The following is a 57671-nucleotide window of genomic DNA, read 5'->3' as shown; positions in this document are numbered from 1 at the left end:
TAGTAATCTGGCCCTGATTATCATTGATGAACAACACCGTTTTGGTGTTCACCAGCGTCTGTCGTTACGCGAAAAGGGCAAGTTTAACGACTGCTACCCGCACCAGCTGGTCATGACGGCAACACCCATCCCACGCACGCTGGCAATGACCGCCTATGCCGATCTGGAAACCTCAGTGATTGATGAGCTACCACCCGGGCGCACACCAATCACAACCGTCGCCGTCCCGGATACTCGTCGCGATGAGGTGATTGAGCGTGTTCGGCGTGCCTGTATCGAACAGCAACGCCAGGTGTACTGGGTATGTACTTTGATTGATGAATCCGAAGCTTTGCAATGCCAGGCGGCTGAAGACACAGCAGAACAACTCACAAAAGCACTGCCAGAGCTGAATATTGCGCTGGTTCATGGCCGTATGAAAGCACAAGAAAAACAGCAGATCATGCAAGACTTTAAGCAGTCAAAAAGCCATGTGTTGGTTGCAACCACTGTGATAGAAGTCGGGGTAGATGTCCCCAATGCAAGCCTGATCATTATAGAAAATCCGGAGCGTCTGGGATTGGCGCAGCTGCATCAGTTACGAGGCCGGGTTGGCCGGGGAGACATCGCTTCGCATTGTTTGTTACTTTACCATGCACCTTTGTCAGCAACAGCGCAAAAGCGCCTGGGCGTGCTGCGTGACAGTAATGATGGCTTTGTGATTGCCGAGCGAGATTTAGAGATCCGCGGGCCCGGAGAGGTCCTTGGCACTCGCCAGACGGGGCTGGCTGAGCTGAAAATTGCCGACTTAAGCCGGGACAAAGTGTTGCTACCACAAGTTCGCAGTCTGGCCTTTACTATACTCCAACAGCACTCACAGGCCGTTGAACCGCTGGTTCAGCGCTGGTTGCCCGACCGCAGTGAATTTGCCATGGCTTAGTCAGAGCTAAGCCAGGTTTATTTAAACATCTCAGAACGCTCGATCACTTCAACCTGATAGCCATCAGGGTCGGCAACAAAGAAAAAACGTGCTACCAGAGTATCGCCATTATAAAACGACTTCATCTCCTTAGGCTGATAACCGAGTGCCGCTGCCTTTGCATGCACAGGTGATAAGTCATCCACGACAACGGCAATATGGCCATAGCCATTACCCAACTCATATGGCTGCTGCGTATCATGATTCCAGGTTAACTCAAGTTCAAACTCAGCCTCTTCATTGCCCAGATAAATCAGACTAAAGTGTTCAAACTCAATACGCCTGCGCTCGCCGAGTGCCAGTACATCATGATAAAATGCCAAAGATTTTTGCAGATCCATTACCCGAACCATGCTGTGAATGAGTTTTGCCATCAAGGAGTCCTCTATGTGTGAATTGTATGCCGCGGCCGATCCCGCCAGCTATGAAGTAATACGCCGCTCAATGCGGATTCAGGGGGCCGTAACCAGCCTGGCACTAGAGCGTCGGATCTGGGATCTGTTACAGGAGATCGCCGCCAAAGAGCAGCTCAGTGTGGCTGAATTCGTTTCCACCCTCTATCAGGAAGTACTGGCGCGTCAGGGGGAAGTCAAAAACCTTGCTTCTCTGTTGCGTATCACCTGTTTAACCTATTTATCCGATCTTACGTCTGATCGCCGCTAAAGGGGTAGTATCTGGTTACTACATTGACATTAGACTTTTTCTTATTAGCAAAAGCCGATACACTGATCTCGATTCATTCTTAGTAATCCTTTGAATTGTTTGAACTATTTAGGCACAAGGTATAGCGCAATCATATGAAATCTCATTTAGGCCGACGCGCATTTTCCAACATGGAGCTGTATACCCTGTTTAACGGCTACATTTATGGTGACGAGAAACAAAAGCGTGAGCAGCCAAAGCATTGGCACTTCTGGTTACCTGTGCTGGCATATTATACCGGGGCTTACAGTGACGAAATTGGCAACCTGACGCTCTCTGATATCACTAAACAAGAGCAGGTTCGTGGCTTTACGTTTCATACGCACGGTAAATTGCAGGCCCGGTTTGTGCCGATCCACCCAGCCCTGTGGCATGCCGGATTACAAGATTACCTGCACTTTGTAGAGCAACAAGGCCAGACCCGGCTGATGTTTGATTTGCCAGCCAAGTCGGGGCGCTTCAGTGAGAAAGTCAGGATCTGGTTTTCCGGAGAGGGCGAGCGCCTTGGCTATTTGCAAAAGTGCGGATTGCCCAATGTGGATCAGCAAGGCATGAAAACCGCTATCAGCAGCCTGAGACTGAACTTTGAGCAGCAGATACACATTTCCGCCATTCAGCAAGGCAACAAAGCCGCTATGTTCTATCTACTTGGGCTGAAACAGGATGGCCAGATCCTCACTCAGCCCAAAGCACATCAGCTCAAACAAGTGCTAACACAAGTTAGAGTCATAAACCCCAACATTCACTGGCAGCGCTTTACAGAGCGTCATGGGCAATAACTTAGCAGGCGCAGTGTACTAAACCTGTACTAGGTGCCAAACAAACACAAAAAAACCCGACATTATGTCGGGCTTTCGTATCATAGCAACTAAGATCACAGTGCCTTTACGAACTCGCTGAAGTCTTTGCCCAGCTTTTCGTCACGCATTGCGTACTGAACGATGGCTTTCAGATAACCCAGCTTATCGCCGCAGTCATGAGCCCGACCGCTCATATGGAACGCTTCAACGGTTTCACTTTCCATCAGCATATCAATTGCATCAGTTAGCTGGATCTCGCCTCCTGCTCCCAAAGGTGTGCGTTCAAGCAGAGGCCAGATATTACGTGATAATACATAACGACCCACAACGGCAAGATTAGAAGGTGCTTTATCAACAGGTGGCTTCTCGACCATATGACTGATTGGTGCGCTTTCACCAGGTTTGAGTTCCACACCCTGAATGTCCGCAATACCGTACTTATTCGCTTCTTCCCGTGGAACAGGTTCAAGCATGATCTGACTTAGCTTAGTATCTGAGAAACGCTGGACCATGGCTGCCAGGTTTTCTTTGCTTTGATCTGCCGTATATTCATCCAAGATAACATCAGGCAAAACAACCACAAAGTCATCATCACCAACAATGGGCTTTGCACACAACACTGCATGCCCTAGTCCTTTAGCCTCGCCTTGCCTAACATGCATGATAGTAACACCTTCAGGACAAATTGAGCGAACCTCTTCAAGCAGAGTACGTTTTACACGCATTTCTAATGTTGCTTCGAGCTCAAAGCTGGTATCAAAATGGTTCTCAATCGCATTCTTTGAAGAGTGAGTAACCAGCACAATTTCCGAAATGCCTGCAGCTGCACACTCTTTTACGATGTATTGAATGAGAGGTTTATCGACAACAGGCAACATCTCCTTGGGGATAGCCTTCGTCATAGGTAACATGCGCGTACCAAGTCCTGCGACAGGTATTACTGCTTTCATAGTTCATCCATTATTGCATTGAAGTGGCGGAATATTTTCCCACCATTAATAAGTAACCACGTGACAGACTATTTTAATAGAATACGCTGTTAGTGCAAGTTTAGTCATATGCCTTTCATACTTTCGCCAATAAAAAATGCCCGCTCACTAAAAGTGAGCGGGCATTTCCAAATACTTCAAGATAATCAGACGCTAAGTCCGATAGAATTCTTACAGACCAGCACGCTTTTTAATGGCTGCGATCAAAGCTGAGCCACCATGGCCGTTGCTCTCAGCCCAGGCGATGTCAGCGCCATCAGATAATGCACTTTTAGGTAAGCTCTTAACGATAAACTCGCCTGCATCTACCGCGTTGTTAGCGATTGCATGGCGTAGCATGTTGTTACCATTACACTGAACTGAATCGTATACGTTACGGATTTTAACCCGTGAGCTCTTTAGCGTACTGCGGATACGTCTTTTGTCGTCAGCCGCAATATATTCACACAAAGACACTGCCAACTGATCGTTTGCTTTGCTCGCAAAACTTACGGTTAATGCCGAAACGCCAAGACTCACACCAATAACTAAAGGAATTACTTTCATCACCAATCACCTAGTACTTTTTTCGTAAGAACAAACGCTCAATATTGTATCAACCAATACAATTGTTAGCAACAAAGTTATATTCCTTTATTTAGAGTTACGAACTTATAACTATACAAATTTTTCTCATCTGCTTCATATGCTTCACTTGCGATTTCTTGCCACTCACCGGCCTGAGTGTGGTCAGGAAAGCGCGTGTCGCCAGAAACATCTAAGTCAATGTATGTTAAATAAAGCCGATTACTTAAGGGTAGAAACTGTTCATAAATATTTCCACCTCCAATGATCATAACTTCTTCACATCCGTCAACTAAGGCCAAAGCGTCTTGTGGTGATGAAACCACCTCAATTCCCTCAGCGTTATAATTTGAATTTCGGCTGATCACAATATTTCGCCTGCCAGGAAGAGGGCGACCAATAGACTCGAATGTTTTACGCCCCATAACTACAGGTTTATTCAAGGTGACGGCTTTAAAATGCTTCAAGTCAGCCGGTAAATGCCAGGGCATGGCGTTATCATCGCCAATGATACGTCCGTTTGCCATCGCTGCAATCATTGATATTATCACAATGCACTCCACTCATACTTTTATACTAAAAAAGGGCCAAAGGCCCTTTTTGTACCAACCCATTTAGTAAGACGCTAATACGGGTTGCGCTTATCTTTCGTAAACGACTTCTACGTCGTAGTCATCTTCGTCCCAGTCATCCCAGTCATCATCGTTATCCTGAGTTGCCTGGCGGTGGTAAGTATCCCACTTGAACTCGACTTCTTCCTGCTCCTGCTCTTCGAACTTATCGCGTGGCATGCTATCCAGCAGACCCTGAATGTCGTAGCACAACTGCTGTGTATTAAACTTATTGGCAGCAGAGATACGGTACACCTGTTCAGCATCCAGCTCTTCGGCAATACGCTGACAAACCTCTTCTAACTCATCCTCTGCAAGCAGATCGATTTTATTCAGCACCAACCAACGCGGCTTGTTAGCCAGTTTGGGGCTGTACTGATGCAGCTCATTGATGATTGCAAACGCATTATCAACTGGGTCTGTACCATCGACGGGCATGACATCAACAACGTGCAGTAACACACGACAACGCTCGAGGTGCTTCAGGAAGCGGATCCCCAGACCGGCACCATCTGATGCACCTTCAATCAAACCCGGAATGTCGGCGATCACAAACGATTTGTTTGCTTCAGGACGTACGACACCCAAGTTAGGCACTAAAGTCGTGAATGGGTAATCTGCCACTTTAGGCTTTGCCGCCGACACACTGCGAATAAAGGTTGATTTACCTGCATTCGGCAAACCCAGCAACCCGACATCGGCCAGCAACATCAGCTCCAGCTTCAGGTTGCGTACTTCGCCAGGTGTTCCCAGTGTTTTCTGTCTTGGCGCACGGTTTGTGCTCGATTTAAAGCGTGTATTACCTAAACCATGATAACCGCCTTTGGCGACCAGTAGTTTTTGTCCATGCTTAGTCAAGTCACCCAGACACTCCTGCGTATCAACATCAGTTACACGCGTCCCTTCTGGTACTTTCAGAATTAAGTCGGTGCCCTTTTTACCCGTCATATTACGGCCATGACCATTGGTGCCACGCTCGGCACGATGGAAGCGCTCAAACTGATAATCAATCAGGGTATTGAGGTTTTCGTCTGCTTCAAGATAAACGCTACCTCCGTCTCCGCCATCGCCCCCATCAGGGCCACCGTCGGGTACAAATTTTTCGCGGCGAAATGAAACGACACCGCTTCCACCGTCTCCGGCTTCCGCGCGGATCTCTACTTCATCGACAAACTTCATGGTTACTCTCTTACTGGTTGTTCAGCACCTGCTATTATAGCAAGTTCATAGCGGCTTGATCAGCATGGGCAAATGCCTAACTACCGGTCTGTGGCGCGTATTTGACAGGAATAAGGTTAGAGCAAAATTCAGGCTCTGCTCTATAAAAACAAAAAACCCCGCCTAAGCGGGGTTTTTCAGTATTCTTTTTACCGATTACTCAGCAATGATGCTAACGTATTTACGGTTTAAAGGACCTTTCTGCTCAAAAACAACTTTACCGTCTGCTTTTGCGAAGATTGTGTGGTCTTTACCGATACCTGCGTTAGTACCAGCGTGGAACTTAGTACCACGTTGACGAACAATGATGTTACCCGCTAGTACAGATTCACCACCGAAACGCTTAACACCTAAGCGTTTACTTTCTGAATCGCGACCGTTACGAGTACTACCAGCTGCCTTCTTATGTGCCATCTTTCTGTACCTCTAAATTAAGCGCTAATGCCAGTGATTTTAACTTCAGTGAACCACTGACGGTGGCCCATCTGCTTACGAGAATGCTTACGACGTCTAAATTTAACGATCTTAATTTTCTCGCCACGACCGTGAGATACAACTTCAGCTGTAATCTTACCACCGTTTACGAACGGCGCACCGATCTCGATTTTTTCACCATCAGCTACAAGAAGTACTGAATCAAATTCAATTGATGCACCAGTCTCAACGTCTAGTTTCTCTAGACGAATTGTTTGACCTTCAGTCACACGGTGCTGTTTACCACCACTTTGGAAAACCGCGTACATAATTAACTCCGTCTGTGCGCCCTCAAATCGACGCAACTTAATATTCTTCAATAGGGCGCGAAGTTTACGCTAATGTGCTACTTCACGCAAGCCCTAGATCGCAAATAAATGAATAAAAAATAGCTAACTTGAGGGCGTAATAATATTTTCATTTATTCTAACGAATAGGTGTGATAAGCCAAGCTCTTTTTTTGCTTTTCAACACTGGAATTCTGATCAGAAACAACCAACAAGTGCAAAAAACATACAAAAGCACTGATTTTTTAACCTCTATTACGGCAAGTTATCGAGTCACGGTGAATTTTAATGTACACTTGCGGCTCGAACATCCCTGAATGAGGCTTTAGCTCGGAGCGTTATGGATATCAAAGCGATCCAGAGATTGATTGAGCAAGACATGCTTGCCGTTAATCGACTTATCAGCGACCAAATGCAATCTGACGTCGCACTGGTTAATCAACTTGGCTTATATATAGTCAATAGTGGTGGCAAACGTATCCGCCCTATGCTGGCGCTTTTAGTAGCCAAAGCATTAGGGTATCAGGGCGACAAGCACATTACACTGGCGACCATCATTGAATTTATCCACACGGCAACCTTGTTGCATGATGATGTGGTTGACGAGTCTGCTCTTCGCCGTGGTGAGCCAACTGCCAATGCTGAATTTGGCAATGCCGCAAGCGTGCTGGTTGGTGACTTTATATACACACGCTCTTTCCAGTTGATGGTCGGACTGGAAAATATGGAAGTGATGCAGATCCTCGCTGATGCAACCAACGTGATTGCAGAAGGTGAAGTATTGCAGCTGATGAACTGCAATGATCCGGATACGACTGAACAAAGTTACATGCAGGTGATTTACAGTAAAACAGCCAAATTATTCGAAGCGGCAACTATGCTACCAGCTGTTGTGTTGGATCAATCTGCAGCCACCAAAGAAGCACTTAAACTGTATGGTATGCATTTAGGCACGGCTTTTCAGCTGGTAGACGATGTCCTCGACTACAGTGCCAATGCTGAGCAGCTTGGCAAAAATATCGGTGATGACTTAGCCGAAGGTAAGCCAACTCTGCCGTTAATTTATGCAATGCGCCACGGCAGTGAAGCACAAGTTGCACAGATCCGTGACGCCATTGCCAATGGCAATGGGCTTGATAACCTCACTGAAATTCTGGCCACACTAGAGCAGACAGAAGCGCTGGAGCATACCATGGAACGTGCACGAAAAGAGTCGCAGAAGGCCATTGAACAGCTCAATGTACTGGCGGAGTCAGAGCATAAAACAGCTCTGATTTCATTGGCAAAGCTAGCTGTTGAGCGCAGCTACTAAGACATCAAAAAGACATTAAAAAAGGCTGCCTGGGCAGCCTTTTTCAATCAAGTAGATTACGCGTCTTTTGGACGGTAACCTTCGATTTCAACATCTTTACCTTCAAACAAAAAACCGACCATTTGCTCTTCCAGTTGTTGACGATGTTCAGGATCCATCATATTCAAGTGCTTTTCGTTGATCAGCATAGTCTGTTTATGTTGCCACTGCTGCCACGCTTCTTTACTGATGTTGTTAAAGATGCGTTCGCCAACTTCTCCCGGATAAAGTTGAAAATCTAACCCTGGAGCTTCTTTTTGTAACTTTTGACAAAATACGGTACGTGCCATCTCTTTACCCTTTATACATTTGTTGTTGCTAAGTTTACCCCATTGCCTTTAAGACTTTAACCAACTTTTTAGTCGGTGCTGCTAAACCCACTTCAGCAGGCTGTGCCAGCTCGTACCACAAGAGTGGATTATCGTGAACACAATCAGGCGTCGCTTCTAATTTGACAACCACTGGCGTAATAGTCAGTTCAAAATGCGTAAATATATGCACGAACGGCGACAACGTTTGCTGGCTACCCGATAGCCCTTGTTGCGCCAAAAAAGTTTCCAGCTCTGCCAACTCACTGAACTCAAAAAAACCAAACAAGCCACCCCAAATACCGCTACTTGGGCGCTTCTCCATGAGTACTTTGTCATCAGCTCGCACTATCAGGTGATAAGCCGCTTTCTTCGGCTTAGCTTTTTTCGGCTTTGAATTAGGAAACTCTTTTACTCTGCCCTGTTGATACGCCTGACAACGACTGACTAAAGGACAAGCTTCACAGTCAAAGTTGCTACGACTACATAGGCTTGCCCCTAAATCCATCATCGCCTGATTATATTCTGAAACACGATCTTTTGGTGTCAGCGCATCGGTCAGCGCCCATAAATGGTTTTCGACCTTTTTGACGCCATACCAACCTTCCACCATAAAAAAACGTGCCAATACACGTTTTACATTGCCATCCAGAATGGGATGCGCCTGACCCAAAGACAAAGAGAGTACAGCCCCGGCCGTTGAACGGCCAATTCCAGGTAAGGCCATTACGGCTTCTAATGTTTGCGGAAACTTACCCTGATATTCATCACGGACTATTTTGGCCGTTTTATGTAAGTTTCGCGCTCGTGCGTAATACCCAAGGCCAGTCCAGTGATGAAGCACTTCATCTTCCGGCGCATCGGCCAGATCTATGATGGTTGGGAAACGCGCCATAAAACGCTCGAAATATGGGATCACGGTAACCACCTGAGTTTGCTGTAACATCACCTCAGATACCCAGACCTTATACGGGGTTTTTTCAAGCTGCCAGGGCAAGGTTTTACGCCCATGTAACTGGTACCAATCGACAACCTGTTTGGCAAACCATTGGGCCTGCTCATTATTTACTGTCATTACTAGACTCTGCTTTTACTTGCTAATACACGCGCCAGTGTATGAAGCTTTTTTCAAAGGTCAAGCTCTTGTACTTGGCGCTGTGAATAGCGATAATGTGCGCCCATTTTTTACACCGAAGATGAAGACCATGAACGAATCGAGTAAAACCGCTCTGGAACAAGCCGAACAGGAAGGCAAATACATTCGCAAAGTACGCAGCTTTGTAAAACGCGAAGGCCGCCTGACCAAAGGGCAAGCTGCCGCCATTGAAAAATGTTGGGCAACGATGGGCCTGGAGCACGCTCAGGGTCGCCTGGACTTTACCGAGGTGTTTGGCAACGACAATGATGTCGTGGTTGAAATTGGCTTTGGTATGGGTAAATCGCTAGTAGAAATGGCGAAAAACTCACCTGACCAAAATTTTATTGGCATTGAAGTACATCGCCCGGGTGTTGGTGCCTGTCTAATGGAAGCAGATGAACAAGGTGTCACTAACTTGCGCGTATTCGAGCATGATGCCGTTGAAGTACTGGCTGATTGCATCCCGGACGCCAGCCTGGCCAAGCTGCAGCTATTCTTCCCGGACCCATGGCATAAAAAACGTCACCATAAACGTCGCATTGTGCAGGCCGAGTTTGTCGAGAAGTTGCGCACTAAACTACGTATTGGTGGTGTATTCCACATGGCAACCGACTGGGAAAACTATGCAGAGCACATGCTCGAAGTCATGCAGGCCGCACCTGGATTTGCAAACCAGTCTGACAACAATGATTATGTACCACGTCCAGACTTCCGCCCTCTGACTAAATTTGAACAGCGCGGTCACCGTCTCGGTCATGGCGTTTGGGATCTGATGTTCGAACGTACAGCCTGATCTGTCACTGCTTTTCGGGGCAATCAGCCCCGCCTTTTCTGGATCTCAGATGCAAAAATTAACCAACCCCAGTTTATTACTGCTGCGCAATGAAGAAGAACTGACAGGCCAGCAAATTTTGGTCATCAATCACCAACGCGATGGCTTTTTGTCAGAACTAAAGCAATTGAATCCGCAGGCAAGTATCAGCGCATTCAGTTATGACTTTGCTGCTCATCAGGTTGCCGAAAAGGTAACTAATATCACCAGTTATGTCTCACATAGCCTGCCCGCACTCGACAATATTGACCTGGTCATTTATTACTATCCGAAATCTAAACCAGAAGCACAGATGATGTTCGACAATATTCGAGCATTGTGCTCTGAGCAAACTCGCTTACTGGTAGTTGGAGAAAACAAAGGCGGCGTTAAATCTGCAGAAAAACAACTGCAAGATAACTGTGAGGCGCATTACAAACTGGACAGCGCTAAACATTGTATTTTATATGAGTTTGCCCAACTGCAACCTTTGTCACACTTTGACATCGCCAACTATCAGCAAACATTTAGCATTAACGTTGCCGGGCAGCAGTTTGATGCAGTCAGTGTTCCGGGCGTGTTTAATCATGGCAAGCTGGATGTCGGCACTAAGTTACTGCTGGAACATCTTGAGCTACCCGCCAAGGGATGTATGCTCGACTTTGGATGTGGTGCCGGGATCATCGCCACGTTTGTGCTTAATCAGTCACCCAAAGTGCGCTTCAGCTGCCTGGATGTGAATGCGCTCGCCCTGTATGCCTGTGAACAAACCTTGCACTTAAATGGCCATAAAGCTGAACTGGTGCTCAGCGATGGCCTAAGGCAATTGAAGGGTCGTTTTGATGCCATTATCAGTAACCCGCCTTTTCATACTGGTATTAAAACGGATTATGACATTGCCGAAGGGTTTATCAAAGGTGTAGCCGATCACATGGGTAAAGGGTCACAACTACGCATTGTTGCAAATAGCTTTCTAAAGTACCCCCCACTCATTGAAGCACGCTTTGGACAATGCGTTACATTGGCCAAAAATACCAAATTTGCCGTCTATCAGGCCCGTAAAAATTGAGTGCCGGCCAGTCCAATATCCAGTTGAACTGGCCATATTTACATTGTTGCACCAGCCTGCGTCGACTGTTAAATCTTTGCCAGTCAGCAAAGTGCTGAATCGTTTCGTAAAATGTGAGCTTTTTTGTGTTCTATACTGCTAAACTAAAGTGAGTGAATAGCAGGCAAGCGGGATTTGTGGTCTCCCAATGGGTAAATACGCAACCAAAACAAGTATAAGAAAAGTGCTGATCAGTGCCGTCATGCTAGTAACGGCGCTGTCTTTGTCCCTGTCTATCTCAATTTCAACCTATCTCGACGTTAAAAAGCAAAAGCAGTTGATCATTAATAAGCTGGAAATGATAGCCGAGATCATTGCATTTAACGCTCAGGTGACGCTGATTTTTGACGACAGAAAAACGGAGGAAAAGCGGCTCAAATCATTTGATAAAGTCGACCTGGTGAAAAACATTCACATCTATGCCATTGATGATGTCACTAATCGGCCCGTCTTTTTCACCAGCTACAATGCCAGTAAAACACCGCCCGTGCCGCTCAAGGTCAATCAGATCGAAGAACTCCGAACACCAAAAATTTCCGAAGACTATATCGAGTTGATCTTGCCTGTAGAGTATGAAGGTAACATAGAAGGATACGTCTATCTGCGTGGCGGGCTTGAACACCTGGCCGAATATATCAACCGCAAAATACTGGTCGATATCGCTCTGACCCTGTTTGTACTGGTGCTGGTGATGTTTGTCGCCCGCGGGATCCAAAAACGAATAGCCAGCCCAATAGAGTCGCTGTCAGTGCTACTACAGGATGTTTCGAAAAATCACAACTATGCCACCCGGGCGGAAAAAAGCGACATAGAAGAAATTAATATCCTCGCTAACAACCTCAATATCATGCTGACCCGAACGCAAAATCAACTTGAGCGCCATCAGGCAGATAAGCTAGAAATAAAACAGCTCAACCAGAGCCTGGAAGAGAAAGTCAATCAGCGCACCATTGCACTCAGAGAAGCGAATCAGGAACTACTCAATACGCTCGAACGTATGCATCAGTATCAGAACCAGATAGTTGAAAATGAAAAGATGGCATCACTGGGTCAAATGGTTGCAGGCGTGGCGCACGAAGTTAATACGCCTATTGGGCTAGGTGTCACCGGATCGACATTATTACGCGATAAACTCAGCGATATTGAAGTCGCTTTCCAGCAAAAAACGCTCACTTCAAAGCAACTGGAACGATTTATCAAAGAAGGGATTGAAAATCTGGATCTCATTTATCGCAACCTCAACCGGGCTGCTGATTTGATCTCCAGCTTTAAGAAGGTCGCCGTCAGTCAGGACATAGAGATAAATTCAGACGTCAATATTACTAAACTACTCAATGCTGTAATGGGCGCAATGCGCACCGAATTGGAGCTCAAAGCGCCTCAAATTCATCTGGACTGTCCTGAAGAACTCACCATCAGAAGTAAGTCAGGCTTGCTGCAACAAGTGTTTGAGCAACTGTTCTCAAACTCCCTGTTGCACGGATTTACAAGCGATGAAAATAACGAAATTGCTATAAAAGTGAACAGAGAAGACCAGCAATTAACGATTGTATACAGTGACAATGGTATCGGTGTGCCAAATGCCATCAAAAAGCGCATATTTGATCCATTTGTTACCACTCGCCGGGGAGAAGGTGGAAGTGGCCTGGGTATGCATTTAGTGTATAACCTGGTCACTCAGGCGCTGGGGGGAAGCATCACACTACAAGAAGACTATAAATCAGGTACTCAATTTGTGATCAGCTTGCCTCTGAAAGGAGGTACACAGTGAGATTAATGTACCTATTTATTTTTTGTTGTGTTTCTCTTTTTCCTACGTTTAGTTATGCGAAATCGCCGGAAGAAATCCGTTCAGCCTTTTTGTACCAAATGGCAAAGTTCATTGATTTTCCAGAGCAAAAGAATAAGAAAATTACTCGATTTTGTTTTTATGACATAAAAAATGGACCAGGTGCTGTTTTATATAGTAACCGTACCTTAAAAATACGTTCAAAGCCGATTGAAATAATAGAAGTAAAAAAGTCTGACTCTCTGCGGGAACTTTCCCAAAGATGTGATATCACATACATTGATGAAACATTGGAAGATGATATACTGTCCGCTTGGACCGATACAATGGCCCTAAGTATGGTAACTGTGGGCGAAAGTATCGAATTTTTGGAAGGGGGTGGGATTGCTTCCTTGGTCCAGGAAGGGAGTAAGATAAGGCTGTATATAAACAAGCAAGAAGTCACTCAGCACAACTTTAAGGTGCTTTCCCGGTTGCTTGCCGTCTCCAAGTTTTATCCTAACTGATTTTACTTGTTAACAATTGAATATACTCCTATAATCGTTAACATTCGGTTTTATTATATAACGCCGATGATTTTGTAAATACAATATTCCGAAAAGGTTAATTAATAATGCAAACGCCAGTCATTCTAATTGTTGAGGATGAAGACGTAACTCGACTGAACCTCGTTAGTTTATTTGAAGCCGAAGGTTATAAGGTAATTGAAGCCATTGATGGCGATGATATGCATGAAAAATTGACGTCAAACGACGATGTCAACTGTGTGATCATGGATATTAACCTGCCTGGTAAAAATGGCCTTATCCTGGCTCGTGAGTTACGCCAGAAGAAAAACATCGGTCTTATTTTCTTGACCGGTCGTGACAACGATGTCGACCGTATTCTTGGTCTGGAGATCGGTGCCGACGACTATGTCACTAAGCCTTTCAACCCACGTGAGCTTACAATCCGCGTGCGCAACCTGATCACTCGTACCGGCTCAAGCCCGGAAGAGTCTAGTATTGACAGCAATGGCGTCATTACATTTAACGGTTGGGAATTGGATGAGAATAGCCGCTGCCTGACTTCACCAACAGGTGAAGCAAAACGTTTGCCGAAGGGCGAATATCGTGCGCTGCGTCTTATGTTGGACTCACCGGGTCGCATCTTCAGTCGTGAGCAGCTGATCAAGCACATGACAGGCCGTGAGCTACGCGCCAACGACAGAACGGTAGACGTTACTATCCGTCGCATCCGTAAGCACTTTGAAACCGACAACAACACGCCTGAACTGATCAGCACCATCCATGGTGAAGGCTACCGCTTCATCGGTAAGATCGATAGCCAATAAGTTTGCGTTACGAGTTTTCAGCGAGCTTTGCAATTAATGAGTGAAGGGCAGATTGCCCTTCTCTTATTTTCACTTCCAGATCATCCAACCAATCTGCACGCTGCACTGTGTCTACCTGAGCACCTTCCAGTTCCATCGTTTTAGCATGTAATTGCACATTCTGCAGACCAACAGAGCCTGCGGCGCCCTTTAGCTTGTGTGCCACAGACACATAAGTCTCAGTATCCTCATTCTGATTAGCCTCATCCAGCTCTTTGTAGTAAGTCGGATTAAGGCGAGCAAATAAGTCACAGCTGCGCTTAAAGGGCTCTATACCCATAGATGATACAAAATCAGTGATTGTTTCCACATCCAGTAAAGCTTTCTCTTGCTCGCTCAATTGCAACGGCTCGGACTGAGGCGAAGCTTGTTTATCTTTACTTGCTTCTATCCCAAACAGCTCCGCAAGCATCTTGTCCAGCTTTGTGGTGTTGATCGGTTTCGCCAATGCGCCCTGAATATCAATTCCCTGCAGCTCTTGCTCTGCGCTACGCACATTGGCCGTCAGCGCTACAATAGGTAGCTCGTCAAAGTGACTATCGGCACGGATCTGCCGCGCAATTTCATCACCATTAATATCTGGCAATTGCATATCAAGCAGGATCAGATCCAACTCATCCTCAGTTTCAACCATTGATAAGGCATCTTCCCCGGTTTCAGCCCAGACTACTTCGTGTCCACGCTGTTCCAGCAAGTTGGTGGCAATTTCAGCATTCAATGGCACATCTTCTACCAACAAAATGTAAAGGCTACGACCTGCATAGCTTTGCTCGTTAGGCGCTGAGCAGAGTTCCAAAGGTAGCTCCACATCAAAGCGACTGCCCTCTCCTTGCATGCTGCTGACATGGATCGTGCCTTTCATGGCATGTACCAGTGCTTTTGTCACAGCCAGGCCAATCCCCGAACCGATGGCATTATTACCACTGGCATCGGGCGCTTTGTAATACATGTCAAAAATACGGTCTTGTTGATCAGAAGGGATCCCCACGCCAGTGTCGATGACACTGATCGACAACCAGGGGCCATCAGCACGGTTTTCACGACGACACTCCAGGGTGACGCTGCCTCGGTGGGTAAATTTCACCGCATTGTTGATAAGATTCCACAACACCTGGCGCAAACGAGTCGGATCTAACAAGGCATAGATATCCAACATACCCGAACGCTTGATATTGAACTCAAGGGCTTTTTGTTCGGCTATCAGGCCCGCAAAGTTGACAACGTCATTGATAAAGTCCGACACATTGATACTGTCTGTGGCAATATCCAGCTGTTCTCTGTCAATCTTGTCCAGATCGATAATGTCATTAAAGATATTGCCTAAGGTTTCAGCACTGGAGAAAACGGTGTTACACCAGCTTTTTTGTTGTTTTGTCAGTTCAGTGTCCAGCAACATACGTGTCAGACCGACAATACCATTGAGCGGCGTGCGCAGCTCGTGACTCAAAGTGGCAATAAATTTCCCTTTATCTTTGTAAGCCGTTTCCAGTGCCTGCTCTGCTTCTTTACGGCTGGTAATATCACGGCCGAACGCCAATAGCCCGATATACTCCCCATCATCGTTAATGAAGGGCAATTTACGCATCTCAAACCAGCAATTTTCGTTGGCAACCGGGTATTCTACGTCAACATTAATCGATTGCTGGGTTTCAATCACTTGCTCATCGGTTTGCAGTACCCTGGGGATATCCTGCTCACCAAAGACTTCCTGGACAGTATGACCAATCAGTTGGTCACTGGTTTTGCCAATGACTTGTTCAAACTTCTTGTTGTAACCCGCAAATACGCCGCGTTCATCACGGTAATAGAATAAGTCAGGGGATGAATCCACGATACTACGCAGTAACATACTCTGTTGTGCCAGCTCTTGCTCAGCTTTACGCCGCTCTGAGATCTCTTTACGCAACTCTGCTATTGCCCGGTGCTTTGCATGCAGCGCCATTTTCCGCTCGTCAATTTCGTTATTGAGCCGGTTAATGTTGTCTTTGAGTGTCTGATTGAGCAGTTTTTCTTGTTGTGTCGCAGATTCAAGATACTCTTTCGACGCATCGAGCTGACGCATTGCATAGATAGCAACAGAAAGCAGCAATGGGGAGGTTAATGCCGCAAATAACACCACTGACAGCACATTGACCAGTGTGACTTCACCGAGCGCCACGTAGTAAAACATACACGCCAAAACCAAAGACACGATAAGCACAAAAGCGTAGGCCACAACCCCCGCCCAGCGGTCTCCGTAGTTTTTAATCAAATTCGATAAAATTCGGGCCCAAGTCCCAAATGAAGAGTCAAGCATAATAAAATCACCTAGTTAACCCCTACATTATACCTGACCAAAACACAGAAGCGAGTGACCAAAGGTCGCAGGCGACATTGCACAAACTAAAATAACCTCTGTAGCGCCCGTATTCAGTGTATTTTGCGGATGTTTAGAAAGTCGACATCGGCGTATGAATTTTTGCACACTTGGGCGATTTTTTTGCCAGAAATTTTCCAGCGGGCTCGGCAAGTTGTGACATTTTGGTGTAACATGCCCAGCCCTGATAGTCGTGATTAAGAGAGTTCAAATGCCAACTTCAATGCCTGACATTGCACATTCTGCGGACGCCTTACAAGAAGGTAAGCTGGACTGGGTCGGAATGGGAAATATCGAGCTACCTTTACTGTTATCCAGCAAAGGCTTGAATGATACGCCCGTAACTGCCAAAGCGGATGCGTTTGTCAGCCTGGACAGGGAAGATGCGAAAGGTATCCATATGTCACGACTATTTTTGGCACTCGACTCGCTGTCCTGTGAGCAGACGCTGACACCCGCGACAATTCGCTCAGTTCTGGATAGCTTTATCACCAGCCATGAAGGACTGAGCCACAGCGCTAAAGTGACGTTTCATTTCGAATTACCATTGCGCCGTGCCTCATTATTAAGTGGTAAGCAAGGCTGGAAAAACTACCCGGTTATGATCACAGCTAATCTGGCAAATGGCCGGTTTAATCTGGAACTAGCCGTTGATGTCACTTACTCATCAACCTGCCCTTGTTCAGCCGCACTTGCCCGTCAGCTGATCCAAAATGCCTTTGAAGAAAAGTTTGCCGATCAATCACTCGATCATGCCAGTGTTCACGCCTGGTTAGGCACCACAGAAGGCATCCTGGCAACACCACACTCACAGCGTTCAGTGACGAATATCAAAGTCAAACTAGATGAACACTGTCAGGAGTTTGACATCCTGGGTCTGGTCAACATGGTAGAAGATGAACTGAAAACACCTGTACAGGCTGCAGTTAAACGTGAAGATGAGCAAGAATTTGCTCGCCTTAATGGTCAAAACCTGATGTTCTGTGAAGATGCCGCCAGAAAGCTCAAAGCCTTATTTGAAGCAGAAAATTATCCAGACTACTATATAAAGATAAACCACTACGAATCTTTGCATGCACACGATGCCGTTGCGTATGCTGTAAAAGGCCTGAAAGACGGCTACCGCGTCTGATCCAGTCAAGCAATTTGCTTTTTTTAAACGCTCGGCCGTCCCAAAGCGCCGAGCGTATTTAATCTTTAACTCTCCTTAAAAGTCACTTTAGGCACGCTCTTTGCTTAATAATCTCCAAGTCAAATTGTTGTCGTGGAGTGATTTATGGAACTAACATTATTATCTATTCTGGCGCTGGTCGTTATTGCTTCCATTGTTATTTCAAAATATACGGATAACGGCGGTAACCCCTACCCGTTTAACCGAAAAGAGTCTGTATTCACAACTGTCGAAGCCTCCTTCTTACAACTGCTAGAGCGCTCAGTCGGTGACAAGTTCAAAGTTGTTAGTCGGGTTAAGCTGATTGAAATCATCGAGTGCAAACCAGGGCTCTCTAAAAAGGCACGCCGGGCTGCTATCACCAAAGCGCAAAATAAGCAGCTCGATTATGTACTGGTTGACAAAGAAACGCTCAATATTGTCGCTGCCGTTGACCTGGTTAACAACGCCAACAAAAACGGCCACAAAGCGCAAAAAGACTGGTTCGTCAGCGGTGCGCTGGAATCAGCCGGGATCCCACATATTCGTATGAAGGTAAAGAGTGGTTACAAAAGCGCTGAAGTGCGCGCTGCCATTCTGTTTAAACTAGGCAAGAAACCAGAGCCACAGGGCAAGCCACGCAATCGCAATTACAAACCTGCGGTACTTTCACCGTCTCAGGCCAAGGCCGCGGCAACACAACTGGCAGAAATTTAGCCCCTCCAGCATACTGTCGGCCCGCCTCAGGGCTGACAGCAAAACCTCTTAACCTGCCTAACACCATATTTTCTAACGCCAGTTTTGATATATAATGAGCAACACAGTTAAAAAATAAGAGAAGATTATGAAAGTAGGTATTATTGGCGCGATGGAACAGGAAGTCACGATCCTGCGTGACGCAATGAACAATACACAAACCGCAACCAAAGGCGGTTTCACCTTTTATCATGGTGAACTGGGTGGTCACGAAGTCACTCTGGTTCAGTCTGGTATTGGCAAAGTGGCCGCGACAGTGGCAACAACGCTGCTTATCGACAACTACAGCCCTGACTGTGTTATCAATACCGGTTCAGCAGGCGGCTTTGATCCTGAATTGAACGTCGGCGACGTCGTGATCTCGTCTGAAGTAAGACATCATGATGTTGACGTCACTGCATTTGGCTATGAACTGGGTCAGGTACCGCAAATGCCAGCGGGTTTTAGCGCGCACTCTGCGCTGGTTGAAGCCGCTCAGCAAAGTGTCGGTGAACTGACTGACATTCAGACAAAAGTGGGGCAGATCTGTACCGGTGATTCATTCATGTGCGATCCAGTGCGCATCGACAAGACGCGTCAGGACTTCCCGCACATGCTGGCGGTTGAAATGGAAGGTGCCGCGATTGCTCAGGCCTGTCATGTTTTACACACTCCATTCGTTGTGATCCGCTCACTGTCGGACATCGCCGGCAAAGAATCGCCGCAATCATTCGACGCCTACCTGGAAGTTGCCTCAGTAAATTCTTCTAAGCTGGTTACTGCCCTGTTGGCAAAGCTGGATCAGGTTTCGCTGTAAAGTGTTAACTGAACATTTGCAAGCCCACACGGGCTTGCTGATTTTTTTACTGGCAACACTCAGCGCGATAGGATTCAGAACTTCCAGCCTGTATCACCCCAATGTCGTCATGACGCTGTTGTTTACTAACCTGGCCCAAAAAGTTTATCGCCCTAAGGCGCCCAATCCCTATCAATGGCTATCCGGTAGCCTCGCATGTATCCTGCCAATGCTGACTATCCTGCTTATTTTGGCCGCTCTGGGCTATTTGTCTTTCTATCCTCAGTGGCTGGGTGGCCTGGTATTATTTTTCTGTCTCGATATTCAACATGAACGGCGTGCCAAACGGATTGCGATTCTGCTTAAACAACAACAAAAAGCCGCGGCACGCCAGTTACTTGGCGCTATGGTAAACCGGGATGTCGAAAAACTGTCATTAATGGGCATCTGTAAGGCATGCCTGGACAGTCTGGCATTACGGGGCATGCGGCATTTCTATCTGGTGATGGTATTTTATCTGATCGGTGGCCCACTGCTGGCACTGAGCTATAAATTGATGTTGCTCTGCGATCACGCCTGGCGCAGCAAAATGCGACCAGACTCAGCATTTATTAAACCGCTGCAACTGAGCCTGGCAATTTTAGAATGGTTACCCGTCAGGCTGTTCGTTTTAATGATGGCACTCACACAAAACCTCGGGAAAACACTGCACTACCTAAAACACTATGGCCAATTCTACCGCCCAACCAGCTCAGGTTGGATCCTGGCCTTGTTCGCAGCCAGTCTCAATACCCAGCTGGCCGGGCCACGTTTTTATCAGCAGCAGCGATTTGACAATATGCGCATTGGCAGCGACAAACCACCCGAACCGGAAACCATAAGCCTGATGCTCAAGTTATTGGCAACCATGCGCTGGTTCTTCCTTTGTGCACTGTGTCTGTGCTGGTTAACCATCAATATTCTCACGCATTAAAAAGGGCAGCCAAATAGCCGCCCTTTTTCTTTATACTTGCTGATCAAGTCGTCGATTATTCAACCGTGATTTTGGCGAACTTGCGTTTACCTACCTGGTAAATTGCTGTAGAGCCTTTTTCAACGCTCAGCTTAGAGTCGGTGACTTTCTCTTCACCATTGAGCTTTACCGCGCCTTGCTTAATCATACGCATCGCTTCTGAAGTGCTGGCAACCAGGCCCGCTTCTTTTAGTACATTAGTGATGAAAGTCGCAGGCTCAGCAATGGTGATGGTTACCTCTGGAATATCATCAGGCAGGGCATTTTTCTGGAAACGCTTAATGAAATCCTGATGCGCTGCCTCGGCATCCGCTTCGCTGTGGAAACGTGCGATCATTTCTTTTGCAAACTCAATTTTAATGTCTCGTGGATTACGGCCACCAGCCACTTCTTCTTTAAGGCCTGCAATCTCTTCCAGTGATTTAGCGCTCAGCAACTCGTAGTAACGCCACATCAGTTCGTCAGAAATCGACATCACTTTACCAAACATATCGTTTGGCGCATCTGTGATACCAATATAGTTACCCAGTGACTTAGACATCTTCTGCACGCCATCGGTGCCTTCCAGCAATGGCATCATCAGCACGGTTTGTGGCTTCTGACCTTCTTCTTTTTGTAACTCCCTGCCCATTAACAGGTTAAAGCGCTGATCGGTACCACCGAGTTCGACATCCGCTTCCAATGCCACAGAATCCCACCCCTGTACCAGCGGGTAAAGGAATTCATGAATAGCAATTGACTGGCCACCTGCATAACGCTTTTTGAAATCATCACGTTCAAGCATACGCGCAACCGTTTGGCGCGCTGCAAGCTTAATCATGCCCGCACTGCCTAATTTTTCCATCCATTCAGAATTGAACGCCACAGTGGTTTTAGCCGGATCCAGAATCTTAAATACTTGCTCTTTATAGGTTTCAGCATTAGCCAGTACATCTTCACGAGTCAGCGGTTTACGAGTGACATTTTTACCCGTAGGGTCGCCAATCATGCCTGTGAAATCACCGATCAGGAAAATAACCTCATGCCCTAAGTCTTGGAAAGTTTTTAGCTTGTTGATAAGGACCGTATGGCCCAAGTGCAAATCCGGGGCTGTTGGATCGAAACCCGCTTTGATCCGCAACTTTTTACCTGACTTCAGCCTTTCTTTTAAATCTTCTTCAATCAGAATTTCTTCAGCACCGCGCTTTATCTCTGCCAATGCCGTATCTATGTCCACAGTTGTCACGCCAACCTCACTCCAACAATTTAATCAGTTAATCGCCCGATTTTAGCTTATATTTGGGGTAGTTTAAATGTATAAAAGACTGGTATTTGCGCATTATTACGTATATGCTGCACTATTATTTGCAATAATTCTTGACAGCGGAAAAGGCACGTTATGGTACATGCAGTGCACAAACTCCCAAAAAAACACAAGTTGCTGATCCTGGGCTTGCTGTCAGCAATGGTCGCTATTGCACTCATTCCGTCTGAGAAGGCAACAGCCTCCCGAGATCACGACAAAGACGCGCTCGAAGTCGGCAAGCGCTATGAGCTTCCTTTGAATGTTGATGAGCAACAACCTCAACTGACAGAGCTCAGTGAAGCGCCCGAAATCATTGAACAGCCGCAGGCTCTTGACGTCCCCCAGTATAACTTCGTCGATCACCAGGTTCGCAACGGCGACAGCCTGGCGGTGATATTTAAACGCGCTGGTTTTTCAGCACAAACGCTGCACAAGCTCGTCAATACCAACGCTGAAACACGTAAACTCACTAAGATCCACCCAGGTGAAGTGCTGAGCTTTGCCAGTAATGAACAGGGTGAGTTATTACAGCTGAAATATGTGCTTTCGAAAACAGATACGTTACTTGTCAGCCGTAATGAGGAAGGCAGCTACGCCACGCGGATCGAAAGTAAAGAAATAGAAACAGTCGAAAAGTCAGCCGGCGGCGAGATCAAGTCCAGCTTTTGGACAGCTGGTATTACCGCTGGCTTGTCTGAGCGTCAGATCATGAACTTTGCCCACATCTTTGGCTGGGATGTCGACTTTGCCAACGATATTCGCAAAGGCGATCAGTTCTCTTTGATCTATGAATCACATTTTGTAGACGGTGAAGAAATAGGTACTGGCAAAATCATCGCTGCTGAGTTTATCAATCAGGGCGAACGTTATACTGCGGTACGTCACTCCGACGGTGACTTCTACACCCCTGAAGGCCGCAGCATGAAAAAGGCCTTCCTGCGTGCACCGGTTGATTTCAAATATATTAGCTCCAACTTTAATCCTCGCCGTCTGCACCCTGTCACGGGCCGCGTGTCGGCACACCGCGGCATAGATTACGCCGCCAGAGTTGGCACCCCTGTGGTATCCGCCGGTAATGGTAAAGTCATTAAATCAGACTTCAACCGCCTGAATGGTAACTATGTATTTATACAGCACGGCAGTCAGTATGTGACAAAGTACCTGCACCTGCATAAGCGCCATGTCAAAAAAGGCCAGAAGGTCAAGCAGGGCCAGAAAATTGGTACCGTTGGTGCAACGGGCCGCGTAACCGGTGCTCATCTGCATTATGAGTTTCTGGTAGATGGCGTGCACCGTAACCCGCGCACAGCCAAGCTGCCTAAGTCACAGCCTTTACCAGCGGCTGAACTCGCCACCTTTAAACCGCTTGCACAGCAAATGCTCGCCAAGCTGGAACGTAATCGCGAGCTGATGCTGGCATTGAATAATTAATCAAACGCCTTCATACAAAAAAGCCACCGAAAGGTGGCTTTTTGCTGTTTAACAACCTGGCTTAAGAGCCCGTTATTTTCAGATTTAAGAACTTTTCAAGTGCCTCAGGATCAGCGGCCAAAGACTGAACTTGCTGAGAAAATGCGTTGAAGTCCATCGCCTCATCTACTGACACATTGACCTCCAGTGCATTAAGACCAGCTGCAAAACCACTAAGCCCCTGCTTGGCTTCTTCAGAAACAGGTACCTGCGCCAGTTGCATGGCCAGCATCTGTTGGAATTGCTCTTTACTCAGTCCCTGGTTGGTCAGTAACTCTGTCACCAAAGCGTCTAACTTCGGCTGTCCGGCAATGGCAAATGTCAGAGTCTGTGGCTGCAGTGACTGTACCGCTGAGATCAACTTGCTCTGCATTTGCAGTTCCTGCTCCAGCGTCATCTCTGTGCTCTGCTGCATCTCCAGAGAGGTAGCCATCAGCTCAGCACTGTTGCCCAGATCGAAGTTGAACTCAACACCCACTACCCCATCCGCCTCAACGGAAGATTTGAACTGGCTGTTGCCGTTGTCCGGGTTATAACGTAAAGAGGATGTAAGCGCATAACTGGTACCTGCCAGCGTGGCAGCTTGCTGTTCCAGCTCTGCTGCCAGCACGGGGCTCAGTGTCACATTGGCCAGCTTAACTTCAGTAAACTCACTGATTTTATCAGCTTCATAGCCCTGTAAGCTGAATTCACCAATGTTCAGCAGGACCTGTTGCTCCGCAGCATCTTTGATCTCTAAAGACTGTACTTTTATTGTGTTGGTGAACAAATTATAGGACGACCCCTGGTGTTCAATAAGCAGCTCAGATTGTTCAGCAAATTGTGAAATTTGCTCCTGTACCACCAACTCTGCTTGTTGATTAGCATAAAAGTGTGCGCCAACAACAGCAGCTGACAGCACACCCGCCATCGCCAACATAATCGTAGATTTTTTCATTTTTGTGGATTCCCTTAAAACAAGGCTTCGAGCGCATCACTGAGGCTGGCAACGGCAACCACTTCCATTCCCTCAATGGCGTCCTTTGGTTTATTCGCGATAGGTACAATAGCACGTTTGAAGCCATGTTTCGCCGCTTCGCGCAGTCTTTCCTGGCCGCTGGGTACCGGACGGATCTCTCCTCCCAACCCGACTTCTCCAAACACCACCATCTGACGTTCCAAAGCATGATTTTTGAAACTCGAGACCAAAGCAGCAATTAACGCTAAATCGGCGCTGGTTTCGGATACCTTGACGCCGCCGACAACATTAACAAAGACATCCTGATCGGCGACCTGCAATCCGCCATGACGGTGTAACACCGCAAGCAACATCGCCAGACGATTTTGCTCCAGACCGACAGTCACACGACGTGGGTTGGCCAGTTGAGAGTAGTCCACCAGCGCCTGAACCTCGACCAGCAGCGGGCGGGTGCCTTCCCAGATGACCATCACCAAAGAGCCAGGCGTTTGCTCCTCACCACGGTTGAGGAAAATAGCAGACGGATTACTCACCTCTTTCAGGCCCTGGCCTGTCATAGCGAATACACCAAGCTCGTTGACCGCGCCAAAGCGGTTTTTGTTGCCACGCAGCGTTCTGAAACGGCTATCACTGCTGCCTTCCAGTAAAATAGAACAATCAATACAATGTTCCAGTACCTTAGGACCCGCCAGGGAACCATCTTTAGTCACGTGGCCTACCATAATAATGGCAACCTGGTTTTGCTTAGCGAACCGGGTCAGGTAAGCGGCACTCTCACGCACCTGAGACACGCTCCCGGGTGCCGACTGAACATCACTCATGTGCATCACCTGTATCGAGTCGATGACCATAATGGCAGGCTTTTCACGCAAGGCCAGCTGACAGATGCTTTCCACATTCGTTTCGGCCAATGTACGCAATTTGTTAGTCGGCAGACCCAGTCGTTTTGCACGCATCGCCACTTGCTGCAAAGACTCCTCGCCCGTTACATATAAAGTCGGCATGGACTCGGCCAGCAAACACATGGTCTGCAACAGCAAAGTACTCTTACCAGCCCCCGGCTCACCACCTATCAAGATGGCACTGCCCGGCACCACACCACCACCTAGCACGCGGTCGAACTCTTTGAATCCAGTAGAAAATCTAGGTAAAGACTCGAGGTTAACTTCATCCAGTGTCTGGACCTTAGCTTCGACAACACCGGCGTATCCAGCCATCGTTCCAGCACGCGGTGCCGCTTTGACAGATGGCACCCTGAACTCAGTAATTGTATTCCAGGCTTTACATTCAGAACATTGCCCTTGCCATCGAGCAAATTCCGCTCCACAATCACTACAGACAAATGCGGTTTTCTTTTTTCCCATAAAAATCAAGGCATAGTTATTGCTTAAATTAAAACTCAATTAAGCTTAGTTCAACAGTAAGCGTTAATACTGACATAAATTTGGCAAAGGCTGAAACAATAACCGGGTAAGATCTGCTGATTTAAAATGTGTACCTATGGCTGAAGATAAATTACAACAATACCAAGACTTAATAGATGAATTAAAGATTGATCTCGGCGATCCAAATTTTGACTTTATCTTCAAGCAAAAAACGGCGCAACTCAGTAAGCCTGACCAGTTCCTGCTGAAGATGGAAATGACCCGGCTATCACAGCCCGTAGCACGCTTTATCGACCTGCGTGGCCAGGTGTCAGGGCAGGTAAAACCCTATGAGCATGACGGGAAGCAACATTTTATGGACGATGTTGCAATCCGGGTATTTGAGCAAGAAGTCGCACGTTATGGCGGGTATACCTTAGCCGTTTACGAAGCGGTTATGAACACCGACAATAACTTTAAGGTCATGCAAAAGCAGGCAGCCCAGCAGCAAGAAGAAGATACGCCTGGGCTGGACCTCTCTCAGTCAACTCAGTACATCCGCTTTGCTTCATACGAGAGTCGTATAGAAGAGCGGATGAATTACTCAATCAAGATCACGGTAGAATTTGGCAATCAGCGCATCGCCAATGCCAGTACGTCAGATATATCCCTCAGTGGCGCGAAAATAAAGCTGGCCCCAAACTACCACTTACACAAAGGTGATTTAGTGTCGCTGCGGCTGGTCGGTCTTGAGCAGGATTTTGAACTGGGCCTGAAAAGTGGGATCCAGTATGAAGTGGTCGCCGTTGATCCGGTCTCCAGTGAGTATAACCACGTTCGCCTCAAGCGTACTTTTGTAGAAAACAACAGTGGGTTTGATGACTTTTTACAGAGTTTTATCCATGGTAATAAACGTCGTTACAAGATCAACCTGGATAACACCATGGATGCCGTCGTGTGTAAGGGATATGAGCAATATTACCTGCCCCGTGTTAATTCACTGTTCGTGTTTTTTAGCCAGGCTAAAACTATGCTCTACCCGAGCCTGGTACTCACGAATGAAAACAACGCACACATTAACTATTACTTTGAAGATGAGAGAAAAACATCTTCGCTCTACAGTGTGTTCAATCAGCAACGCCTTGATATGTTATTGCTTCGCCCTGAGCCGGTGAAAGAAGCCTACTGTTACACATTCACCCATGGCAAGAATGGCAAAATTTATTTTTACTCAGCATTCGACTGGGAACTTAAAAAGTCCGCTGAATTACGTGACCTATTTATGGGCTTTGGCAGTCAAAAAGAGAGCTGGCGGATCTTTAAAGTTCAGCTGATGCCCAGCCACCATGAAGACGCCTTTATCCCGCTTTCTTTGCCCTCCAGCGCTGGCAAGAATGTTGAGAAGCTCAACAAACGCCCAACCCCACGGGTGCAGGGACTGATTGAAAATGTGAAATATCTGATGACGCTCAGCGATATTACCACCGAGCAGCAAACAGCATATTATCAGGCGCTGGACTATCCAAAAGAGCAAGTTAATCTCATCAAGCAGTTTGGCCATGGCAAAGCCAAAGTACCTCCCCCACTTGAAGTCGTCGCACTTGAGTATATCAACCTGCGTTCACACAAACGCTATCTGTATAAGACCGCAGCGACGGTGAACCAAGAGGATGGCCAGGCGCTGCATGGTCATACCCGGGATTTCTCAGTCATGGGCCTGCAAGTCGCACTTGAAGAACCAGCGACACTGCAAAAAGGTGATATTGTACATCTCGACCTGCCCGAGCTGCAAAAAATCACCAAGCAACACAATCTGACCAAGCTCAGGTATGAGGTCATGGCTGTCAACAAAGCAAAAACCATCATCAATCTGAAGGTCAATATTCTCAGCAACGTGCAGCATACTGCCATCACTTTTTTTAAGGTCCTGATCGAGAGTAATAAGAACAAGCTTCAGCCATGTGAAGAAGCCCCGAGGATCCCCGGTTTGTCGCACGCACTGCGCAACATGGTCACTAAGAGCATTTGTCAGTTTCCTTTATATCTGCACAAATCTGCGGCCCATTTTAGAATTGGCGCCGTTGCTCAAGGACTCTACCCGACAGCGCTACACAAAGTGTTACTCAGTCAGGTGTATCACCATAATCATCAGGAGTATGTCCAGAGCGAAGGGTTACTGCCGGGCGAGTTTATTGGTGACTATCTGGGTGAGCGTTTACGCAAGCAATCTCGTCAGGATAAACCCCTACAATATACGGTGTTCCTGCGTTTTGATCCTCAGGCTACGGAACTAAAAGAAGCACTGAAAAGCCAATGTGTCGCTGCGGGTGAATCCCTGGACCCAATGTTTTTATTTATCAAACGAGCGCTTAAAAAAGAGTTACTGTTTGTATTTCATCTGTATATCTCCAAAACAGGCCGCCCTGATATGGATTACCTGGCCAACGAGCTGAGATATGTCAGTCATTATGCCATTCACAAAGCCAAAGGCCTGGAAGAAGCGCTGTGGAATGTGGCTGGGGTATGCGATTTGATAGATGTGACAGAACAGCTCCTGTCCACACTGGATGTTCAGCCAAATCAACTGGCGGCAATGACTGAGCGTAAACACACCTGGTTAGCTGCTCAGCCCGGCTAAGCGTGTCCCCGACAGCGTTAACTGTCGGGTCGATTCGCTGTTAGCTCAGACCACCAAACAAAGTCAGTAGTGCTGTCAGGACCAAAAAGAACAAGATATTACGTTTAACCAAGCGCATCATGCAGGTTGCTTCATAAGTACAACCAAAAAATTGCTGCTCTATTTGCTCAGCAGCCAGTGCAATATCACTCACCACACGCCTGTTGGGGGTGTCAAAGTCCAGTAAGTATTTGAGCCAACAGCCAGTGCCTTTGGTGAAATTACCGATGATCAAATAACCAAAGCTGGCAACTCTGGCAGGCAACCAATCTAGCCAGAACAGTAGCCTGGAAAACCGCTGTGTTTGCGCCCCCAATGTTCCGCGCAACAAGGCAACCTGCTCAGGCAAGTCGTCTTCCTGACGTTCTGTGAGCGTTATAACCAGATATCTCACTGTTGCATACAGCACCGCACCTGGTGCGCCCAGCACGACAAACCAGAACATCACCGCACAATAGTGCTGAAAATTAATCCATACCAGCGTTTGCCCGAAAGTTTCACCATTTCGCTCTGACTCTGTCCGCTCCTGTCCCATTTGCAGCGCATACAGTGTCACCGCTTCGGAATCCCCCCGCGTCAATGCGTTAAGGTAGCCTTTATATAAGCGACGGTAACGCCCACAGCCAAAACACACCAGTAAGATCAGCACATTGAGTACCAACTGGAAGATAATAAAGTCAGAAAGGTGGTACACCATGGCAATCAGCACAGTGGGCAGTATCAGCCAAATCATCACGCCAGGATCAGAACCGAAAACCCCCTTGTTACGAAGCTGATGTTTGCTCCATGTCAGATACTTGCCCATATAGAAGTCAATCTGCCAATGTTCTGAGCGGGCACCAAGGCGCTCAATAACTAAAGCAATTATGATAGAAATTAACATCATGTTCGTTACTCTTATCTTAACAATGCGAAATACTTGTCCCAGTCGAACGCTACGCCTGGATCGTGTTTACGACTAGGTGCAATATCACTGTGTCCGACAATGCGTTCCCTGGTCAGCTGAGGGAATTGTTGCTGTAACCATAGCGTGAGCTCAGCCAAAGCCTGATATTGTGCTTCAGTGTACGCCGTCGTATCAGTCCCTTCCAGCTCCACTCCGATACTGAAATCATTACAGTTGTCTTGTCCTGCGAACTCAGATACACCGGCATGCCAAGCGCGTTTATCAAACGGCACATACTGAATAACCACTCCATTCCGACGGATCAGGCAATGGGCGGATACCCGCACCCCTTGCAGGGAATCAAAACTGGGATGAGCCTGACAATCCAGCGTACCCATAAATAGATCATCTATATAGGTACCGCCATACTGGCCCGCCGGCAAGGAAATGCAATGCACCACCAGCAATGAGGCAGCACATCCTGGCGGACGTTCGTTATAATGGGGCGAATGCCGTTGATGTGCACCGGGCAGCCAATTTACCTTCATAAATAGAATCACTTAGCCACTTTGTTATGCTATTACCTTAGCAAGTTTGCCATACTTTCACTATGTTATTTTGACACTGGGGACAGACCATCGCAAAGTATGTCCCTAAGACCACCAATAATCGACATTGTCATTAACTGGCGTAACGCAGTAGAATTAGGTTATTGAATAGCAAAGCCAAGATAGTCCATGTTAAACGAACAGATCCCCCAGCTGGTTAAGCTGGCACTTGATGAAGACCTGAATAACCAAAGCGCTGCCGATGGTGATATTACCGCAGCCCTGATCCCCGCTTCTCAACAGGCTAACGCCTATGTCATCACACGCGAAGCATGCGTGTTTTGCGGCAAAGACTTGATCCTTGAGGTATTCAGACAAGTGGACCCTACTGTTGAGGTCAATGTGCTGGTCAATGATGGCGAGACCTTGCAGCCAAATCAGCGCATTTTTGAAGCAACAGGCAGTGCACGTGCCATTCTCACTGCTGAGCGCACTGCACTCAACTTTGTACAAACCCTGTCAGGTACGGCCACAGCCACAGCACATTCTGTAGCGGCACTTGCCGATACCAACACGCAATTGCTGGATACAAGAAAAACCATCCCGGGCCTGCGCGCATTACAAAAATATGCTGTGACTTGTGGTGGAGGCAAAAACCACCGCATCGGCTTGTTTGATGCTTTCCTGATCAAAGAGAATCACATTGCAGCCTGTGGCGGGATCGCCAAAGCGGTTGCACAAGCCAGACAAAACCACCCGGATAAGCCCGTTGAGGTTGAGGTAGAAAGCTTAGATGAGCTGCAACAGGCACTCGATGCGGGCGCTGATATCATTATGCTCGACAACTTTACCGTTGAGGACATTCAAATTGCCGTTAAACAAACTGCCGGTAGAGCTAAGCTGGAGGTCTCGGGTAATATGACCTTAGATAAACTGGCGACGTATGCGCAGGCTGGTGTGGATTACATTTCAAGTGGTGCATTGACGAAACACCTGCAGAGTATAGACTTATCTATGCGCTTCGAGTAACAGGTGTAACGGCTTTGTAATAAAATGCAAAGCCCGTTCGTTGACAAGAATGAGAAAACTCTTTTTAATACGAACAAAGAATTAGCAACTCAATAATTCTTGTGCGTAATCCCAGCCCGGCTGTGTGTGTTAACAGAGTGAGTAAGATATATGGCGACAGAGCTCGACAGTTGCCAGACGGTTGTAAATCAAAACTGTCACAGTAATGTTGTATACTGATGAGTGATTCTAGTCCTAATGACTTAGGATAAAACTACGAACATTAGCTTTGATTTACAACAAACTTATTATAGGAATAAAGACCTATACTTGGTCCGATTCTGAGAGCAAAAATTTAATAAACCCCTGGTGTGAGTGGTTGCTGGCATCGGGTCTAATATCCTTTAGGAGACACATCATGACGCAAAGACAACAGGGTGGTTTTACCCTTATTGAATTAATGATTGTAATCGCAATCATTGGTATTCTTGCTGCCGTTGCCCTGCCGGCGTACCAAGACTATATTAACCGTGCCAAAGCTTCTGAGCTGATGGCTGCTTCAACCATGCCAAAAGCGTGTGTGACAGAAATTTCACAGGTTGGTGGCGCACCAGCAAACTGTGCTTCTGCCACCACTGGTGAGGCAACTGAAATGGTTGCCTCAGTCGTAGTTGGTACAGCTGGTGCCATCACGATTACAGGCCAATCAGATATGGCGGGTGTGACCGTTGTTGTGACTCCGTACAATGGTAATGCAGTCGCAACTGCGGCAAATTTCACAGCTGGCTTCACTATCTCAGAGTGGAGATGTACAGCAACAGTAGACGAAGCGACTAAGACAGCTTGGTTGCCAGCAACGTGCACAGTATCTACTACAACTTAATTTAATAACAATGAATAAGAGGGAGCTCAGCTCCCTCTTTGCTTTTGGACTCTATGAACCAACCCGACAAAAACTCCGCCAAAGTCGATACCTTTATCTGGGTCGGCGTCAGCGCCCGCGGTAAACGTTTGCAAGGCGAACTCACTGGTACCAGTGTGGCCCTCGTCAAGGCACAACTGCGCAAGCAGGGGATCACGCCCTCTAAAGTTAAGCGTAAACCTAAACCCTTATTCGGGTTCACTAGCACACAAAAGATCACTCCCAAAGACATTGCCGTTGTGACCCGGCAAATAGCCACTATGCTGACCGCTGGTGTAGCCCTGGTGCAGGCATTAGACATGATAGCTTCAGGTGCCAAGAACAAAAGCGTCAGCAAGCTCATCACCCACATTGCCGATGAAGTAAAAGCAGGCCAGCCGCTGGCCAAATCTTTGCGTAGCCATCCCAGGTATTTTGACGAATTGTATTGTGACCTGGTTGAGTCCGGTGAGCAATCGGGCGCACTGGACCGCATCTTTGACCGGGTGGCCTTGTATAAAGAAAAAGCAGAAGCGCTGAAGTCGAAAATCAAAAAAGCGATGTTTTACCCGATAGCTGTGTTGTCAGTCGCCCTAATCGTGACCTCCATCTTATTGATTTTTGTGGTTCCGCAGTTTGAAGAGATTTTCACCGGGTTTGGTGCTGAATTACCAGGCTTTACACTGATGGTGCTGGGCATTTCAGAATTTATGCAAGAGTACTGGTGGTTATTCCTTATTGGCCTCGGTGGTGCGGGCTATGCCTATAAAGAAGCCCTGCAACGCAGTCCCGCTGTTCGCCACTTTAACGATCGTATGGTACTGCGGATCCCGGCAATTGGTGAAATCCTGAAAAAAGCAGCCGTTGCCCGTTATGCCAGAACCCTATCGACCACCTTTGCGGCAGGCGTACCTTTAGTCAATGCGCTGGATTCCGCCGCAGGCGCTTCCGGCAATATCATCTACAAAAATGCGATATTGGATATTAAGGGCGAGGTCAGTTCAGGTAATCAAATGAACTGGGCGATGCGCAATGCCAGGATTTTTCCCGACATGGTAGTGCAAATGGTCTCCATTGGTGAAGAATCCGGTGCACTAGACAGTATGCTGGCCAAGGTCGCCAGTATTTATGAGCAGGAAGTGGATGATGCAGTCGATGGACTGTCCTCATTACTTGAACCTATGATCATGGTGATCCTGGGCGTGCTGGTTGGCGGCTTGATTATCGCCATGTATTTACCTATATTCCAGCTCGGCACCGTCATTTAACACAATAACAAAGACACTATTATGCAAGAAGTTTGGCACCTTATGGAGCAGCAAACCTGGTTTTGGTTGCTGACTGTCGCACTGACCAGTTTGTGTATCGGCAGCTTTTTAAACGTTGTTATTTATCGCTTACCCGTTATGATGCAGCGCAACTGGCAAGCCGAATGCCGGATCATTCTGGAGCAGGCACCACAGCAAGCTGAACCTGCCACTTTTAATCTGATGACACCCGGGTCTACCTGTCCTAAATGCCATACTAAGATTAAACTACATCATAATATCCCACTGCTCAGCTGGTTATTACTCGGTGGCAAATGTGCATACTGTGATGCCCCAATTCCCAAACGTTATCCGTTGGTCGAGTTACTCACAGGGGTAGCATCACTCTGGCTGGCCTGGCATTTCTCAGCTACGCCTCAGGCACTGGTGTACATTCTGGTCACCTGGGTATTAGTCGCCCTGATCTTTATTGATATCGATCATATGCTGCTCCCCGATCAATTAACCCTCCCCTTACTCTGGTTTGCCCTGTTGACGGCCGTAGCGGGCCTAACTATTCCTCCTTCCGCAGCCATCATAGGTGCGGCCGTTGGTTATCTCAGTCTGTGGAGTATTTACTGGGTATTCAGGCTACTAACCGGAAAAGAAGGCATGGGATTTGGTGATTTTAAACTCTTAGCCGTATTTGGTGCTCTGATGGGCTGGCAGTCACTGTTGCTCATTGTGTTGCTATCAAGTGTTGTTGGCGCGGTAATTGGCGCAACACAGCTCGCTGTGCAAGGCAAAGATAAGGCCAGCCCTATTCCCTTTGGTCCTTACCTCGCGATTGCGGGCTGGCTAACGCTATTATATGGTGAGCAACTCAGCCGCTGGTATCTGTCGTTATTAGGAGTATAAGGTTATGGCCAACTGGATCTTAGGCTTAACTGGCGGTATCGGGGCGGGCAAAACAACGGTATCTGACTACCTGAACAAGTCAGGGATATGTGTTGTGGATGCCGATGTTGTGGCGCGAGAGGTCGTCGAGCCCGGCAGTGAGGGATTAAATGCCATTGTGGCCCATTTTGGAGCGCAGATCCTGACAGACGAAGGCACTTTGGATCGCACCACGCTGCGCGGCATCATTTTCGCGGATGAAAACGAAAAAAGCTGGCTGAACGCGTTACTACATCCGCTGATCCGTGCCCAATTACTCGCCCAGTTAGCCCAAGCTGACAGCGATTATGTGATTTTGTCCGCCCCTTTGCTGTTTGAAAATGGGCTGGAGCAATACTGTGATAAAACCTTGCTTGTTGATGTGCCTGTTGAAGTGCAACTCACACGAACCTGCGTACGAGACAACGCCCACCAGCAGCAGGTTGAGCGCATTATAGAAGCACAAATGAGCAGAACAGATAAACGCGCAAAAGCCGACTTTATTCTCGATAATAATCAGCCCCTTGAAGCGATGCATACTGAACTTGCCGCCTTACATCAAGCGTTTTTGCAGCAGGCGGAAAAAAAACGTGCCTGATCTGTACGATGCACGCCCACACAAAGCAGGGTTTACGATCAATTCGCTACCCGTATCCAAGCATTTTTTGCTACATTTAGTGTAACTCGTTGAAGTCTTAAGAGCATTATGGAACATCACTCGCCGTTACTGAGAAAGTTTATTACCCTTGGCAAACTGACTGCCGAACAGGTCAAAGCCAAACAAGCCGACGCCCACTCAACGGCTGAACTCATCTGTCTGTGTAGTGGCATGAGCAGCCAGGAAATGGCTGAGCAATGTCTGGACTTGTTCAGAGTCCCTTATTTTGATCTGAACGGCTTTGACATAACTCAGGTTCCAAAGGAGCTGGTCAAAGAAAAGTTAATCCGTCAGCACCACCTGCTACCTCTGGTCAAAAAAGATCGTAAACTTTTTATTGCTACCTCTGACCCTACAGACTACGGTGCATTCGAGAACTTTGAATTTAGCACAGGCCTACAATGCGAAGTTGTGGTAGTAGACTATAAGCTGCTCGACCAAAAAATTGACCAACTCTTTGACGATAATAGCTCTCTCAGCCTCAGCGAAGACGAGTTTAAAGAGTTTGCCAGCCTGGATGTCGAAGACGAGCCCAAACAACAAAACGCTGATGAAGAAAAAGACGATGCACCTATTATCGTTTATATCAATAAAATCCTCATGGATGCGATAAAAAAAGGTGCCTCGGATCTCCATTTTGAGCCCTATGAAAAGAAATATCGGGTGCGCTTTCGGATCGATGGCTTATTACATGAAATGGCGAGCCCTCCACATGCGCTCTCCAGCCGCTTGTCGGCACGTATCAAAGTCATGTCTCATTTGGATATCGCCGAAAAACGAAAACCACAAGATGGCCGCATTAAGCTGAAAATTTCAGAGCGCAAAAGCATCGATTTCCGTGTCAGTACCCTGCCTACCATGTGGGGCGAAAAAATCGTAATGCGTATCCTCGATTCATCCGCCGCCAAACTGGGCATTGAGGCTCTGGGCTATGAAGCAGATCAAAAGAGCATGTACCTAAATGCACTCGATCAGCCGCAGGGGATGATCCTGGTCACCGGACCGACAGGTTCAGGTAAAACAGTCTCGCTTTACACCGGCCTGAATATACTCAATAAACCAGAACGCAACATCAGTACCGCCGAAGATCCGGTCGAAATTAACCTGGAAGGCATCAACCAGGTTCAAATCAATACCAAAGCGGACATGACCTTTGCCAACGCGCTGCGGGCATTCCTGCGCCAGGATCCCGATGTGGTCATGGTCGGTGAGATCCGGGATCTGGAAACTGCGGAGATAGCCATCAAGGCTGCACAAACTGGTCACCTTGTGATGAGCACACTGCATACCAATTCAGCCGCAGAGACCTTGACTCGCTTACTCAATATGGGCGTGCCGGCCTATAATGTGGCCAGCTCTGTCAGCCTGATCATTGCCCAGCGTCTTGCGCGTCGACTGTGTCCCAAATGCAAAGAGCCTGAACAATTGCCTGAAGAGGAATTGCAGCGTCAGGGTTTTAGCGCAGAACAAATTGCAAATATGACACTCTATGCGCCCAAAGGGTGCGATCACTGCACCGATGGCTATAAAGGCCGGGTAGGTATTTATGAAGTGATGAAGATCACACCCGAGATCTCGCATGCAATCATGGAAGGTGGTAACTCACTGGAGATTGCTGAACTTGCCGCGAGCAAGGGCTTTGCAAACCTGCGCCAATCCGGGTTAAAAAAAGCCGCAGATGGGATCACCTCACTGGCTGAAGTCAACCGGGTCACGAACTATTAATTCTCCTGGTGCCAGTGACTGCCAACGCGCAGCACAGTACAATAGAGAAAATTAGTAATGCAGAGGTATGTATGCCTGTATCTGTAAAATGCCCTACCTGTCAGGCTGCGGTGATCTGGTCGGCGCAAAGCCCGCATCGTCCATTTTGCTCAAAACGCTGTCAGCTGATTGACTTAGGTGAGTGGTCTGAAGAGAACAACAAAATCTCGACCCCACTTAACAGTGCGGATCTGTCACCTGAAGCGGCCCGGGATATGGTGGAAGATTTAGAAGCCATGCTGGCCAAAAACGACGACAGTTTCTTTAAAGAATAAGCAACGAGCTCAGCCCGGCAATTATCCGGGCTATATAATACCAATTTCACTTAATACCTGGTCTATTTGAAGGAGCAATTAGGACGCTAACAGTGTTAAAAATTTCTCATTTAGAGCAACTAAATAGCAAAATTTTTGCCTCGCCTACATGGATGTAGGTGCCTCAGCGATAGCAGGACGCGGGAGCGGTGTTATCGACCCTATTTTCTCGCCTCAAAATAGCCTACTTAATTAAGCAAATTGGTATAATCTGGCCATAGTCGTTAAGAAGACTGATGTTGATGGTGCTTTTTAGCCTTTCGCTTATGACGCAACTGCTCAAGTTTGGCGCGCTGCTCTTCGGTCAGGATATGATACACCTTGTGTTGTGTTTCTAACCTTATCAACATCATGTCACGCTTTTGAGGTTGAAATTGCTCCAGTAGTACCTCCGCCTGTGCTTTATCAAACTGCTCCGCCTCTATCAGAGATTTGAATGCGTCACGATGTTCACCTTTGACTTTATCACCGCGAAGGGTCTTAACCTGCTCTCGCTGCGCATCAAACAGGCTTTTCAATTCATCTTGCTGACTTTGAGTCAGGGCCAGATGCTTCACAGCACGCTTTGAGAGCAACATATGACCCATGCTTTTCATCGGTTTCATACTTGCAGCCCGGGGCTGTTTCTCATTCGTATCAGTATCGGCGAGTGCTGCACTGCTGCCAGCCATTACAGAGGCCAGTAACACGGCTTTCAATGTGTAGCGAACTTTACTCATAGTGTGTGTCTTCATAATAGCGTCTCCTGTTAAGCTGAGTTCAACTTTAGCAACGCCAGAGCAAAGCAACGTCAAGGTTGTGTAAAGTTTTGTCAAGAGCTGTTTCAGCACCACACACTCACCGTTTTTAGCTGACTTCCTGAGCGTAAAGAAGTGTAAAGTCAGCCACCTTACTTCTATAGTAAGGTAAGATAAACACAGGAACAGTGAAAGAGTAACAGTATGAGTGCTAATGTACTGATTATCGACGACGATCGAGGCCTGTGTGAGCTTCTTGAAGACTATCTGCACAGTGAAGGGTGTGATGTTATTACCGCCCATACCGGGCCTGGCGGGCTAGACATGGCCTTAACCAGAGAGTTTGATGTCATCCTGCTGGATGTGATGTTACCCGAACTCGACGGCTTTGAAGTGCTCAAAGCACTGCGTGCCAAGAAAATGACCCCAGTGATCATGCTAACGGCCAAAGGCGATGATTTCGACCGAATTTTTGGGCTTGAACTGGGTGCCGACGATTATATCCCTAAGCCCTTTAATCACAGGGAGTTGCTGGCACGCATCAAAGCCATTACCCGTCGTGTCGCTCACCTGCTTCACAATGCAACTGAACCCTGTTTCGAATACCATGACCTGACGCTGGATCTGTCTTCGCGTACCGCCAGTATCAAAGGCACGCAACTTCCCCTGACCGGCACGGAATACGAAATGTTGCACCAGCTGGTCAAATCAGCAGGCCAGACCGTCACCAAGCAAACACTGTCACAGACAGTGCTTGGACGTCCTTTGGCCCCCTATGACAGATCGGTAGATATGCATGTCAGCAATGTCAGAAAGAAAATCGCGTTATACAGCTCGCATACTTATATCAAAACATTACGTGGCTCTGGCTATATATTCCTAAAGGCATAAGATGAGGAAGTACTTACTAATACAAGTTTTCCTGTGGTTTTGGGGCACAATTGCCGCCACTTTATTACTACTGATGAGTGTCAGCCTGCTACAACCTGACATCCTGGAAACACGCCAGATCAGCCCCGCAATGTTGAAAAACCTGCAGCACCTGCAGCGTAATATTGAACGTCGTGCCGAAAGCCGCCCAGGGCAACCCCTGTACACCTTATTACCCGCTCGACACCGCAGTCACCGACCAAAAATTTACCTACGCCACAACGACGAACAACGCAGCGTTCTGAGCCATTCAGAGCTCAAGGAATGGGATTTGGCGCTACTGAACTTTACTGCCAGTGCACCACCACAAGTTGTCGACACCGAGCAATATCGAGCTTTTGGCCCCATAGATATTGAGCTACAAGGTGAAAAGTATCAGCTTTTTCAATTGATGGACCACCGCGACCCTCGTATTCTGACAAAGATCCGCTTAATGCCAACCTGGGCAAAACTGCTGACTCTGATCCTGGCCAGCTTTGGCTTTAGCCTGTGGTTTACACGCGGTCTGCTAAAGCCTGTACGACAACTCCAACAGGCCGCAGCAGAACTGGCACAAGGCAAGCTGGATACACGGGCCAACATCAGTGCATCACGCCAGGACGAACTGGGGCAGCTAGGTAAAGATTTTGACCTCATGGCCAGCCGTCTGCAAGCGCATGTCACGCAACAGAAGCGTCTGCTGGCCGATATCTCACATGAATTAAGATCGCCCTTAACCCGTCTGCAAATGGCAAATGGCATTGCCAGTGACAAAGCGCCTGAGGCTCTGTCGCCCTACCTGCAAAGGGTCGAAAAAGAAGCCCATCTACTTGAGCAGATGCTGAGTGATATTCTGCAGTTATCCCGGCTGGAGTCTCAGCAGCTAACACTGACCCCATACCCCATTTCACTCATTGAGTTACTCGACCCTATTCTTGACGATGGTCAATTTGAAAGCCAGCAACTTGGTAAACAGCTCGACTGGAAACCCTTGCCTGAACTGACCTTAACTGTCGACGCTATGTTGCTTGGCCGCGCATTTGAGAACATACTGCGCAATGCCATTAAATACGCGAACAAGCAGGTTAGTCTGACAGCACAGTGCCAGGACGACACCTTGATCGTCACCATCTGTGATGATGGCCCCGGCGTCAGTGAGGTGATGTTAGAGAAACTCTGCATTCCCTTTTTCAGAGCTTCACAAGCCAGGACACCACAAGGCACGACAGAGCCCGGCGGGTTTGGACTGGGGCTGGCAATTGCGCAACATGCCATAAAAGTGCATCATGGCCGTATTCAGTTTAGCAATCACAATGGCCTGCGTGTCACCGTAGAGTTGCCAATAGACCAGCATGTTTTATAGCGATAGTAATCACTTAATTGATAATCTGCCTTATATAGAGGCACACTGGAAACGCTGCGACCAGGGCACTTTTGAGAGCCCGCTCGGGCCACTCTTTTATGCCTGTCACATACCCGAGCAAGCACACTTTGCGGTCATACTGGTCAACGGCCGGATTGAATCAGCGCACAAATATCAGGAGTTGTTGTGGGAGCTTGCCAATAACCAGATTGCCGTGTTTACCTTTGACCACCCGGGACAGGGTCTGTCGGGGCGGTTTCTGGACAATGAGCACATTGGCTATATACCGCGGTTTACCCAATATGGCGATTGTCTGGATGCGTTTTTCACCCAGATAGTCTTACCTAAGTGGCAGGGAAAGAGCGTTATCCTGGCCCACTCTATGGGTGGAGCCATTGCATGTGATTACTTATCCCGGTTTAGCAGTCCGGTTGCGGGCGCATTTCTCAGCGCTCCTATGTTTGCAATCAACACGGCACCTTACCCTGACTGGTTTGCCCGTGGGATTGCTTCACTGGCTTGCAACCTGGGGCTCAGTAAACACTATGCCATTGGCCAGACAGATTACCAGCCAAAAGCCTTTACTGACAACGAGCTCACACAATGCGAACAACGCTACACCTTGTTCAGACAGCTATATCAAGCGCACTCAGCATTACAGTTGGGGGGGGTCAGCTTTCGCTGGTTGCAACAAGCGCTGACATTTACCACAGACCTCACCAAGCTGCGCATTAATCTGCCATTGAGCATTGCCAGCGCACAACAAGACAGTATTGTTTGCCCTGCTGCACACACCATGTTTGCCGCTAATAATAATGCATGCCAGCTGTCTCATTACCCCGGCAAGCATGAGCTGCTATGCGAAGTCGACACCATAAGGCGAGCTGTACTAGAGCAATTTTATACCTTTGCCGCTCAGCTCGTTGCGTGTGATAAACCTAAAACGCCGTCACTCAGTGCAACTAATTAGTTGGAGATACCGCTAAGGACACTGGATCCTGATGGATCAGTATATCCATTTCGGCCTCAAAAGCGGCTTTAATATGTGCCACCACTTCATCACTGATCTGATGCGCCCGTGCCAATGGAATATGATCGTCCAGCTCCAGATGCAACTGTACAAATTTCACTTTACCACTTTGGCGAGTCCTTAGATCATGAACGCCATAAACGTCTTCATGACTGGAAGCCAACAAAATAATCTCGGTTTTTTCTTCATCGGGGAGTTCTTTGTCCATCAGGTGGTCCGCGCTCTCCCGGGCTATTTCCCAGCAGTTATAAAGCAGATAAGCCGCCACCCCTATCGCAAACAATGCATCGGCATGCTGGACCTGCCAATGGCTCAGTAGCAATGCAGTCAGCACGGCGAGATTGAGTAAAATATCACCTTTATAGTGCAACGAATCAGCTTTGATAGCGATGGACTGAGTGCGCTTAACCACCTGATGCTGCACGAAAACCACAGCGAATGTGCAGGCGACAGCAAACAGACTTACCCAGACGCCAAGCAGACTATGCTGAATGGTTACCGGGTTAAACAAGCGCTCAATACCATGAAACGTCAATAAGCAGGCAGAACCCGCAATAAATGCAGACTGACCAAGACCCGCCAGCGCTTCAGCTTTACCATGACCAAAGCGATGATCATCATCAGCAGGGCGCAATGCATAGCTCAGCACCAAAAAACTCATCATAGATGCACTGACATCCAGTAATGAGTCCGTCAGCGACCCCAGCATGGCTGCACTACCTGATGCCAGCCAGGCCCAGGTCTTGGCCGCTATCATCAGCGCGGCCATCACCAGCGTGAAGATACTGGAAAATCGGACTAAAAAGTTATAATTATGGGCCACCTATTACCTCTACAACCAGATTAAACTTCCGAGTTAGGCTTATCTTATAGTGTAAGTCATGAAAATGAAAAATTAGTGACGCTGGCATAATAATATGGACACACTGCCCGCCTCCCTGCTGTTCAGAAGAGCGCACCACCACTTTTAGCCTGTATGCTGGATGCGCTATACTGCAAGCAATATTATTCTGAGGTTATCCATGTTAGACATCGTATTGTATCAGCCTGAAATTCCCCCCAATACAGGTAACATCATTCGCCTGTGTGCAAACACCGGATTTTCTTTGCATTTGATTGAGCCTTTGGGCTTCGACTGGGACGACAAACGCGTCAGGCGCGCCGGCCTGGATTATCACGAATTCAGTGAAGTGAAACGCTACCCATCACTGGAGGCCTATCTGGAGGCACGCAAACCAAATCGCGTGTTTGCCTGCACAACTAAGGGCACACGTTATCACCATGAACCAGACTACCAGAGCGGCGATTGTCTGCTGTTTGGTCCGGAAACAAGAGGCTTGCCGGAAGACCTTATCTTCTCTTTACCACCAGAGCAACGCCTGCGGATCCCGATGCGACCAGACAGCAGAAGCATGAATTTGTCCAATGCAGTATCTGTGTTTGTGTATGAATCGTGGCGCCAGATGGGGTTTGATGGGGCAGTTTGAACGCCATTACGAATGAAGCCACTCTTAAGTGGCTTCTTTTTTATCTCTAATTCAGGTTCATTTCCTGAATTATTTCATGGGCGATTGGCGGGGTCGTACTCACAGGTTTTTCATGTTTGTTGGCCTTGAGCTGACCTTTTCTGTGTTTTAGTGCAGCATCCAGCTTTTTGGCTGCCTGTGCGATAGCCGGATACATGACGTCATCCTCTCCTTTTACGGATATCCTGGCTCCTGAATAATTGGTGTTGATCTCAGTGTAAAATTTCTTGTGTTCCTTACTGACTATGACGTCTATCGACAACAGCGACGGGAAGTGATTAGCTACTTTGGCAAACTTTTCATCAACGTGTTGCTTAACGGCTTCTGTCATATCTACGTGGTGGCCTGAAAGATTAATTTTCATAAGCGCTCCCTTTTGTTGTTTACCTATAACTAAGTATTGGAGCGAAAGACACAATTCTCAAGCAGAAATTTCAGATTTTTGTCATCAAACTGAATTTATTTGTGACAGATCACGCTTAGCGACGTCATGGAGAAAAAGTGCACACAGGCGGGCTCGTATGCAAGGTACTCAGTCAGGCTGTGATTGAACAGCCTGACTCTATGTAGGCAGGTTTATTTATAGGTAAGGTACGCCTCGCGCAATCTGGCCAGATTTGCATAGACATAACTACCAGACAAGCGCCCTTGATTCAGGTAAGTACGATCCAGAGTGATAGAAGTTTCTGGGGTATAGCCTTTTTTGTACACCAATGCATTGGAGTCCTCACCGATACGCGTACTCACACCATGACGCCAGGCCTGGTTGCCTTTGACCTGACCATACTCAGAGACAGCCATGTCTTTTCTCGGTGTCAGTGGGATACTGAAAGCAACACCGGCAACCTGAACATCTGTATCATAGGCATACAGTGACACATAGCTATCACCAAACCAGAACTTGGTTTCAACTTTCATGCCTTTGTCTTCTTGCCAGAACTCACCACCCGATAGATGGAAAGTGATATCTTGTTCAACCCAATGATATTGATATCCCATTACATGATAGTCACGGTCGCCGTCGAAGTCTTCGTAATCAAAGAATCCATAGTTGTTATACAGCTTATGACGCCCTGAAGGACTCACCCAAGCCGTTTCATTGATAATACCGGTGTAATCATAGTACTCCCGGAAAAAGCCCACCTGAGTTTGATTGTAGAAGCCAAAAGGCAGATCGAATGTTTGGTAGAAAACAGCCCGCTCCAAACCATTTTGCTCGCGTCGTGATTCAAAAGTATCACCTGGTTCAAAGTCTTCGGTATCAGCCACAACGGTTTGCGCTGTAATGTTAACACCAGCGCCGCGCCACACAGGAATTTCGAGATCCGCTCTTAGCGCCAAAGAGAAGTCGTACACACCGAGTTCTGTTGCATACGTGGAACTCAAAGCAGGACTTAAAGTCAGACGCGGTTTAAAGTATGGGCTATTAACAGCCCCGTCGCCAATCCAACCGACGCCACCAGGTACATCCATCATGCCCTGGCGAATGACCAATCCAGGTGCGGTTCCGTCTGTGATAAACTGCCTGTAGCTGCTTACCCGGCCAGATAGGGCCAGCAAAGGAATATCATGTTTACCCAATTGAACTGTAAACTTTGCATTGTCATTACTGATGTATTGTGCAACTCGGCCTAGTACAACACCAATTGCATCAATATCGTTGCGGTTAAAGACCGGGTTTTCGAACTTAACCACAATAACAGGTTCACGATTCATGCCCACCTGGACGTTTTCGAATCCATCCGTAACCAGAGCCTGTTTAAGCGCACGGATCTCAGCGTTCAATTCGCTGACATTTACTGCCTGAGTTGATCTAGAGTCAATACTTTGAGCGCTAAGGGCAGAGTTATCTGGCGTTGAAGTAGCAACACGGACTGACTCTGCAGAGTGCACACCTTGCTCTGACAAATGTGCTATCACACCTGCATTATCGGGTGCGGGTTTCACGTGCTGATAGTCTGCTCGGGATTGCTCCGATAATGGCATTGAGAAATTAATGCCATAAAAAGTATCTTTATCACTGTGATCAGTGCTGCTATAGAGCCGACTAGTCAGGGTCAGAGTACCAAGGTCAAATAACCAAGCTTTCGGTACTGTCACACGCGCCGCTGCATTCAGAGCATCGGCATCATGCTCAACTTGCAATGCAAACCAATCCAACGGTTGCCATTCGATACCTGCAAACACCCCATCCATCATACCGATAGTGCTTTTACTGGTGCTTACACCGGTCGAAAAGCGAAAATCTAACCAATCTTTTGAAGCAACAACAAAGTAAGACTCATACTGATTCGCAGCTCCACCGATATCTTTTCCACCAATGGCTAAATTAAACCAGTTACTTGGAATAAACGGAATTTGATACTTCGCGTTGAAAGATAGGTCTCTAATCTGTTTGTCACCTAATATATGAGCCCTGAACATATTATCGTGCATCGTATTGGCTGCAATTTGGCCGCTGACTTCTAACCCTTGCCATAAACCCGCAGCAAAAATGTAATTGTGACCGTCTACGAATTCGGAGCCCCTATAATCAAGTTGGTTGTTGTAGCCAATATCAATTTCACCCGCGTCTAAGACTTCTGCAGAAGGCGTGTTCACTAAACCAGTAAAGCCTGTGAAACTCTGATAATGCTTGGGTGACTCTTGCGCAACAGTGATAAAGGAGCAAGTCAACAAGCCACTTGCAAAGATAGGAGTTAGTTTAGACATAGTCCTCTGCCCAATTAAAATATTACAATAAATAAAGAATGAACCGCACTATATCATCAAGGTGATTACGGTTATGCATGAAATGTTCACAAGAATCGATAACTTTTCAAAGACTTTTTACTTCTTGAAAAACAGAGCGTTCAGGTTTATTACACTTCCACGTGGCGAATTTATCCCGGATTGAAAGTCTACTTCCTGAGTATGGAGGGCACTCGAAATGCCATCCACACTCAGCGAACGAGTCTCACTTCAAATTAACTATGTTGTTCTCTGGCATCGCCTCAAGCTTTTGTCGGGCATTCCAAACTAGGTCACAAATTCCATCTGTTGGATTAAATCCAGTTGGTGCCTCTAATAGCAACTGTCGAATAACTTGGTGGTCAAAATCGTGGCAAGCTTTGTCCAGGGTTTTTAATATCTCTTCTAGCTCATTCAACGGCAACATAACTTCCTTCGCCGTCATAATCCTTTCATGCGATGTCTGCTCAACGTTATCACCGATCAATAATTCTTCATACAGCTTTTCACCAGGCCGCAATCCGGTGCATTTTATCTCGATATCTCCATGTGGATTTGCTTCACTTTTCACTTCAAGGCCTGATAAGTGAACCATTTTCGTTGCAAGGTCTTTGATCTTTACAGACTCGCCCATATCCAACACAAACACATCTCCTCCTCTCCCCATTGCACCAGCCTGAATAACCAGCTGCGCGGCCTCCGGGATAGTCATAAAGAAGCGGGTGATTTCTGGGTGTGTTAGCGTGATAGGACCACCTTCTTTTATCTGTCTGCGGAACAAAGGCACGACCGATCCAGAAGATCCCAACACATTGCCAAACCGAACCATACAAAAGCGCGTGTTGTGCTGTCCTCTTTCCTTATTCTGAGCAAGACCCTGTAAGCAGAGCTCGGCCATACGTTTCGTTGTCCCCATAACATTGGTCGGACGAACAGCCTTATCGGTGCTTACCAAAACAAACGTTTCTACTTTTGCGTTGATAGCAGCCTTTGCTGAGTAATAGGTACCAAAAACGTTGTTTCTTACCCCTTCGACCACATTATGCTCAACCAAAGGGACATGCTTATAGGCTGCAGCGTGGTATACAGTTTGCACACCAAAGGCCATCATACATGTCTCTAGACGATTAATATGTTGCACTGAACCCATAATAGGTATCAACTCAATATCCAGTCCTTTGGTTTTAATGATTTCGCTCAATTCTTTTTCGATTGAATATAAAGCAAACTCAGTCAACTCGAACAGCACCAGCTTAGATGGAGATTGTTTGATAATTTGTCGACACAACTCAGAGCCGATAGAGCCGCCGGCCCCAGTAACCATTACGGATTTACCCAGAATCGTTGCATTCAGCAAAGCCTGCTTAGGGGCAACAGGATCTCGACCAAGCAGGTCTTCAATTTCAACATCTTTAATTTCGTCTAATGTTGCTCGTCCCTCTACAACATCCGCCATACCAGGGATCGTCATCACTTCAACGGGCAAGTTCTCAAGTTGAGCGAGTATTTCTTTCCTTCTTGCCCGACTTTCACTGGGCATTGCAAGTAGTACTTTTTTTACCCTTTTACGCTCGATTAACGTATACAAACCGTCAAATGCAATAACAGGGATACCCTGAAGTATCGAATCTTGCTTCGTCTTGTCGTCATCAATAAAGGCTGACACATAGTATTCATCTCCAGCACCAATAGCAGGGGCTAGCTGACGACCTGCAGAACCTGCTCCATAAATAACAACCGGTGTTTTATTAACTGTAGCTAGACGGCCAACCATAGCACGCACCATAATGCGGGACCCTCCAACAGACAAGATTAACAACCACGCATAAATAACGGGCATAGTCCGTGGTACAGCGACATGAGAAAAGAAAGAAGACATTACAAGCACAACGGTACTGATCAATGTGCCAATAACAATAGCACCTACCGCATGGGCGCCTACATACCTCAAAACAGCTCGATACAACCCCAGATTTATGAATGCGAACAAACTGACAGGCAGCACCACTGAAAGCAACAACCAATTATTAACGTCGAAAAGAGGCTCCAGGCTATCTAGACGTACTATGAGGGCTAGCCAGAATGCGCTTATTATAAATATAGAATCTATTATCAAAGTAACGAGACGCTTCTTTGAGCGCGAGGCATCAAGTAAAGAACGGAAAAAGCTATCCACTGTAAATCCTTGAGTTGCAAAACATCAGTTCTTCTGACGTTGTGACTAGTTATAGGCTAGTATACAAAATGATTCAACCACAGTCATTTTGAATTCATATTGTTAACACCAAGTAAAGCTGATGGGCAAAAAGGCACTTTTTAAATTCACCTAATTACCTCAAACACTTTACTCAGAACCTAAAATTCCTTTATAACGGCTGACCTTCAACAGCCATTTCCTTTAACTAACGCGATCTCCACTTCCCTTACCCGAAACGGTCATTAGAATAAGTTTGAAGTAGTTATACAAAGTCATACTTTTAATCATTTCACTGTCAGTCTTGGCAAGTAATTCTGGCGTCGACATGTCGATTTCATTTACTTGCGAAAGCCCTGTGATCCCTGGGCGAACAGCATATACGCCAACAGCATCACGTGCGCTTGTCAGCTCTTTCTGATTAAACAACCCGGGACGGGGGCCAACCAGGCTCATCTCACCTTTCAGGACATTCCACAACTGTGGTAGCTCATCAAGTTTAGATTTGCGTAGAAAGCCGCCAAATGGCGTGATAGACGAAGCGCTTGCCAAATGACTGGCCATGGACGCAGTATCAACCTTCATAGTTCTGAATTTAACCAATATAAAAGGCTTCTTATTGCGCCCTACACGCTCCTGAGTAAAAATAGGCGAACCTGTATCAAACAAACCAATGATAAACAGTATAACCAAAACAGGAAATGCGACTAACAAGCCGAACAAAGCGAAAAAGAAGTCAAGAAAACGAATCATAGTGTAAATCCATTATTTTTTTACAGATAGTCTGAACCCATGCTCCACCGAATAGGGCGGGCACCAGTTTAACGTTGTTTTTGTATGAGAGATATCGACCTGAAGTGATCCAATTAAGCGCTCAACCATATCTTCCTTGCGTAACAATTTTCCTACTATTCTAAAACCCCATGCTGGAACTGGCAAACCTATATTTTTCTTGCCCTGGACATTCGCCATCATCGCGACCATGTCTGCAGTGGACAAATCGTGATCATCACTGACCAGAAATACCTGGCCCGCCGCTGCAGGGTGTGTAATACATACTTTAATTAAATCGACTAAGTTATAAACGGAAACTAAGCTTCGCCTGTTATGTTTTAAAGCTTGAAATGGTAATGGAACCCCTTTATTCACAAATCGCATTAACGCAGAAAAGTTTGCTTTAACCCCCTCACCATACACCAGTGGTGGACGAATAATGACAATCTCCATCCCAGTTTCATTTCCCAACTGAATTAGCTGAGTTTCGGCTTCAGCCTTAGAAATACCATAAGGATCTTCTGGTTGCGGGCTATCATCAGCGGTAAAGGGCTGTCTGCTGGTAGTGCTCTCACCATTCACTTTTACAGAACTAATGAAGATGAAGCGTTTAACGCCAGCCTCAGCAGCCTGTTTTGCCAAGTTTATTGTACCGGCAACGTTTGTTGCACGAAACTCGGATAAGGGATCCGCAGCGCTTTCATTCATAACATGCACTCGCGCGGCAATGTGAATAACAACGTCAACATCCATTACTGATGGGGTGTAATCCGTTGAATCGTTTAGCAAAGCTTCCTGCCAGTGGCTACATGCAGGTGCCGGTGAGCGCCCTAACATTTTGACATCATCCGATGGAGACAACTGCTTGACCAGGTGCGTCCCGACGAAGCCTGAATAGCCAGTCAATAACAGTTTGGTCATTCTCTTTCTCCTAAGCCAACAATTGTCTCGCTCATGTTTTGCATAATATGGTTACGCGTATATTTCTCTATAAATGCTCGTCTGTCAGTGAAAGACATAGAAAGCTTTGTTAGGGCTTCCACGGCCCCTTCACTGTCACCCGGCGCGAATACCTGGGCATTAGGTACCTCTGCTCGAATAAATTCAGCAGCATAACCCGCAACCCCGGCTAAAATTGGTTTACCTGTCGCCGCATACTCAAATACCTTCGAGGGCAAAACTTTTCTGAATGCGTCATAATCATTTAAATGCAAAAACAACACATCTGCATCAAGATACTTCTGGATCAATTCTGCTCGATTTACCGGAGGAAGTAATTCAACATTGTTACTGTCTATCGCCGACTGAAGTAGCTGTTTACGTCCACCATCACCAATGACTTTAAATTCAAACCCAGATGGTACACGCTTCGCAAAAGTAGGGATAATCGAATGCAAACCCTGCCCTTCACCAACATTGCCGGCATAGAGTATCGTCTTACTCGCAGAGTCATCACTTGACTCTTTAACGGGCAAATCGAGAAACTCATCGTCAATGCCGTTGGTATACCAAGTGTATTTTACATCAGGGTAGCGGCTTTTAAAGTAACCTTCAAAACCTCGAGATACCAGATTAATATGATTCGCGGAGCGAAAGGTATATTTCTCTACACAAGAAAGCAGCGGCTTCAGCACTCTAGCAAGATGAGGGTTTAAAACGTCTTTGATTGTGTCAACGAATATATCCCTGATATCCAGATAAAGCGGAACCTTTTTGTCTTTTGCTACAGTCGCGCCTAAAAATGCAGTGAATAATCGGGAGCTAGTTGCAAAAACAACATCATAATTTTGGTGCTTGACGAGTTTTTTGGCCTGTCGATAATACGTTACGAAAGACCTGATTTGATCTACCATGCCACTGTTGTGTGACGGGAGCTCTACGCGCTTTATTTTTATGGCACCATCTATCTCATCTGATGTTGCACCGGCACTAAAACTGGCATATCGATTTGGCATTGTTGTGACTACATCGACCTCTACCCCAGCTTGTTGCTTTAGCTGCTCAACTAAAGCTGTCGTTCTAAATGAGCCAGCGCATAGGTCTGGTTTAAAGTAAAATGATAAAACCAGTATTCTCACAAGTCCCTCATAATTTGTTTGATTTCTGTTCTTAAGTTGCCGTTTGCAAACTCTATCTCGATCTTTTTATTCGCAATGGACTTACCAAATTCAGGGTGCCAAGTACTGTCTTTTATATTTATTGGCTCTGCACTACTCACTAAGCAAAGCACTTCATCACCTTTTGTGATTTTAAGCTCTTTCTCTGAAAGTTTAATGACATCAACATCCGGGTGAAGATGCAGATGGAAACAAGCAGGGAGCTGTTTTGACAACATATCACTGACAATGACACTAGCAGGTGAACACAGTAATTCTCGTGTATGCTTAACCTTTGGACTTTGCTGTAAATAGCCATTGTGACTGGCGATTAGCTGGACGTCACTAGCACGACTTGTAGACTTTTCCAACTTTGCATATGCCCGTTTAGCCACCCTAAAACCCGACCAAACCTGTGAAGAATCATATCCTAAGACTGATACGGTGTTATGTGCTGCGGTTTGGCGCTGCCTTATACGCTCAGGACTAGTGCCATATAGCGACGTACCTGAGTTTACAAAGACACGCTGCTTACCTATCGATAGCTCAAAGCTTAACGTATCTGCATGTGCGTGTCCCGGCAAATAGTCAGGCCCAACATTGGCATGGTCGAAAATAATGGCATACTGCTCATAAGACACACGGCTGTATCCACTATCTTGATTGGTAATTAACTGCTCATTTATTATATCGTAATTGAGCCCTAACTTACATGCGTAAGAAAATATCTGTTGTGGTTGCATCGCAATGCCGATGGCAGCATCATTAAAAAAGCTCACTTCGCCATCTTCATGGATCATAGACGACAGCCAATTCAATGCCTTTGTTGCGATACCTGTCCACTTTGGCAAACACTCAGTCAGCTCAGGCCTGTTACTCGTCATCGCCAAATCTATCAGTTCAAGCAAATCCCATAACAAGATTTCATGATACATTGGCGAGAGTTCAAAATGCGCACCATCTGCTAAAAATTGCTCGTCAAGCTCTTCATTAAGTAGCTTGATACCCTGCCCTAACAACTGTGCAGAGTTTTCTCCTTGCAAATAAGCGCCAACAAAGGTCAACGCCTTAGCATTGGCAAATAAGTGATTTCCAAGGATATGATATTCCAGTAGCTGCGTCAGCACATTTGCCTGGTCAAGCATACTCTTGAGGTAATTGGGAGGCACTTGAGACTGTACACTGCACCATTTGACCCAGTTTACCAACCGCAAAGAAATCGGATAGGGCTCCCAACCATTTCCTTCACACGGTGGATTTTCTGCAATCCATTTATCAATAAAGTCATTATGTAGAGCGTATCTCTGCGCCCCATCTTGCGAACTCAAGTCATCAAAATAATGTAAGTTATATAACCATAACTTTGGCTTACTTGCGCAATTCCAATCGGCAGCAGTTTGAATCTTCCCGGCTTGGTTAAGAAACTTAACATCGGCATTACTGAATAAGCTTTGCTTATTCAGTAATGGTCCTGACCACCGCCATTCAGAGTTGCTTGGCTGAGTGCTCTCGATAAACCTTGGTTTACGAAATCGATAATAAACTCTGAAATATATTTGCTTAAACTTAAGATATTTCACTGTGTGAAATATCTTAAGTATCCTTTTTATTTGAGCGCTCATTGTTGTCTAAGTTGCTCGGCTATATCAATAGATATCTTGGCTACTTCAAAAATCTCATTTATATCAATTGGCGCAGCCGTACCCTCTCGGATAGAGTCTAAGAACAATTGCGAGCAAAGATTTTGGCCTTTATCTTGCTTCCAGAGATTCATTTTTTTGAATCCTTTAAAGCCAAACCCTTTTAACTTAACAAAGTTATCTAACTGCAAAACTTTACCGTCAGCGAACACTTCAATCCGTTCTTTAGGGAAACTTGCGGCACCATTGGCATAATAGTGAATGGTACCAAATGAGCCGTCAGCAAAACCGAGTATGATTGCAGCTTTGTCCTCGGTGATGTCTACCGCATCACTATCACCCATTCTACGCGCTTGCACAGACACAATTTCACTACCAGCAAGGAAACGCATTAGATCCACAAAGTGACAAGCTTCGCCAATAATCCGCCCACCGCCAACCGTGATGTCTTGAGTCCAATGATCGGAAGGAATGCTACCCGCATTCATCGTCATGATGAATGATTTAGGTCCTTTTATTGGTTTAATCAACGATTTAATTTTTTGTATTTGTGGCGCAAATCGACGGTTGAAGCCGACCATCAATTTAGGAGGATTTGCTGTCTGAGAGGCTTTCTCATAAGCAGATTTAACCTCCTCAAGCTCTTCATGAGTGATCGCCAGTGGTTTTTCTACGAAGACATTTTTTCCAGCATCTAAAGACTGCGTTACAAAATGAGCGTGGCTATTGTGGCGGGTTACGATAGCCACGGTATTTACTTCATTACTGTCGATCAGTGCGTCTGTATCAGTAGTGGCTTCTTTAAAGCCCGCATGATCACCATGAATAACACCGTTTATACCGCCTGAAGTAGAAATGCTATGTAACTGTGCACCGGCATTCTTGAACGCAGGAATTAATACCCGTGAAGCATAGTTGCCAGCACCTACAAACCCTACAACAGGTTCTCCCGGCTGAAATACAACTTCAGAATTAAGCGTTACTTTTGATGTGTGTCGAGATTCTGCAGGCGAACCATACTGTAGAAGAATACCCAGTGCTGACTTATCGCTGGTCAATAAATCATAGGCCTCTGTCGCATTTTCAAACAAAATACGATGTGTAATAAGTGGTTTAACATTAAGTTGTCCACCTGACATCATATCTAGAATAGCTTCAAAGTTTCTCTGTTCAGTCCACCTAACAAAAGGCAATGGGTAGTCATTTCCCTTTTCTTCATAGTTAGGATCATAACGACCAGGCCCATAAGAGCACGACACCTGAAACGTCAGCTCTTTTTCATAAAAATCGGCGCGACTTAGCTCCAGGCCAGTTACACCCACTAAAATAATACGACCGCGTTTACGGCTCATGCGGGCTGCTTGTGTAACAGGATCATTCGATTTGGTGGATGCGGTAATAATGACGCCATCAATGCCATTGCCACGACTAAATGCCAAACCAGCGGCAACAGGATCTTCACCTAGACCAGGGTTACAAATTTCTGCTCCAAACTCTTTTGCCATATCCAACTTGGCTTGGTCGAAATCGATGGCAAGTACTCTGCAGCCTTGTGCACGCAACATTTGTACAGTTAATAGGCCGATCAGTCCAACGCCTGTAACAACAAATGACTCACCCATCGTAGGATTAGCTAAGCGTATACCTTGTAAACCAATACTCGCGACAACAGTAAATGCAGCCTCTTCGTCAGTAACATTGTCGGGAATCTTTGCTACAAGATTTTTAGGCACGCGAACGACATCCGCATGAGGGCCGTTTGAAATAACGCGATCACCAAGTTTAAATTGTTCCGCTCCACGTCCGCTTTCTGCAACAACACCTACATTACAATACCCAAGAGGCAGTGGCTGTGCTAATTTAGATTTTACGGCATCAATTGTCGTAGCCAAACCATCTGTTTGGACTTTTTCTAAGACCATTTTCACTTTGTCAGGCTGTGACCGGGCTTTATCAATCAGGTTTGCCTTACCAAAGTCAACCAGCATTCTTTCTGTGCCAGCAGAGATTAAGGTCGTAGTAGTATTAATGACAACGTGGTTCTTAGTTGCTTTTGGAGCCGGCGCCTCAACAATTGACGAGCCGCCTTTCGCCATATCCTGTAAAATTTGTTTCATAACTTATTGACCAAATTTGAAAAGTTTCTTTATTTTCTGTCTCTGCTTATAGTCAATCAAGCCTATCAAGCTCTGATAAAATTTACTCTTTTGAAATTTCTTAAACTTAAAATAAAAACTTGAACGCTTTTTTAAAACTAAATGCTTCGGCTGATTAGAGAAAATTGCCGAATAGTTTGTCACGCAATCACTTGGCTCAATAGTTTCAAACACATTGATTAATGCACCTACCTCACTTTTTTTGTGAGCATCACTACCAATAAATTTTATTGCGCTACTATTTTGTTTGACTATTTTCTCAACTAGAAATTTAGGAGTCGGGCCGTATCTATAGTTGTCTACCTCAAACCCGTGAGCATAATCAATTGCTTGACAAAACTTGTCCGAATCAACGTTCCGATTGCCATATACACCAGTTGCATGGTAAGGATGAGGAAAAACAATTTTAGCCCCTAACGCTCTCAAATTGTCTAACAATTCAATTAGCGGATAAAAATAAGCTGATTTTTCCAATGAACGGATCGAATTATCAATACCAATTACATGCACTCCTTCTTTTGTGGTGAATTCAATCGCTTTCAAAATCACAATGCCATTGTCAGAAAAAAGCGTAAGCTCTTCTTCTGAAACTGAACAGACATCGTGATCGTTGATAATAATACAATTGACACCAGACTCATGAGCTTCCTCAATGATGCTCTCTACACTCATGGAGGAGTCAAAAGAGTGATAAGTATGACAATGTGAAACTAGTTTTAACATATTGACTTAATGAAAGGATTTTTCTTTCCTTCCCCTACATAAACAAATGAGCCACTAACATCAAAGGTCAGATTTAATTTATTAAATAACCTATCGTTTATATCTTTATCGAGTCTTTCTAGTAAACCTGGCACATCTATACCCTCCTTGATATCTAATATAACCTTTAAGTTATCAACTCCCTCTTGCACTAGCTGCCAAGAAGACAATTCGTTGTCGTAATACTCAAACATAGTGTAGAAATTTGTAACTGGAATCTTACTTCCATCGGCCAAAGTAATGGTGGCGTCTTCACGACCTATTACATTTTTAATACTGGGAGATACTCTAGAGCAACTGCATTTCTCTTCAACAACTTCCGCTAAATCACCTGTGTCATAACGAATAAGTGGCATAGCATAATTATTCAGATTAGTTCCAATGATCTTTTTAAAACTACTTCCCTCGATATCAAGAAGCTCTAAGTGCCCGTACTCTTCATAATTATGTAAATGCGTCCCTTCTTCACAACCGCCAAACATCACTATCTGTTCAGCCAACCCGTAGTGATTAAAAACTGGTGCGTTAAGGTATTTTTCCATTTTGCGCTTATCATTTTCAGCCAACCGTTCCGAGGCTGTCAAAATTCCTTTAAATTTTGGCAGTTTAACATTCGGATGTTTCTGAGCATAATTAGCGATTGCGAGAATTGAAGATGGGTACCCCCTAAGAAACGTAATCCCAAACTCATTCATTTTTTCCAAGTAAAACTCGATATGTTTATCGCTAAGGTGAAATGGGCTGAAATAATGAAAGTTTCGGAGCTTATCTATCCGAATTAAGTCATTGTCATTCTTAGGGACATGACTGCGGACTATTGCCATTTTATCGCGAAACTTATAACCAGCCCAACTCCAATGTCTCCATATACAAGACTGCTCAATGATCCAATGACGCGGAGATATCAATGCTCTAAATGGATTTCCAGTCGAGCCAGACGTTTTAAACTCTAAACAAAATTGAGACTTAGCATGATTAATCAGCTTGTCTTGATTCTCTCTGGCTTCGCGCTTAGACAAGATTGGTACTTTGTTGAAATCAGACAGACAGTTAAAGTCTTTGTGAGGATCAAATCCTGCAGCACTATACTTTTCGTTATAAAAAGGAATGTTATCATAAGATTCACACAGCAACTTCTTCAAGCTCTTGAATTTATCATGATCAACTGCCTGCTTATCTTTATAACAGTAGCGACTAGATTTAAGCTTAAAGTGCAGATACCCAAATAAAACCAAGAAAGGTTCCAACAGTTTTGGAAACAACATAAAATCTAACTTCCCTTGTTCATATCAAAAAGATAAAAACTTTACAGTGAACTGCGAATGGTTTCAAATACAAAGTCCATTTGCTGACGCGTACCTATAGTTATACGGGTATAGTCAGACATTCCATTAACATGACCATAATTTCTCACAAAAATTTGGTTATTTTCCAAATGGCTCATAACTTGTTTTTGCTGCTCACCAAATTTCACCAAGACAAAATTCCCCCCCTGTGAACCGATAACCTCAATTCCCAAGGACAACAATGACTCTGTGAACACTTTCTTCGCTTCAAGTACCTCATCAACATACTCCTGCATATAGTTGACGTCAGCCAATGCTGCGGTGGCTGCAATTTGAGCATAACTACTTATGTTCTTTGGATTTCTTAACTTTCTTAGTCCTTCCATATTGTGCTTACTAGCTATTGCATATCCCACTCGGAATGATGCCAGGCCAAAAGCCTTTGAAAAGGTTCGACATATAATTATATTCTCGTAGTTCGCAACAAGCGGCGAAGCCGAGCAACCAACAAATTCAAAGTAAGCTTCATCAATTATGAACAGGACATCATTGAACCTTCTTACGAGTTGCTCTATAAGCTCAGTTGAGTATATTGTCCCAGTAGGGTTATTAGGATTACATAAATAAACGATCTTTGGTCTATTTTCTTCAACGTATTCCTCAAAGCGTGAAAAATCAAATTTAAATTGATTCTTTTCATCTAGCCAAAAATAGTCAACTTTAGCGCCAATACTCTCTGCTGCTGCTCTAAAATTATCATAAGTAGGAGCGATCATAGTAATATGATCTCCAGGGTTAATAAAAGCACGTATGATATACTCATGCAGCGCATCAGAGCTTGCGAAATAATCGATATAATCAACGTCAACTTGACTGTAAGATGACAACTCACCACGCAATTTTTTATTATTTACATCCGGGTACCAGTTCATTAAGCCATTGTCAGCAAATTCCAACAGTGCTTTTCTTACTAGTGGTGATGGTGAAATTGTGGATTCATTCCAATCCAACTTTAACACCTTACTTTTATCTTCTATTTCCCAGGCCTTATGAGTTGATACAACATACGACCTTAGACCATGTATAAATTTATTAAAAAACAAAATAACACCCCAAAACTATATATTAAAAACATTTTATTAACTTTAACACTGGTTGTGCAAAGCTATAAGTTCAAATGAAACACCAGTGCAAGACCCTACCCAAACTTTTAAACCAACAAGCTAGGCAAGCTCCAATTTAAACAGAGCAACAACATATTCTTACATTAGGAAAGACCTGAGCTAAAGTTAACTAACAGAAATACTTTCAAGGAAAGTATTTATCAAATCAACACGCTCTTCCTGGCTGTACATAGAGTCTAGAAATTCATAACCCGCGCTTACTTTTTCTCTACACTTTTCCTTATTTTCAATCAGAGACTTAAGCGTTTCTACCAAAGCCTCTGGATTGTTCTGCTCAACTGCGACTGCACTATCTGAACAAATTTCAATTGCAAAATCTGTATCAGTTACAATTAATGGTTTGCCGAAGCAAAATGCTTCGAGATAATGAGCCGAGAAAGTTTCTAAATTACTTGGGACAAAAACAAAGTCAGCGCTATCATAAACACTGGAAATACTTGAATAGCTATACTTCCCTTTATTGACAATATACTTATCAACTTTGTCAGCTGACATTTTACTTTTAATAAAATTAAAAATACCTGAATCAGATGGTAAGGTAAAAACAAACTCTATTTGGTATTTATCCAAAAAATCTTGATGATTGTTTATTATTGGAATAATTTGCTCATAACCTTTGTGCCAATAGTCTGAGCCAGGCACTAGTATTTCAACTTTACCATTATTCAAAGAATCTTTTTTTAAATCACTTTTCAAAAGGCCATTATCAAAAGCATTACTAATTATCTTTTCATTATAT

Annotated in this window: 55 protein-coding genes (2 of these 55 cut by a window edge); 26 read left to right on the top strand and 29 right to left on the bottom strand. The window is 45.9% G+C overall.

Features of this window, described 5'->3' with window-relative positions; translation table 11 throughout:
- Window positions 1-919: the final stretch of an ATP-dependent DNA helicase RecG gene (recG, locus tag QNM19_RS15215; RefSeq protein WP_049864632.1), read on the top strand. It extends 1166 nt beyond the left edge of the window; only the last 919 of its 2085 coding nucleotides appear in the window; its start codon lies off the left edge, out of view; its stop codon occupies window positions 917-919.
- 17 nt (window positions 920-936) lie between these two features.
- Here the strand turns inward: recG and QNM19_RS15210 are convergent, their stop codons facing one another.
- Entirely contained in the window at window positions 937-1332 is a 396-nt protein-coding gene (locus QNM19_RS15210; protein WP_049864633.1) for a VOC family protein, read from the bottom strand.
- A gap of 13 nt (window positions 1333-1345) precedes the next feature.
- Here QNM19_RS15210 and QNM19_RS15205 point away from each other — a divergent pair, with 13 nt between their 5' ends.
- Together QNM19_RS15205 and QNM19_RS15200 are read left to right on the top strand one after the other, a co-directional pair.
- Window positions 1346-1621: a ribbon-helix-helix domain-containing protein gene (locus QNM19_RS15205; RefSeq protein ID WP_049864634.1), complete on the top strand. Its 276-nt coding sequence runs from the start codon at window positions 1346-1348 to the stop codon at window positions 1619-1621.
- A 134-nt stretch (window positions 1622-1755) separates the two neighbouring features.
- The gene (locus tag QNM19_RS15200; protein ID WP_197094295.1) at window positions 1756-2439 is read left to right on the top strand and encodes a site-specific integrase; all 684 of its coding nucleotides are present in this window, start codon (window positions 1756-1758) and stop codon (window positions 2437-2439) included.
- Between the two features lie 95 nt (window positions 2440-2534).
- Here QNM19_RS15200 and galU read toward each other — a convergent pair whose 3' ends face one another.
- The 6 genes from galU to rplU all read right to left on the bottom strand — a co-directional run bounded on the left by galU (window position 2535) and on the right by rplU (window position 6585).
- The gene (galU, locus tag QNM19_RS15195) at window positions 2535-3410 is read right to left on the bottom strand and encodes a UTP--glucose-1-phosphate uridylyltransferase GalU (RefSeq protein ID WP_049864635.1); all 876 of its coding nucleotides are present in this window, start codon (window positions 3408-3410) and stop codon (window positions 2535-2537) included.
- Between the two features lie 210 nt (window positions 3411-3620).
- Window positions 3621-3995, bottom strand: coding sequence for a DUF3718 domain-containing protein (locus QNM19_RS15190; protein WP_010383515.1), 375 nt, complete (start codon window positions 3993-3995; stop codon window positions 3621-3623).
- Between the two features lie 77 nt (window positions 3996-4072).
- Window positions 4073-4564, bottom strand: a complete 492-nt coding sequence (gene folA, locus QNM19_RS15185; RefSeq protein ID WP_197094296.1) for a type 3 dihydrofolate reductase — start codon at window positions 4562-4564, stop codon at window positions 4073-4075.
- Window positions 4565-4654: 90 nt separating this feature from the next.
- Window positions 4655-5803, bottom strand: coding sequence for an Obg family GTPase CgtA (gene cgtA, locus QNM19_RS15180; RefSeq protein WP_049864637.1), 1149 nt, complete (start codon window positions 5801-5803; stop codon window positions 4655-4657).
- A 195-nt stretch (window positions 5804-5998) separates the two neighbouring features.
- Complete coding sequence (gene rpmA / locus QNM19_RS15175; RefSeq protein ID WP_010383519.1) at window positions 5999-6256, bottom strand: 50S ribosomal protein L27; 258 nt, start codon at window positions 6254-6256, stop codon at window positions 5999-6001.
- A 17-nt stretch (window positions 6257-6273) separates the two neighbouring features.
- The gene (gene rplU, locus QNM19_RS15170) at window positions 6274-6585 is read right to left on the bottom strand and encodes a 50S ribosomal protein L21 (protein ID WP_010383520.1); all 312 of its coding nucleotides are present in this window, start codon (window positions 6583-6585) and stop codon (window positions 6274-6276) included.
- 358 nt (window positions 6586-6943) lie between these two features.
- Here rplU and ispB point away from each other — a divergent pair, with 358 nt between their 5' ends.
- Entirely contained in the window at window positions 6944-7915 is a 972-nt protein-coding gene (gene ispB, locus QNM19_RS15165; protein ID WP_049864638.1) for an octaprenyl diphosphate synthase, read from the top strand.
- Between the two features lie 56 nt (window positions 7916-7971).
- Here the strand turns inward: ispB and QNM19_RS15160 are convergent, their stop codons facing one another.
- Together QNM19_RS15160 and mutY are read right to left on the bottom strand one after the other, a co-directional pair.
- A complete protein-coding gene (locus QNM19_RS15160; protein WP_010383523.1) occupies window positions 7972-8244 on the bottom strand; it encodes an oxidative damage protection protein in 273 nt (90 codons plus the stop codon).
- A 34-nt stretch (window positions 8245-8278) separates the two neighbouring features.
- Window positions 8279-9337 (bottom strand): A/G-specific adenine glycosylase, encoded by a 1059-nt coding sequence (mutY, locus tag QNM19_RS15155; protein ID WP_049864639.1) that lies wholly within the window; start codon window positions 9335-9337, stop codon window positions 8279-8281.
- Between the two features lie 130 nt (window positions 9338-9467).
- On the opposite strand from mutY, the gene trmB reads away from it, so the two are divergent.
- The 5 genes from trmB to arcA all read left to right on the top strand — a co-directional run bounded on the left by trmB (window position 9468) and on the right by arcA (window position 14441).
- Window positions 9468-10193, top strand: a complete 726-nt coding sequence (gene trmB, locus QNM19_RS15150) for a tRNA (guanosine(46)-N7)-methyltransferase TrmB (protein ID WP_049864640.1) — start codon at window positions 9468-9470, stop codon at window positions 10191-10193.
- Window positions 10194-10242: 49 nt separating this feature from the next.
- Window positions 10243-11280, top strand: a complete 1038-nt coding sequence (locus QNM19_RS15145; RefSeq protein WP_284026886.1) for a methyltransferase — start codon at window positions 10243-10245, stop codon at window positions 11278-11280.
- Window positions 11281-11467: 187 nt separating this feature from the next.
- On the top strand, window positions 11468-13090 hold the full coding sequence (locus QNM19_RS15140; protein ID WP_284026885.1) for an ATP-binding protein: 1623 nt from the start codon (window positions 11468-11470) through the stop codon (window positions 13088-13090).
- A gap of 5 nt (window positions 13091-13095) precedes the next feature.
- A complete protein-coding gene (locus tag QNM19_RS15135; RefSeq protein ID WP_284026902.1) occupies window positions 13096-13614 on the top strand; it encodes a YfiR family protein in 519 nt (172 codons plus the stop codon).
- Window positions 13615-13721: 107 nt separating this feature from the next.
- Window positions 13722-14441: a two-component system response regulator ArcA gene (gene arcA / locus QNM19_RS15130; protein WP_010383531.1), complete on the top strand. Its 720-nt coding sequence runs from the start codon at window positions 13722-13724 to the stop codon at window positions 14439-14441.
- A gap of 7 nt (window positions 14442-14448) precedes the next feature.
- On the opposite strand, the gene arcB is transcribed toward arcA, so the two are convergent.
- Window positions 14449-16776 (bottom strand): aerobic respiration two-component sensor histidine kinase ArcB, encoded by a 2328-nt coding sequence (arcB, locus tag QNM19_RS15125; RefSeq protein ID WP_049864642.1) that lies wholly within the window; start codon window positions 16774-16776, stop codon window positions 14449-14451.
- Between the two features lie 271 nt (window positions 16777-17047).
- Between arcB and folE2 the strand changes: the two genes are divergently transcribed.
- From folE2 to QNM19_RS15105, 4 genes are all read left to right on the top strand, one after another.
- Entirely contained in the window at window positions 17048-17968 is a 921-nt protein-coding gene (folE2, locus tag QNM19_RS15120) for a GTP cyclohydrolase FolE2 (RefSeq protein ID WP_284026884.1), read from the top strand.
- 144 nt (window positions 17969-18112) lie between these two features.
- Entirely contained in the window at window positions 18113-18703 is a 591-nt protein-coding gene (locus QNM19_RS15115; protein WP_049864866.1) for a DUF2726 domain-containing protein, read from the top strand.
- Window positions 18704-18830: 127 nt separating this feature from the next.
- The gene (gene mtnN, locus QNM19_RS15110; RefSeq protein WP_010383539.1) at window positions 18831-19538 is read left to right on the top strand and encodes a 5'-methylthioadenosine/S-adenosylhomocysteine nucleosidase; all 708 of its coding nucleotides are present in this window, start codon (window positions 18831-18833) and stop codon (window positions 19536-19538) included.
- Window position 19539: 1 nt separating this feature from the next.
- A complete protein-coding gene (locus tag QNM19_RS15105) occupies window positions 19540-20490 on the top strand; it encodes a cobalamin biosynthesis protein CobD/CbiB (protein ID WP_049864867.1) in 951 nt (316 codons plus the stop codon).
- 55 nt (window positions 20491-20545) lie between these two features.
- On the opposite strand, the gene tyrS is transcribed toward QNM19_RS15105, so the two are convergent.
- Window positions 20546-21745, bottom strand: a complete 1200-nt coding sequence (gene tyrS / locus QNM19_RS15100) for a tyrosine--tRNA ligase (protein ID WP_040644590.1) — start codon at window positions 21743-21745, stop codon at window positions 20546-20548.
- 162 nt (window positions 21746-21907) lie between these two features.
- Between tyrS and QNM19_RS15095 the strand changes: the two genes are divergently transcribed.
- Window positions 21908-23245, top strand: coding sequence for a peptidoglycan DD-metalloendopeptidase family protein (locus tag QNM19_RS15095; protein WP_284026883.1), 1338 nt, complete (start codon window positions 21908-21910; stop codon window positions 23243-23245).
- Between the two features lie 61 nt (window positions 23246-23306).
- Here the strand turns inward: QNM19_RS15095 and QNM19_RS15090 are convergent, their stop codons facing one another.
- Window positions 23307-24221, bottom strand: coding sequence for a hypothetical protein (locus QNM19_RS15090; RefSeq protein ID WP_049864868.1), 915 nt, complete (start codon window positions 24219-24221; stop codon window positions 23307-23309).
- 14 nt (window positions 24222-24235) lie between these two features.
- Window positions 24236-25606, bottom strand: a complete 1371-nt coding sequence (radA, locus tag QNM19_RS15085) for a DNA repair protein RadA (protein WP_049864869.1) — start codon at window positions 25604-25606, stop codon at window positions 24236-24238.
- Between the two features lie 136 nt (window positions 25607-25742).
- On the opposite strand from radA, the gene QNM19_RS15080 reads away from it, so the two are divergent.
- Window positions 25743-28244, top strand: a complete 2502-nt coding sequence (locus tag QNM19_RS15080; RefSeq protein ID WP_049864870.1) for a PilZ domain-containing protein — start codon at window positions 25743-25745, stop codon at window positions 28242-28244.
- Window positions 28245-28284: 40 nt separating this feature from the next.
- On the opposite strand, the gene ampE is transcribed toward QNM19_RS15080, so the two are convergent.
- Both ampE and ampD read right to left on the bottom strand, forming a co-directional pair.
- Window positions 28285-29169, bottom strand: coding sequence for a beta-lactamase regulator AmpE (ampE, locus tag QNM19_RS15075; protein ID WP_049864871.1), 885 nt, complete (start codon window positions 29167-29169; stop codon window positions 28285-28287).
- Between the two features lie 11 nt (window positions 29170-29180).
- Window positions 29181-29717, bottom strand: a complete 537-nt coding sequence (gene ampD, locus QNM19_RS15070) for a 1,6-anhydro-N-acetylmuramyl-L-alanine amidase AmpD (RefSeq protein WP_049864872.1) — start codon at window positions 29715-29717, stop codon at window positions 29181-29183.
- Window positions 29718-29906: 189 nt separating this feature from the next.
- Between ampD and nadC the strand changes: the two genes are divergently transcribed.
- From nadC to yacG, 7 genes are all read left to right on the top strand, one after another.
- Complete coding sequence (nadC, locus tag QNM19_RS15065) at window positions 29907-30746, top strand: carboxylating nicotinate-nucleotide diphosphorylase (RefSeq protein WP_049864873.1); 840 nt, start codon at window positions 29907-29909, stop codon at window positions 30744-30746.
- 397 nt (window positions 30747-31143) lie between these two features.
- Window positions 31144-31608 (top strand): pilin, encoded by a 465-nt coding sequence (locus QNM19_RS15060; RefSeq protein ID WP_049864874.1) that lies wholly within the window; start codon window positions 31144-31146, stop codon window positions 31606-31608.
- A gap of 53 nt (window positions 31609-31661) precedes the next feature.
- Complete coding sequence (locus QNM19_RS15055) at window positions 31662-32894, top strand: type II secretion system F family protein (protein WP_049864875.1); 1233 nt, start codon at window positions 31662-31664, stop codon at window positions 32892-32894.
- Window positions 32895-32915: 21 nt separating this feature from the next.
- Window positions 32916-33791, top strand: coding sequence for a prepilin peptidase (locus QNM19_RS15050; RefSeq protein WP_049864876.1), 876 nt, complete (start codon window positions 32916-32918; stop codon window positions 33789-33791).
- A gap of 4 nt (window positions 33792-33795) precedes the next feature.
- Entirely contained in the window at window positions 33796-34407 is a 612-nt protein-coding gene (gene coaE / locus QNM19_RS15045; RefSeq protein ID WP_049864877.1) for a dephospho-CoA kinase, read from the top strand.
- Between the two features lie 108 nt (window positions 34408-34515).
- On the top strand, window positions 34516-36192 hold the full coding sequence (gene pilB, locus QNM19_RS15040; protein WP_284026882.1) for a type IV-A pilus assembly ATPase PilB: 1677 nt from the start codon (window positions 34516-34518) through the stop codon (window positions 36190-36192).
- Between the two features lie 71 nt (window positions 36193-36263).
- Window positions 36264-36506, top strand: coding sequence for a DNA gyrase inhibitor YacG (gene yacG, locus QNM19_RS15035; protein WP_049866630.1), 243 nt, complete (start codon window positions 36264-36266; stop codon window positions 36504-36506).
- Window positions 36507-36769: 263 nt separating this feature from the next.
- Here the strand turns inward: yacG and QNM19_RS15030 are convergent, their stop codons facing one another.
- A complete protein-coding gene (locus tag QNM19_RS15030; protein ID WP_284026881.1) occupies window positions 36770-37279 on the bottom strand; it encodes a Spy/CpxP family protein refolding chaperone in 510 nt (169 codons plus the stop codon).
- Between the two features lie 207 nt (window positions 37280-37486).
- Between QNM19_RS15030 and QNM19_RS15025 the strand changes: the two genes are divergently transcribed.
- From QNM19_RS15025 to QNM19_RS15015, 3 genes are read left to right on the top strand one after another with little or no spacing between them, the layout of a single operon-like run.
- Window positions 37487-38173, top strand: a complete 687-nt coding sequence (locus tag QNM19_RS15025; protein ID WP_010383559.1) for a response regulator transcription factor — start codon at window positions 37487-37489, stop codon at window positions 38171-38173.
- A gap of 1 nt (window position 38174) precedes the next feature.
- A complete protein-coding gene (locus tag QNM19_RS15020) occupies window positions 38175-39554 on the top strand; it encodes an ATP-binding protein (RefSeq protein ID WP_284026880.1) in 1380 nt (459 codons plus the stop codon).
- A complete protein-coding gene (locus QNM19_RS15015; RefSeq protein WP_284026879.1) occupies window positions 39544-40524 on the top strand; it encodes an alpha/beta hydrolase in 981 nt (326 codons plus the stop codon). The genes QNM19_RS15020 and QNM19_RS15015 overlap by 11 nt, the downstream gene beginning before the upstream one ends.
- On the opposite strand, the gene QNM19_RS15010 is transcribed toward QNM19_RS15015, so the two are convergent.
- On the bottom strand, window positions 40517-41407 hold the full coding sequence (locus tag QNM19_RS15010; RefSeq protein ID WP_284026878.1) for a cation diffusion facilitator family transporter: 891 nt from the start codon (window positions 41405-41407) through the stop codon (window positions 40517-40519). The genes QNM19_RS15015 and QNM19_RS15010 overlap by 8 nt on opposite strands.
- A gap of 199 nt (window positions 41408-41606) precedes the next feature.
- On the opposite strand from QNM19_RS15010, the gene trmL reads away from it, so the two are divergent.
- Window positions 41607-42071 (top strand): tRNA (uridine(34)/cytosine(34)/5-carboxymethylaminomethyluridine(34)-2'-O)-methyltransferase TrmL, encoded by a 465-nt coding sequence (gene trmL, locus QNM19_RS15005; protein ID WP_049864429.1) that lies wholly within the window; start codon window positions 41607-41609, stop codon window positions 42069-42071.
- A 46-nt stretch (window positions 42072-42117) separates the two neighbouring features.
- Here trmL and hpf read toward each other — a convergent pair whose 3' ends face one another.
- The 12 genes from hpf to QNM19_RS14945 form a co-directional block, all read right to left on the bottom strand.
- Entirely contained in the window at window positions 42118-42474 is a 357-nt protein-coding gene (hpf, locus tag QNM19_RS15000) for a ribosome hibernation-promoting factor, HPF/YfiA family (RefSeq protein ID WP_010383567.1), read from the bottom strand.
- A gap of 212 nt (window positions 42475-42686) precedes the next feature.
- Window positions 42687-44822 (bottom strand): YjbH domain-containing protein, encoded by a 2136-nt coding sequence (locus QNM19_RS14995; RefSeq protein WP_049864428.1) that lies wholly within the window; start codon window positions 44820-44822, stop codon window positions 42687-42689.
- Between the two features lie 244 nt (window positions 44823-45066).
- Entirely contained in the window at window positions 45067-47016 is a 1950-nt protein-coding gene (locus QNM19_RS14990; RefSeq protein WP_049864427.1) for a polysaccharide biosynthesis protein, read from the bottom strand.
- A gap of 222 nt (window positions 47017-47238) precedes the next feature.
- Entirely contained in the window at window positions 47239-47787 is a 549-nt protein-coding gene (locus tag QNM19_RS14985; protein WP_284026877.1) for a sugar transferase, read from the bottom strand.
- A 12-nt stretch (window positions 47788-47799) separates the two neighbouring features.
- Window positions 47800-48729, bottom strand: a complete 930-nt coding sequence (locus QNM19_RS14980) for a UDP-glucose 4-epimerase family protein (RefSeq protein ID WP_049864426.1) — start codon at window positions 48727-48729, stop codon at window positions 47800-47802.
- Complete coding sequence (locus QNM19_RS14975; RefSeq protein WP_049864425.1) at window positions 48726-49886, bottom strand: glycosyltransferase family 4 protein; 1161 nt, start codon at window positions 49884-49886, stop codon at window positions 48726-48728. Before QNM19_RS14975 ends, QNM19_RS14980 begins: the two co-directional genes overlap by 4 nt.
- On the bottom strand, window positions 49883-51484 hold the full coding sequence (locus QNM19_RS14970; RefSeq protein ID WP_284026876.1) for a heparinase II/III family protein: 1602 nt from the start codon (window positions 51482-51484) through the stop codon (window positions 49883-49885). Before QNM19_RS14970 ends, QNM19_RS14975 begins: the two co-directional genes overlap by 4 nt.
- 38 nt (window positions 51485-51522) lie before the next feature.
- The gene (locus tag QNM19_RS14965; protein ID WP_284026875.1) at window positions 51523-53661 is read right to left on the bottom strand and encodes a bi-domain-containing oxidoreductase; all 2139 of its coding nucleotides are present in this window, start codon (window positions 53659-53661) and stop codon (window positions 51523-51525) included.
- A gap of 3 nt (window positions 53662-53664) precedes the next feature.
- Window positions 53665-54423, bottom strand: coding sequence for a PHP domain-containing protein (locus QNM19_RS14960; protein WP_349654726.1), 759 nt, complete (start codon window positions 54421-54423; stop codon window positions 53665-53667).
- Entirely contained in the window at window positions 54417-55727 is a 1311-nt protein-coding gene (locus QNM19_RS14955) for a phenylacetate--CoA ligase family protein (RefSeq protein WP_284026874.1), read from the bottom strand. Before QNM19_RS14955 ends, QNM19_RS14960 begins: the two co-directional genes overlap by 7 nt.
- A gap of 41 nt (window positions 55728-55768) precedes the next feature.
- Entirely contained in the window at window positions 55769-56758 is a 990-nt protein-coding gene (locus QNM19_RS14950) for a pyridoxal phosphate-dependent aminotransferase (RefSeq protein WP_197094284.1), read from the bottom strand.
- 279 nt (window positions 56759-57037) lie between these two features.
- Window positions 57038-57671: the 3' portion of a glycosyltransferase gene (locus tag QNM19_RS14945; RefSeq protein WP_049864419.1), read on the bottom strand. Its footprint extends 482 nt past the window's final position; 634 of the gene's 1116 nt are visible here — the last part of the coding sequence; its start codon lies off the right edge, out of view; it ends in the stop codon at window positions 57038-57040.

The organism is Pseudoalteromonas ardens, from assembly GCF_030125445.1.
Lineage (GTDB): Bacteria > Pseudomonadota > Gammaproteobacteria > Enterobacterales > Alteromonadaceae > Pseudoalteromonas > Pseudoalteromonas ardens.
The sequence above is the reverse complement of the archived record's forward strand: the minus strand, read 5'-3'. Positions and strand labels throughout refer to the sequence as shown.

Bases quoted from the DNA above. Each gene is read 5' to 3' on its own strand.
- QNM19_RS15210 (WP_049864633.1), bottom strand. From the start codon at position 1,332: ATGGCAAAACTCATTCACAGCATGGTTCGGGTAATGGATCTGCAAAAA.
- QNM19_RS15205 (WP_049864634.1), top strand. From the start codon at position 1,346: ATGTGTGAATTGTATGCCGCGGCCGATCCCGCCAGCTATGAAGTAATA.
- QNM19_RS15200 (WP_197094295.1), top strand. From the start codon at position 1,756: ATGAAATCTCATTTAGGCCGACGCGCATTTTCCAACATGGAGCTGTAT.
- galU (WP_049864635.1), bottom strand. From the start codon at position 3,410: ATGAAAGCAGTAATACCTGTCGCAGGACTTGGTACGCGCATGTTACCT.
- QNM19_RS15190 (WP_010383515.1), bottom strand. From the start codon at position 3,995: ATGAAAGTAATTCCTTTAGTTATTGGTGTGAGTCTTGGCGTTTCGGCA.
- cgtA (WP_049864637.1), bottom strand. From the start codon at position 5,803: ATGAAGTTTGTCGATGAAGTAGAGATCCGCGCGGAAGCCGGAGACGGT.
- rpmA (WP_010383519.1), bottom strand. From the start codon at position 6,256: ATGGCACATAAGAAGGCAGCTGGTAGTACTCGTAACGGTCGCGATTCA.
- rplU (WP_010383520.1), bottom strand. From the start codon at position 6,585: ATGTACGCGGTTTTCCAAAGTGGTGGTAAACAGCACCGTGTGACTGAA.
- ispB (WP_049864638.1), top strand. From the start codon at position 6,944: ATGGATATCAAAGCGATCCAGAGATTGATTGAGCAAGACATGCTTGCC.
- QNM19_RS15160 (WP_010383523.1), bottom strand. From the start codon at position 8,244: ATGGCACGTACCGTATTTTGTCAAAAGTTACAAAAAGAAGCTCCAGGG.
- mutY (WP_049864639.1), bottom strand. From the start codon at position 9,337: ATGACAGTAAATAATGAGCAGGCCCAATGGTTTGCCAAACAGGTTGTC.
- trmB (WP_049864640.1), top strand. From the start codon at position 9,468: ATGAACGAATCGAGTAAAACCGCTCTGGAACAAGCCGAACAGGAAGGC.
- QNM19_RS15145 (WP_284026886.1), top strand. From the start codon at position 10,243: ATGCAAAAATTAACCAACCCCAGTTTATTACTGCTGCGCAATGAAGAA.
- QNM19_RS15140 (WP_284026885.1), top strand. From the start codon at position 11,468: ATGGGTAAATACGCAACCAAAACAAGTATAAGAAAAGTGCTGATCAGT.
- QNM19_RS15135 (WP_284026902.1), top strand. From the start codon at position 13,096: ATGTACCTATTTATTTTTTGTTGTGTTTCTCTTTTTCCTACGTTTAGT.
- arcA (WP_010383531.1), top strand. From the start codon at position 13,722: ATGCAAACGCCAGTCATTCTAATTGTTGAGGATGAAGACGTAACTCGA.
- arcB (WP_049864642.1), bottom strand. From the start codon at position 16,776: ATGCTTGACTCTTCATTTGGGACTTGGGCCCGAATTTTATCGAATTTG.
- folE2 (WP_284026884.1), top strand. From the start codon at position 17,048: ATGCCAACTTCAATGCCTGACATTGCACATTCTGCGGACGCCTTACAA.
- QNM19_RS15115 (WP_049864866.1), top strand. From the start codon at position 18,113: ATGGAACTAACATTATTATCTATTCTGGCGCTGGTCGTTATTGCTTCC.
- mtnN (WP_010383539.1), top strand. From the start codon at position 18,831: ATGAAAGTAGGTATTATTGGCGCGATGGAACAGGAAGTCACGATCCTG.
- QNM19_RS15095 (WP_284026883.1), top strand. From the start codon at position 21,908: ATGGTACATGCAGTGCACAAACTCCCAAAAAAACACAAGTTGCTGATC.
- QNM19_RS15090 (WP_049864868.1), bottom strand. From the start codon at position 24,221: ATGAAAAAATCTACGATTATGTTGGCGATGGCGGGTGTGCTGTCAGCT.
- radA (WP_049864869.1), bottom strand. From the start codon at position 25,606: ATGGGAAAAAAGAAAACCGCATTTGTCTGTAGTGATTGTGGAGCGGAA.
- QNM19_RS15080 (WP_049864870.1), top strand. From the start codon at position 25,743: ATGGCTGAAGATAAATTACAACAATACCAAGACTTAATAGATGAATTA.
- ampE (WP_049864871.1), bottom strand. From the start codon at position 29,169: ATGATGTTAATTTCTATCATAATTGCTTTAGTTATTGAGCGCCTTGGT.
- ampD (WP_049864872.1), bottom strand. From the start codon at position 29,717: ATGAAGGTAAATTGGCTGCCCGGTGCACATCAACGGCATTCGCCCCAT.
- nadC (WP_049864873.1), top strand. From the start codon at position 29,907: ATGTTAAACGAACAGATCCCCCAGCTGGTTAAGCTGGCACTTGATGAA.
- QNM19_RS15060 (WP_049864874.1), top strand. From the start codon at position 31,144: ATGACGCAAAGACAACAGGGTGGTTTTACCCTTATTGAATTAATGATT.
- QNM19_RS15055 (WP_049864875.1), top strand. From the start codon at position 31,662: ATGAACCAACCCGACAAAAACTCCGCCAAAGTCGATACCTTTATCTGG.
- QNM19_RS15050 (WP_049864876.1), top strand. From the start codon at position 32,916: ATGCAAGAAGTTTGGCACCTTATGGAGCAGCAAACCTGGTTTTGGTTG.
- coaE (WP_049864877.1), top strand. From the start codon at position 33,796: ATGGCCAACTGGATCTTAGGCTTAACTGGCGGTATCGGGGCGGGCAAA.
- pilB (WP_284026882.1), top strand. From the start codon at position 34,516: ATGGAACATCACTCGCCGTTACTGAGAAAGTTTATTACCCTTGGCAAA.
- yacG (WP_049866630.1), top strand. From the start codon at position 36,264: ATGCCTGTATCTGTAAAATGCCCTACCTGTCAGGCTGCGGTGATCTGG.
- QNM19_RS15030 (WP_284026881.1), bottom strand. From the start codon at position 37,279: ATGAAGACACACACTATGAGTAAAGTTCGCTACACATTGAAAGCCGTG.
- QNM19_RS15025 (WP_010383559.1), top strand. From the start codon at position 37,487: ATGAGTGCTAATGTACTGATTATCGACGACGATCGAGGCCTGTGTGAG.
- QNM19_RS15020 (WP_284026880.1), top strand. From the start codon at position 38,175: ATGAGGAAGTACTTACTAATACAAGTTTTCCTGTGGTTTTGGGGCACA.
- QNM19_RS15015 (WP_284026879.1), top strand. From the start codon at position 39,544: ATGTTTTATAGCGATAGTAATCACTTAATTGATAATCTGCCTTATATA.
- trmL (WP_049864429.1), top strand. From the start codon at position 41,607: ATGTTAGACATCGTATTGTATCAGCCTGAAATTCCCCCCAATACAGGT.
- hpf (WP_010383567.1), bottom strand. From the start codon at position 42,474: ATGAAAATTAATCTTTCAGGCCACCACGTAGATATGACAGAAGCCGTT.
- QNM19_RS14995 (WP_049864428.1), bottom strand. From the start codon at position 44,822: ATGTCTAAACTAACTCCTATCTTTGCAAGTGGCTTGTTGACTTGCTCC.
- QNM19_RS14985 (WP_284026877.1), bottom strand. From the start codon at position 47,787: ATGATTCGTTTTCTTGACTTCTTTTTCGCTTTGTTCGGCTTGTTAGTC.
- QNM19_RS14980 (WP_049864426.1), bottom strand. From the start codon at position 48,729: ATGACCAAACTGTTATTGACTGGCTATTCAGGCTTCGTCGGGACGCAC.
- QNM19_RS14965 (WP_284026875.1), bottom strand. From the start codon at position 53,661: ATGAAACAAATTTTACAGGATATGGCGAAAGGCGGCTCGTCAATTGTT.
- QNM19_RS14960 (WP_349654726.1), bottom strand. From the start codon at position 54,423: ATGTTAAAACTAGTTTCACATTGTCATACTTATCACTCTTTTGACTCC.
- QNM19_RS14955 (WP_284026874.1), bottom strand. From the start codon at position 55,727: ATGTTGTTTCCAAAACTGTTGGAACCTTTCTTGGTTTTATTTGGGTAT.